53 protein-coding genes (2 of these 53 running past the window's edge) are annotated in these 55,386 nt (G+C 67.2%); 29 read left to right on the top strand and 24 right to left on the bottom strand.

Annotated elements, in window-relative coordinates; genetic code table 11:
- A protein-coding gene (locus ACYJP6_RS22530; protein WP_459478014.1) for an ABC transporter substrate-binding protein crosses the window boundary here: on the top strand, positions 1 to 537 show its 3' portion. It extends 492 nt beyond the left edge of the window; 537 of the gene's 1,029 nt are visible here — the last part of the coding sequence; the start codon falls outside the window, past its left edge; the stop codon is at positions 535 to 537.
- A gap of 102 nt (positions 538 to 639) precedes the next feature.
- The gene (locus ACYJP6_RS22525; protein WP_007160512.1) at positions 640 to 987 is read left to right on the top strand and encodes a cupin domain-containing protein; all 348 of its coding nucleotides are present in this window, start codon (positions 640 to 642) and stop codon (positions 985 to 987) included.
- Positions 988 to 1,012: 25 nt separating this feature from the next.
- Here the strand turns inward: ACYJP6_RS22525 and ACYJP6_RS22520 are convergent, their stop codons facing one another.
- Together ACYJP6_RS22520 and ACYJP6_RS22515 are read right to left on the bottom strand one after the other, a co-directional pair.
- Complete coding sequence (locus tag ACYJP6_RS22520) at positions 1,013 to 1,636, bottom strand: glutathione S-transferase family protein (RefSeq protein ID WP_459478011.1); 624 nt, start codon at positions 1,634 to 1,636, stop codon at positions 1,013 to 1,015.
- Positions 1,630 to 2,262 carry a DJ-1/PfpI family protein gene (locus ACYJP6_RS22515; RefSeq protein WP_459478009.1) on the bottom strand — a complete coding sequence of 211 codons (633 nt, stop codon included), beginning with the start codon at positions 2,260 to 2,262 and terminating at the stop codon, positions 1,630 to 1,632. Before ACYJP6_RS22515 ends, ACYJP6_RS22520 begins: the two co-directional genes overlap by 7 nt.
- Before the next feature lie 246 nt (positions 2,263 to 2,508).
- Between ACYJP6_RS22515 and ACYJP6_RS22510 the strand changes: the two genes are divergently transcribed.
- Positions 2,509 to 3,525: a GGDEF domain-containing protein gene (locus ACYJP6_RS22510; RefSeq protein ID WP_459478007.1), complete on the top strand. Its 1,017-nt coding sequence runs from the start codon at positions 2,509 to 2,511 to the stop codon at positions 3,523 to 3,525.
- 4 nt (positions 3,526 to 3,529) lie between these two features.
- Here the strand turns inward: ACYJP6_RS22510 and ACYJP6_RS22505 are convergent, their stop codons facing one another.
- The 3 genes from ACYJP6_RS22505 to ACYJP6_RS22495 all read right to left on the bottom strand — a co-directional run bounded on the left by ACYJP6_RS22505 (position 3,530) and on the right by ACYJP6_RS22495 (position 6,268).
- Positions 3,530 to 3,928 carry a septal ring lytic transglycosylase RlpA family protein gene (locus ACYJP6_RS22505; protein ID WP_145008814.1) on the bottom strand — a complete coding sequence of 133 codons (399 nt, stop codon included), beginning with the start codon at positions 3,926 to 3,928 and terminating at the stop codon, positions 3,530 to 3,532.
- Between the two features lie 143 nt (positions 3,929 to 4,071).
- Positions 4,072 to 4,698, bottom strand: coding sequence for a PAQR family membrane homeostasis protein TrhA (gene trhA / locus ACYJP6_RS22500; RefSeq protein WP_459478004.1), 627 nt, complete (start codon positions 4,696 to 4,698; stop codon positions 4,072 to 4,074).
- Positions 4,699 to 4,906: 208 nt separating this feature from the next.
- Complete coding sequence (locus ACYJP6_RS22495; protein WP_459478002.1) at positions 4,907 to 6,268, bottom strand: cation:proton antiporter; 1,362 nt, start codon at positions 6,266 to 6,268, stop codon at positions 4,907 to 4,909.
- 183 nt (positions 6,269 to 6,451) lie between these two features.
- On the opposite strand from ACYJP6_RS22495, the gene ACYJP6_RS22490 reads away from it, so the two are divergent.
- Positions 6,452 to 8,845, top strand: coding sequence for a DEAD/DEAH box helicase (locus ACYJP6_RS22490; protein ID WP_459478000.1), 2,394 nt, complete (start codon positions 6,452 to 6,454; stop codon positions 8,843 to 8,845).
- A 366-nt stretch (positions 8,846 to 9,211) separates the two neighbouring features.
- Here the strand turns inward: ACYJP6_RS22490 and ACYJP6_RS22485 are convergent, their stop codons facing one another.
- The gene (locus ACYJP6_RS22485) at positions 9,212 to 9,679 is read right to left on the bottom strand and encodes a DUF4442 domain-containing protein (protein WP_459477999.1); all 468 of its coding nucleotides are present in this window, start codon (positions 9,677 to 9,679) and stop codon (positions 9,212 to 9,214) included.
- Positions 9,680 to 9,841: 162 nt separating this feature from the next.
- Positions 9,842 to 11,032 carry a sugar transporter gene (locus ACYJP6_RS22480; protein WP_459477997.1) on the bottom strand — a complete coding sequence of 397 codons (1,191 nt, stop codon included), beginning with the start codon at positions 11,030 to 11,032 and terminating at the stop codon, positions 9,842 to 9,844.
- A 420-nt stretch (positions 11,033 to 11,452) separates the two neighbouring features.
- Here ACYJP6_RS22480 and copM point away from each other — a divergent pair, with 420 nt between their 5' ends.
- Positions 11,453 to 11,788, top strand: a complete 336-nt coding sequence (gene copM, locus ACYJP6_RS22475; RefSeq protein WP_459477995.1) for a CopM family metallochaperone — start codon at positions 11,453 to 11,455, stop codon at positions 11,786 to 11,788.
- 61 nt (positions 11,789 to 11,849) lie between these two features.
- Positions 11,850 to 12,230: a VOC family protein gene (locus ACYJP6_RS22470; RefSeq protein ID WP_459478076.1), complete on the top strand. Its 381-nt coding sequence runs from the start codon at positions 11,850 to 11,852 to the stop codon at positions 12,228 to 12,230.
- Between the two features lie 49 nt (positions 12,231 to 12,279).
- Here the strand turns inward: ACYJP6_RS22470 and ACYJP6_RS22465 are convergent, their stop codons facing one another.
- Positions 12,280 to 13,128 (bottom strand): CAP domain-containing protein, encoded by an 849-nt coding sequence (locus tag ACYJP6_RS22465; protein WP_459477993.1) that lies wholly within the window; start codon positions 13,126 to 13,128, stop codon positions 12,280 to 12,282.
- A gap of 153 nt (positions 13,129 to 13,281) precedes the next feature.
- Here ACYJP6_RS22465 and ACYJP6_RS22460 point away from each other — a divergent pair, with 153 nt between their 5' ends.
- The 5 genes from ACYJP6_RS22460 (at position 13,282) to ACYJP6_RS22440 (ending at position 18,911) form a co-directional block, all read left to right on the top strand.
- Positions 13,282 to 13,563, top strand: a complete 282-nt coding sequence (locus ACYJP6_RS22460) for a peptidylprolyl isomerase (protein WP_007160531.1) — start codon at positions 13,282 to 13,284, stop codon at positions 13,561 to 13,563.
- A 96-nt stretch (positions 13,564 to 13,659) separates the two neighbouring features.
- Entirely contained in the window at positions 13,660 to 14,085 is a 426-nt protein-coding gene (locus ACYJP6_RS22455) for a GFA family protein (RefSeq protein ID WP_459477991.1), read from the top strand.
- A 246-nt stretch (positions 14,086 to 14,331) separates the two neighbouring features.
- Complete coding sequence (locus ACYJP6_RS22450) at positions 14,332 to 16,365, top strand: methyl-accepting chemotaxis protein (RefSeq protein WP_459477989.1); 2,034 nt, start codon at positions 14,332 to 14,334, stop codon at positions 16,363 to 16,365.
- A gap of 594 nt (positions 16,366 to 16,959) precedes the next feature.
- Positions 16,960 to 18,555: an isocitrate lyase gene (locus tag ACYJP6_RS22445; RefSeq protein WP_459477988.1), complete on the top strand. Its 1,596-nt coding sequence runs from the start codon at positions 16,960 to 16,962 to the stop codon at positions 18,553 to 18,555.
- Between the two features lie 26 nt (positions 18,556 to 18,581).
- Positions 18,582 to 18,911, top strand: coding sequence for a hypothetical protein (locus tag ACYJP6_RS22440; RefSeq protein ID WP_459477986.1), 330 nt, complete (start codon positions 18,582 to 18,584; stop codon positions 18,909 to 18,911).
- Between the two features lie 113 nt (positions 18,912 to 19,024).
- On the opposite strand, the gene prpD is transcribed toward ACYJP6_RS22440, so the two are convergent.
- The 4 genes from prpD to ACYJP6_RS22420 form a co-directional block, all read right to left on the bottom strand.
- Positions 19,025 to 20,509, bottom strand: coding sequence for a 2-methylcitrate dehydratase (prpD, locus tag ACYJP6_RS22435; RefSeq protein WP_459477984.1), 1,485 nt, complete (start codon positions 20,507 to 20,509; stop codon positions 19,025 to 19,027).
- A gap of 98 nt (positions 20,510 to 20,607) precedes the next feature.
- Positions 20,608 to 21,735 carry a bifunctional 2-methylcitrate synthase/citrate synthase gene (gene prpC / locus ACYJP6_RS22430; protein WP_459477982.1) on the bottom strand — a complete coding sequence of 376 codons (1,128 nt, stop codon included), beginning with the start codon at positions 21,733 to 21,735 and terminating at the stop codon, positions 20,608 to 20,610.
- 55 nt (positions 21,736 to 21,790) lie between these two features.
- Positions 21,791 to 22,678, bottom strand: coding sequence for a methylisocitrate lyase (gene prpB / locus ACYJP6_RS22425; protein ID WP_459477980.1), 888 nt, complete (start codon positions 22,676 to 22,678; stop codon positions 21,791 to 21,793).
- Positions 22,679 to 22,682: 4 nt separating this feature from the next.
- A complete protein-coding gene (locus tag ACYJP6_RS22420; RefSeq protein ID WP_459477978.1) occupies positions 22,683 to 23,384 on the bottom strand; it encodes a GntR family transcriptional regulator in 702 nt (233 codons plus the stop codon).
- Between the two features lie 152 nt (positions 23,385 to 23,536).
- Here ACYJP6_RS22420 and pabB point away from each other — a divergent pair, with 152 nt between their 5' ends.
- The 3 genes from pabB to ACYJP6_RS22405 are packed head-to-tail and all read left to right on the top strand — an operon-like array spanning position 23,537 to position 26,888.
- On the top strand, positions 23,537 to 24,880 hold the full coding sequence (gene pabB / locus ACYJP6_RS22415) for an aminodeoxychorismate synthase component I (protein ID WP_459477976.1): 1,344 nt from the start codon (positions 23,537 to 23,539) through the stop codon (positions 24,878 to 24,880).
- A 48-nt stretch (positions 24,881 to 24,928) separates the two neighbouring features.
- A complete protein-coding gene (locus ACYJP6_RS22410; protein ID WP_017641933.1) occupies positions 24,929 to 25,549 on the top strand; it encodes a phosphoadenosine phosphosulfate reductase domain-containing protein in 621 nt (206 codons plus the stop codon).
- Between the two features lie 58 nt (positions 25,550 to 25,607).
- Positions 25,608 to 26,888 (top strand): MFS transporter, encoded by a 1,281-nt coding sequence (locus ACYJP6_RS22405; RefSeq protein ID WP_459477974.1) that lies wholly within the window; start codon positions 25,608 to 25,610, stop codon positions 26,886 to 26,888.
- Here ACYJP6_RS22405 and ACYJP6_RS22400 read toward each other — a convergent pair.
- Positions 26,861 to 28,171, bottom strand: a complete 1,311-nt coding sequence (locus tag ACYJP6_RS22400; protein ID WP_459477972.1) for an MFS transporter — start codon at positions 28,169 to 28,171, stop codon at positions 26,861 to 26,863. The two genes, ACYJP6_RS22405 and ACYJP6_RS22400, sit on opposite strands and share 28 nt — an antisense overlap.
- Positions 28,172 to 28,438: 267 nt before the next feature.
- On the opposite strand from ACYJP6_RS22400, the gene ACYJP6_RS22395 reads away from it, so the two are divergent.
- The 8 genes from ACYJP6_RS22395 to ACYJP6_RS22360 all read left to right on the top strand — a co-directional run bounded on the left by ACYJP6_RS22395 (position 28,439) and on the right by ACYJP6_RS22360 (position 37,769).
- Entirely contained in the window at positions 28,439 to 29,191 is a 753-nt protein-coding gene (locus ACYJP6_RS22395; protein WP_459477970.1) for a FadR/GntR family transcriptional regulator, read from the top strand.
- A gap of 26 nt (positions 29,192 to 29,217) precedes the next feature.
- The gene (locus ACYJP6_RS22390; protein ID WP_459477968.1) at positions 29,218 to 29,904 is read left to right on the top strand and encodes a FadR/GntR family transcriptional regulator; all 687 of its coding nucleotides are present in this window, start codon (positions 29,218 to 29,220) and stop codon (positions 29,902 to 29,904) included.
- Between the two features lie 82 nt (positions 29,905 to 29,986).
- A complete protein-coding gene (locus ACYJP6_RS22385) occupies positions 29,987 to 30,856 on the top strand; it encodes an SMP-30/gluconolactonase/LRE family protein (RefSeq protein WP_459477966.1) in 870 nt (289 codons plus the stop codon).
- Between the two features lie 221 nt (positions 30,857 to 31,077).
- Positions 31,078 to 32,082, top strand: coding sequence for a substrate-binding domain-containing protein (locus ACYJP6_RS22380; protein WP_007160547.1), 1,005 nt, complete (start codon positions 31,078 to 31,080; stop codon positions 32,080 to 32,082).
- A 59-nt stretch (positions 32,083 to 32,141) separates the two neighbouring features.
- On the top strand, positions 32,142 to 33,668 hold the full coding sequence (araG, locus tag ACYJP6_RS22375) for an L-arabinose ABC transporter ATP-binding protein AraG (RefSeq protein ID WP_459477964.1): 1,527 nt from the start codon (positions 32,142 to 32,144) through the stop codon (positions 33,666 to 33,668).
- A 37-nt stretch (positions 33,669 to 33,705) separates the two neighbouring features.
- Positions 33,706 to 34,674 carry an L-arabinose ABC transporter permease AraH gene (gene araH, locus ACYJP6_RS22370; protein WP_459477962.1) on the top strand — a complete coding sequence of 323 codons (969 nt, stop codon included), beginning with the start codon at positions 33,706 to 33,708 and terminating at the stop codon, positions 34,672 to 34,674.
- A gap of 84 nt (positions 34,675 to 34,758) precedes the next feature.
- Positions 34,759 to 36,498 carry an IlvD/Edd family dehydratase gene (locus tag ACYJP6_RS22365; protein ID WP_459477960.1) on the top strand — a complete coding sequence of 580 codons (1,740 nt, stop codon included), beginning with the start codon at positions 34,759 to 34,761 and terminating at the stop codon, positions 36,496 to 36,498.
- A gap of 122 nt (positions 36,499 to 36,620) precedes the next feature.
- Positions 36,621 to 37,769: an aldose epimerase family protein gene (locus tag ACYJP6_RS22360; protein ID WP_459477959.1), complete on the top strand. Its 1,149-nt coding sequence runs from the start codon at positions 36,621 to 36,623 to the stop codon at positions 37,767 to 37,769.
- A 457-nt stretch (positions 37,770 to 38,226) separates the two neighbouring features.
- Here ACYJP6_RS22360 and ACYJP6_RS22355 read toward each other — a convergent pair whose 3' ends face one another.
- On the bottom strand, positions 38,227 to 39,804 hold the full coding sequence (locus tag ACYJP6_RS22355) for an aldehyde dehydrogenase (NADP(+)) (protein WP_459477957.1): 1,578 nt from the start codon (positions 39,802 to 39,804) through the stop codon (positions 38,227 to 38,229).
- 149 nt (positions 39,805 to 39,953) lie between these two features.
- Positions 39,954 to 40,949 carry an AraD1 family protein gene (gene araD1, locus ACYJP6_RS22350; RefSeq protein WP_459477955.1) on the bottom strand — a complete coding sequence of 332 codons (996 nt, stop codon included), beginning with the start codon at positions 40,947 to 40,949 and terminating at the stop codon, positions 39,954 to 39,956.
- 102 nt (positions 40,950 to 41,051) lie between these two features.
- Between araD1 and ACYJP6_RS22345 the strand changes: the two genes are divergently transcribed.
- Complete coding sequence (locus ACYJP6_RS22345) at positions 41,052 to 41,975, top strand: LysR family transcriptional regulator (RefSeq protein ID WP_459477953.1); 924 nt, start codon at positions 41,052 to 41,054, stop codon at positions 41,973 to 41,975.
- Positions 41,976 to 42,217: 242 nt separating this feature from the next.
- Here ACYJP6_RS22345 and cysB read toward each other — a convergent pair whose 3' ends face one another.
- The 3 genes from cysB to ACYJP6_RS22330 form a co-directional block, all read right to left on the bottom strand.
- Positions 42,218 to 43,192, bottom strand: a complete 975-nt coding sequence (gene cysB, locus ACYJP6_RS22340; protein WP_459477951.1) for an HTH-type transcriptional regulator CysB — start codon at positions 43,190 to 43,192, stop codon at positions 42,218 to 42,220.
- Between the two features lie 121 nt (positions 43,193 to 43,313).
- Complete coding sequence (locus ACYJP6_RS22335) at positions 43,314 to 43,796, bottom strand: universal stress protein (protein ID WP_459477949.1); 483 nt, start codon at positions 43,794 to 43,796, stop codon at positions 43,314 to 43,316.
- Positions 43,797 to 43,904: 108 nt separating this feature from the next.
- Complete coding sequence (locus ACYJP6_RS22330) at positions 43,905 to 44,231, bottom strand: thioredoxin family protein (protein ID WP_459477947.1); 327 nt, start codon at positions 44,229 to 44,231, stop codon at positions 43,905 to 43,907.
- 165 nt (positions 44,232 to 44,396) lie between these two features.
- Here ACYJP6_RS22330 and ACYJP6_RS22325 point away from each other — a divergent pair, with 165 nt between their 5' ends.
- Complete coding sequence (locus ACYJP6_RS22325; protein WP_459477945.1) at positions 44,397 to 45,476, top strand: 3-deoxy-7-phosphoheptulonate synthase; 1,080 nt, start codon at positions 44,397 to 44,399, stop codon at positions 45,474 to 45,476.
- A gap of 227 nt (positions 45,477 to 45,703) precedes the next feature.
- On the opposite strand, the gene ACYJP6_RS22320 is transcribed toward ACYJP6_RS22325, so the two are convergent.
- Positions 45,704 to 45,985: a GNAT family N-acetyltransferase gene (locus tag ACYJP6_RS22320; protein WP_058790539.1), complete on the bottom strand. Its 282-nt coding sequence runs from the start codon at positions 45,983 to 45,985 to the stop codon at positions 45,704 to 45,706.
- Positions 45,986 to 46,428: 443 nt separating this feature from the next.
- Between ACYJP6_RS22320 and ACYJP6_RS22315 the strand changes: the two genes are divergently transcribed.
- The gene (locus ACYJP6_RS22315) at positions 46,429 to 46,680 is read left to right on the top strand and encodes an Lpp/OprI family alanine-zipper lipoprotein (protein WP_007160560.1); all 252 of its coding nucleotides are present in this window, start codon (positions 46,429 to 46,431) and stop codon (positions 46,678 to 46,680) included.
- Positions 46,681 to 46,811: 131 nt separating this feature from the next.
- On the opposite strand, the gene ACYJP6_RS22310 is transcribed toward ACYJP6_RS22315, so the two are convergent.
- From ACYJP6_RS22310 to ACYJP6_RS22300, 3 genes are all read right to left on the bottom strand, one after another.
- Complete coding sequence (locus ACYJP6_RS22310; protein ID WP_459477942.1) at positions 46,812 to 47,789, bottom strand: L,D-transpeptidase family protein; 978 nt, start codon at positions 47,787 to 47,789, stop codon at positions 46,812 to 46,814.
- Between the two features lie 74 nt (positions 47,790 to 47,863).
- Entirely contained in the window at positions 47,864 to 48,145 is a 282-nt protein-coding gene (locus tag ACYJP6_RS22305; RefSeq protein WP_459477940.1) for a hypothetical protein, read from the bottom strand.
- A gap of 98 nt (positions 48,146 to 48,243) precedes the next feature.
- The gene (locus ACYJP6_RS22300; RefSeq protein WP_459478074.1) at positions 48,244 to 48,798 is read right to left on the bottom strand and encodes an arylesterase; all 555 of its coding nucleotides are present in this window, start codon (positions 48,796 to 48,798) and stop codon (positions 48,244 to 48,246) included.
- 148 nt (positions 48,799 to 48,946) lie between these two features.
- On the opposite strand from ACYJP6_RS22300, the gene ACYJP6_RS22295 reads away from it, so the two are divergent.
- The 3 genes from ACYJP6_RS22295 to greB are packed head-to-tail and all read left to right on the top strand — an operon-like array spanning position 48,947 to position 52,635.
- Positions 48,947 to 49,621 (top strand): ABC transporter ATP-binding protein, encoded by a 675-nt coding sequence (locus tag ACYJP6_RS22295; protein ID WP_459477938.1) that lies wholly within the window; start codon positions 48,947 to 48,949, stop codon positions 49,619 to 49,621.
- Complete coding sequence (locus ACYJP6_RS22290; protein ID WP_459477936.1) at positions 49,618 to 52,128, top strand: ABC transporter permease; 2,511 nt, start codon at positions 49,618 to 49,620, stop codon at positions 52,126 to 52,128. The genes ACYJP6_RS22295 and ACYJP6_RS22290 overlap by 4 nt, the downstream gene beginning before the upstream one ends.
- 3 nt (positions 52,129 to 52,131) lie before the next feature.
- Entirely contained in the window at positions 52,132 to 52,635 is a 504-nt protein-coding gene (gene greB / locus ACYJP6_RS22285) for a transcription elongation factor GreB (protein WP_459477934.1), read from the top strand.
- 3 nt (positions 52,636 to 52,638) lie between these two features.
- Here the strand turns inward: greB and ACYJP6_RS22280 are convergent, their stop codons facing one another.
- Positions 52,639 to 52,944: a hypothetical protein gene (locus ACYJP6_RS22280; RefSeq protein ID WP_310126036.1), complete on the bottom strand. Its 306-nt coding sequence runs from the start codon at positions 52,942 to 52,944 to the stop codon at positions 52,639 to 52,641.
- A 153-nt stretch (positions 52,945 to 53,097) separates the two neighbouring features.
- A complete protein-coding gene (locus ACYJP6_RS22275; protein ID WP_459477932.1) occupies positions 53,098 to 54,528 on the bottom strand; it encodes an MltF family protein in 1,431 nt (476 codons plus the stop codon).
- Between the two features lie 89 nt (positions 54,529 to 54,617).
- Here ACYJP6_RS22275 and ACYJP6_RS22270 point away from each other — a divergent pair, with 89 nt between their 5' ends.
- Positions 54,618 to 55,386, top strand: the 5' portion of a protein-coding gene (locus tag ACYJP6_RS22270; protein ID WP_459477930.1) for a TatD family hydrolase. The gene runs 62 nt beyond the window's last position; only the first 769 of its 831 coding nucleotides appear in the window; it begins with the start codon at positions 54,618 to 54,620; the stop codon falls past the right edge of the window.

Below are 55,386 nucleotides of genomic sequence, written 5' to 3'. Positions count from 1 at the left end.
TCCACCTTCGGCCTGCACGGTTTCCTGATGTTCAACCGCCTCAAGGGTGGCACCGAGCAGGACGTCGATCCGGGCTTCAAGGCCTGGCCCACCACCGTCGGTCCCAATGTGCTGGAGTACATCCCCAGCTCGGCCAAGCTCTCGGAAATGGTGCAGACCGACGAGGCGGCGCTGTTCCCGCTGACGCCCACCCAGGTCACCGCGCTCAAGCTCAAGGGCATCCCGGTGGAATACGCCCAGCCCAAGGAAGGCGCCGTGGTGCTCAACGTCGCGGAGTGCGTGACCGCTAACAACGACCAGCCCGAGTTGGCCCAGCAACTGGCGGAATACCTGCTGACCCCCGAGGCCCAGGCCCCGGCGCTGGAACTGGGCGACCAGATCCCGTCCAACCCCAACACCCCCACCACCGACAAGACCCGCGGCCAGGTGGAAGCCATGCAGAACTACCTGAAGACCGCCGTGACCATCGACTGGGACGAAGTGAACAAGGTGCGGCCGCAGTGGAACGCCCGCTGGAATCGGCAGGTGGAGCGCTAGTCGCTCGGACAGCGCAAATGCGCCGCTAGGTGTCGACCCTGGACAACCCAGCTTCGGGGCGACCCTTCACCCTTGGCGGCTTCCATCACCAGGAGAGCCGCCATGGCCAACCCGCCCATCACCGTTCTGCGCGACACCCAACCCCTGCCCGTGGTCGATGCCTGCAAATGGGAGCGCATCGAAGGCGAGCCCCATACCGTCAACCTCAATGCCTACACCTCCGATGACGGCAGCAAGATCATGGGCACCTGGATCTGCACCCCCGGCAAGTGGCGCGTCGACTACGTGAAGTGGGAGTACTGCCACTTCCAGGAGGGCTACTGCATCATCACCCCCGATGGCCAGGAGCCCATCCACCTGAAAGCCGGCGACATCTTCGTCGTCGAGCCCGGCATGAAGGGCACCTGGGAAGTGGTCGAGACGGTGCGCAAGTACTTCGTCTTCGCCTGACTCGCCCGCGACGCCGCCAGGGGGCTCAAGGCGTGACCGCGCTCCCGTAGCGTGCCCAGGCCGGGCGTCGGGCCAGGCGTTCGAGATAGGCGTCCACCGCCGGCGCCGCGATCCGCTCCATCGGGGTGGAGCGCCAGCGGTGCAGCGACAGGCCGAGGGCGATGTCGGCCAGGCTGAAGGTGGCGCCCGCCACATAGGGACCGTGCTGCGCCAGATGGGCGTCGAGCACCGCGACCCGGCCGTTCCAGGCGGCGATGCCCTCCGCCAGGCGCTGCGGATCGGGTTCTGGCGGCTGCTGCTTGACCAGCGCCAGGTAGGCGTAGCTCCAGGCCGGATTGAGTTCGCTGGCCTGCCAGTCCAGCCACTGGTCGACCCGCGCCCGCTCCCGCGGTGCGGCGGGATACAGCGCCTCGCCGCCCTGGGCGTTGGCCAGGTAGCGCAGGATGCTGTTGGACTCCCAGAGCACGAAGTCGCCATCCAGCAGTACCGGAATCTGGCCGTTGGGGTTCCACCGCAGGTATTCAGCAGACTGGGCCGAGCGGAAGCCGGCGCCCCAGTCCTCGCGCTCGTAGCCCAGGCCCAGTTCGTCGAGGCACCAGAGCACCTTGCGGACATTGATCGAAGAGACGCGGCCAAGAACTTTCAGCATGCTGAGGCGACCTCCAGGGATGGGTGGCTGAGATAGGGCTCGATATTGCCGAGCGCGCGCTGGACATAGTCCTCCTTCTCCCCCACCGGCGCCACATAGTGCAGGACCTCGGCCGCCGCCTCGCACCCGAGCAGCCGGGCGATGGCCCAGGCCGCCAGGTAGCTGGATGCTAGGCAGCCGCCGGCGGTGGCCAGGTTGCCGCGGGCGAAGAAGGGCTGATTCAACACCTCGATGCCGGCCTCCTGTACCCAGGGCTTGGTGGTGAGGTCGGTGCAGCCGGGTACCCCGTCGAGCAGGCCGAGCCGCGCCAGCAGCAGGGTGCCGGAACACTGGGCACCGATCAACTGGCGCGCGGGATCCAGTACCGCCAGCTGTGCCAGCAGCGCCCTGTCCCGGGCCAGTTCACGGGTGCGGCTGCCACTGCCCACCAGCACGGCGGTGCAATCCGCCAGTTCGTCGAAGCCGGCCTGGCGCTCCAGGCGTACGCCATTCATGGAGGTCACCCAAGGCGTGGGCGCCATGAGCGAAACCCGCCAGTCCGGGCGCTTGATGCGATTGAGCAGGCCCAGGGCGATCAGGGAGTCCAGCTCGTTGAAACCGTCGAAGGTGAGGATGGCGAGGTGCATGGCGTGGCCCTTTGGCGGCAAGGAGACCTCGGCATTCTCGACCGCATGGCCGAATCCGGACCAGATACAGCGCGCCGACAAGCCAGCCATACAGTCCGACCAACGCCAACGAACCGCTCTAGCACGCGACTCTTTTATCGCGATAATGGCCTGTTGCTATCAGCGCATCGGTGAGCCACGTCCATAAGTCGTCGATGAGCTCCCCTGACGCCTTCACCGACGGACCGCGAGCAGTTCAGAATCACGATGAACGATGAAATTCGTTACGAGCGTCATGTCAGACAGATCTTCCGAGTTCCCCTGCTGGTACTGCAGCCACTGATCCTGGTGACCTGGCCCCTGAGCCTGTTTATCAACCCCCTTATCGGCAGTCCCTACAAGCCGCGCTATTTCGCCATTATGGCGTTGCTGCTGGGCGTAACCGCGCTGCTCGGCATGGCGCGCAGCGCGCGCCTGATGACCTTCGCTTTCGCATGCAATATCTGGGCGCTCGCCCTGGCCTTTCGCCTGGAGATCAATGACGGCGGGGCGCTCGGCCACTACTGGAACCTACCGATCGCCATCCTGGCGACCCTGGGTACCTGCGGCCTGACCTACCGGCTCAGGGACTACCTCATCGTCCTCGCCGGCACCTGGTTCATCCTCTTCATCGGTCAGGACCACCTCGCGCCCGTGCCCATGCCCCGGCAGTTGGTGTGGCTGCTGATCAGCGCCACCCTGGCCATCGGCATCGCCTACAACCACGTCAACAGCAACTGGATGCGCCGCACCTTCATCCTCAAGGAGCGCTATCGGATCCTGGCGGAGACCGACGCCCTGACCGGCATCGCCAATCGACGCAAGCTCCTGGAACAGCTGGACAGCCTGGTCAATGCCCGCGGTGAGCAGCCCGCGCACTTCGTCATGCTGGATGTCGACGACTTCAAGGGCATCAATGACCGTCTTGGCCACCAGGGGGGCGACGAGGCCCTGATCGTCCTGGCCAAGGAGATGCGCAGCCTGCACCCGGCGCTCGCGATCGGTCGCCTCGGTGGCGAGGAATTCGGCATCCTCGCCGATGGCCTCGACGCCACCCGCCTGGGCGAGCTGCTGGCGCGGCTGCGGACCGCGCTGGCGCAACGCGAGGGCCACCCCATCACCTTCAGCGCCGGCGCGGTACGGCTGCAGCGCGAGGAATCCCTGAGCGACCTGCTGCGCCGGGCGGACGAGGCGCTCTATCGCGCCAAGCGCCAGGGCAAGGACCAGGTGGTCTGGGCCGAGTGAGCCGCTATTCCAGCTTTTCCACCTTCACCGCGGTGGTGCCGTCGTCGACCATGTCCACCCGCCGCGCCGCGGCACGGGACAGGTCGATGATCCGCCCGCGGATATAGGGCCCGCGGTCGTTGATGCGCACGATGACGGCGCGGTCGTTCTCCAGGTTGGTCACCTTGACCCGGGTGCCGAGCGGAAGGGTCTTGTGCGCGGCGACCAGTTCGTTGTTGTTGAAGGTCTCGCCACTGGCGGTTTCCTTGCCATGAAACTTGCGCGAGTAGAAGGAGGCCTTGCCGCGCTGTTCGAAGCTGGCTTCCTTCTTGGCCGGCGCCGCGACGACCTTGGCGTCCTTGTCCTGGCAGGCGGTGCAGGCGAGCGCCAGCAGCAGTAAGAGAACTCTGGGACGGATGAACACGTTTCACCTTCCTGTTTTTCTTCATTCTGTGGAAAGCGGTGCACGAGGGGCGATTCAGCTAGCTCTGAACCGCCCCTCGGCCAGGAGGTTCGCCGTAGATGGCAATAGGCCGCCCTATCTGTGACGGGCCGCGCAAGCCTGCCCTAGTGCCCGGGCAGCACGTACCTGAGGATGGCGACGAAGTGCAGCGCACTGCCCGCCATGACGAAGCCGTGCCAGATGCCGTGCCAGTGGCGGAAGCGATCGTCGAAGACGAAGAACAGGATGCCGACGGTATAGAGCACCCCGCCAGCCGCCAGCCAGGCGAAGCCTTCGCTGCCCAGGCGCTCCAGCAGCGGTCCTACTGCCACCAGCACGATCCAGCCCATGGTGGCGTAGATCACCAGTGACAGGACGCGCGCCTCCGAACGGGGCTTGAGCTCCTGCAGCATGCCCACCAGAGCCAGGCCCCAGACGATGCCGAACAGCGTCCAGCCCCAGGGACCGCGCAGGGTCACCAGGCAGAAAGGGGTATAGCTGCCGGCGATCAGCAGGTAGATGGACAGGTGATCGAGCTTCTGCAGAGGGCGCTTCGCCCGCCCCTTCACGCTGTGATAGAGGGTGGACACGCTGTAGAGGATCACCAGGGCCACCCCGTAGATGGCCACGCTGACGATGCGCCAGGGGTCACCCCCCAGGCTGGCCAGCACCACCAGGGTGATGGCCCCGGCCAGCGCCAGCAGGGCACCGACCAGATGGGTCCAGGCATTCAGCCGTTCGCCGTGATACATGCATCCTCCTTGGGTGCTGAGGGAAGGATCATTGCGCGCCGGCCGGAGGCGGCGTCTTCGGCCGCTGACCGGGGCAGCGCGGCCGGGACGCCAGCCACCAGGGCCAGCGACCTGACCGTACGCAGTGGGCGCTCCTGCCAGTCTAGGAGCGGCAGATGACCATTGCGCTGGGCCCGCTCGCTGCGGACCGCTGCGCCGCGCCGCCGCCTCAGGACTTGGTCGAGGCCGCGCGCCGGGCCGTCAGGCGCTCGTAGCGGTCGAGCAGCGGCTGGATGGACACCCCATGCACCGCGATGCTCAGGGCCACCACCGACAGCGTCAGGTCGACGATGGTCCCGGCCCAGTCCGCCGTGACGTGGTGGGTGAGCGCGTAGCACAGATAATACAGGCTGCCGATGCCACGGATGCCGAACCAGCCGATCAGCGCGCCCTGGAAGCGATCGATGCGGGTGAAGGGCAGCATGGTCGCCACGCCCAAAGGCCGGATCACGGCGAACAGCAAGGCGCCCAGCAGCAGCGCGCGACTGTCCCAGTGGGTGATCAGCACCACGCCGAGCAGGGTCACCAGCAGCACCTCGAAGGAGCGCTCCACCAGGCTGCCGAAGGCGAGCATGTCGCCCATCATCACCCCGGCCGCCATCCTGGGCTCTTCGAGATCCTCCGCCCGGGCCACCGTGGCGTGCTCGGGCGCACCGGTGAGATGGCCGATCACCGGCTGCGCCAGCTGCTCGGAGGGGGTTTCCGCATGGCCCGAGGTCTGCACCTCGGCCTGGCGCAGCCCCAGGCCGGCGGCGAACACCGCGAGAAAGCCGAAGGCGCCGATCTCGTCGGCCAGCACATAGGACAGGGCGATCAGCGCCAGGGCGAGGAAATCGTTGGGCGAGATCGTACTGTCGCCATGGCGGATGCGCAGGTAGATCATCAGCCGCCCCACCCCCTTGCCCATGGCGTAGCCCAGCAGCAAGCCCGCCGGCACGCCCCAGACCACGCTCTTGAGGAACCAGTCGAGCGTCCAGCCCCACTGCCATTCGCCATGCTGCAGGAGCAGCAGGCCGAGCAGGACGAAGGGAAAGGCGGTGCCATCGTTGAGCCCCGCCTCACCGGAGAGGCCGAAGCGCACCCGGTCGAAATCCTGGGCGTGGTTGACCTGCACCAATCCGGCCAGCACCGGGTCGGTGGGCGCGAGGATGGCACCGATCAGTAGGGCCACGCCCCAGGGCAGGCCGAGCAGGTAGTGGGCCACCAGGCAGACCCCGGCGATGCTCAGGATCATCACCGGGCCGGCCAGCAGGTAGGCGCCGTGCCAGGCGGAGCGGTGGAAGGACAGCCGCAGCTTGAGGCCGCTGACGAACAGCGAGAAGAGCACCGCCACCTCGGTGAGGTGGCCGATCCAGGTGGCCGATTGCTGGAAGTCGACCTCGGCCAGGCCCAGGCCGATGGGGCTGATGAGCATGCCGAACAACAGACAGACGGCCGAGGTGGTCACCGGCAGCCAACGCAGATAGGCGGAGGTCAGGGCGAGGATCATCAACAGTGATCCCAATACCCCGACCCAGACGAGAAAAGTCATGTGGGTAGCGTGATCCGAAGCGAGAGGAACGTCAGGAGGTGGCGAGCGCCACCGTCTTCATGGAGACTGCCAGGGCCCCGCCGCGGTGCCCCCTATCTGCCGAATGGCGCGGCCCGGGGTGATCCCGGACGCCCGAATGGGGTCCATGTCTCATCGTCCCGCCACAGGAAGCTCTCTTCTCGCATGAGCGATCACCGCCTACGCAAGCAACGCCGTCTCGAACGCCTCGGGCGTTTCCTCGACTGGGCCGGCCGCACCCATCCGGACTTCGTCGCCAAGCAACAGCACCAGGAACTCTGGTTCAAGCCCTATGGCGGCTATCCCCTGCCGCACCTCGGCCGGATCGCCAAGGCCTTCTGGCTGGGCCTCGACGAGGCGACGGCCGTGAGCGCCGGCAGTGCCCCCGAGGCCGAGACACTGCTGGGCCAGGCGCTGCTGAATGCCAGCAAGACCTTCGGCTACCCGGTGGACGTCTTCGGCAGCGAACAGCTCTTCACCGCAGGCGCGGCGAGCGAATTGCTCGAACCCCACTGGGCACTCAACCTGGCGGACAGCGACTCGGCCGGCGCCTTCGAACTCGCGGTGCGGCAACGACTGGGCGCGGCCGTGCGGGAGCGCCTCGGGGTGCTGGCCGGGCCCTTCGGCGAGATGGCGGCGGAAGATCGCCAGCGGGTGCTGCAACGGGTGCCCCAGGCGCTGATCCGCCTGGACGACTTCCTGCCCCGGGCGGTGGAGGTGCTCAACGAGACGCGCCACGAGCTGAGATTCAACGTGGTGCTCAGCCATGACGACATCCGCCTGGAAATCCCCCGCCGGCTGGCGGCCAACCAGGGCCGGCTGCTCATTGATGCCGATGTCGCCGCGCTCAAGGCCGAGGTGGCCGGCGACTTGCGCCAGCGCTTCGCGGTGCTGGTGAGCGAGGCCGATGCCCTGGATTTCGATCTGCACCAGCTCGGCCTGCCGCGGCTGCAGGAGCTGATGCGCCTGGAGACCGATAAGCTGCGCCGGGCGCTGCGCCACGCGGTGGAACAGCAACGCGAGAAGATGGCCTTCGCCGTGCTGCTGGAGAACAACCCGCGCTTCGCCCAGTACCACCAGAACTATCCGGCGCGGCGCCTGACCCGCACCTGGACCGCCCTGCTCGGCCCCACCAACAGCGGCAAGACCCACAGGTCCATCGAGGCCATGGCGGCGGTGACCCATGCCATCTACCTCTCGCCGCTGCGGCTGATGGCGCTGGAAAACCAGGAGCGCCTGGAGTCCCTCGGCGTGCCCTGCTCGCTGGTCACCGGCGAGGAAGAGATCATCCGCCCGGGTGCCACCCATTTCTGCTGCACCGTGGAGGAGTTCGCCCGTTTCCGCCGCCAGCAGTGGGAGGTGGTGGTGGTCGACGAGGTGCAGATGCTGGCCGATCCGCAACGCGGCTGGGCCTGGGTCGACGCCCTGGTCAGCGCCCATACCAGACGCCTGCTGATGACCGGCCCGGCGCTGATCGAACCCTCGCTGCGCACCCTCTGCGCACTGTGCGAGGATCGCCTGGAGATCAAGCCCACCAAGCGGCTGTCACCGGTCACGGTGGCGCGCCACGCCACCACCCTGGAACGGCTCGAGCCCGGTTCGCTGCTGGTGGCCTTCAGCCGCCGGGTGGTGCTAGAGCTCAAGGGCCTGCTGGAAATGGCCGGACGCCGCGTCTCGGTGGTCTACGGCGCCCTCTCGCCGGAGGTGCGGCGGGAACAGGCGCGGCGCTTCCGCGAAGGCGAGACCGAGATCATGGTCGCCACCGATGCCGTGGGCATGGGCCTCAACCTGCCCGCCCACACCCTGTGCTTCTACACCGACGAGAAATTCGACGGGGTGCAGAATCGTCCGCTGCGGGTCCAGGAGGTCAAGCAGATCGGCGGTCGCGCCGGGCGTTTCGGTCACCATGCCGAGGGCGAGATCACCGCACTCGAGCCCCATGTGCTGCGCAACATCAAGCGGCTGTTCCACAGCCCGGACGACCCAGTGGACCTGCACCAGTTCCAGGTACGGCCGAGCCTGGAACACCTGCGCGCCCTTTCCGAATTCATGCAGGAGCCCAGCCTGCTGCGCACCTGGCTGACCTTCAACCGCAACATCAACTACGGCGACGCCTTCGTCTCGGTGCTGCCCGACGAGCTCGCCGAGTGGATCAAGCTGATCGACCTGCCCGGCATCGACTTCCACCTGCGCTGGATCTTCGCCTGCACGCCGATCCGCGGCGGCCTGGAGGGCCCGGCCAGCGGCCAGGCCCAGCGCTGGCTGAGAAGCGTCGCCCGCGGCGAGCCGGTGGACCTGCCGCGCATCCCCCTGGGCACCGATCTCGCCGGCCTGGAAAGCGCCCTGCATGTGGTGGAGACCTACCTGCACCTGGCGCGTAGCCTGCCCGAGCTGTTTCCCGCCCTGGAACGCGGCGAGGACCACCGCGACCTGCTCAACGAAGCCATCACCCGCGAGTTGTCACGCCGCCGCCGGCCGCGTGGCCAGGAAAAGGGCCACGGCAAGGGCGGCCGCCGCCAGGGGCGGGGCGAGCGGCGCGGTGGCCGTTTCGGGCGCTAGGCGGCACGGGATTCGCCGCCTGAAGCCGGTAGCCAGGTAGCGTGGATAACGGCGCAGCCTTATCAACCCTGCGCAGCGCCCTGCCCCTGGACCACGCCGCGCCTGTTTTCACCCAACCTATCGTGACCATGGCGGTTCGCCCGCCACAGGCACCGCGGTAACCGTAGGAGCGGCCGCATCGGCGGACCGTCATGGCCACGATCAGCGCGATAAAGACAGTCGCGCCTACGGGCCGTGGTAGGTTGGGTTGAGCGCAGCGAAGCCCAACATCGCGTTGGGCGCCGGCAATGTTGGGCTTCGACGCTGGAGCCGTCGCAACCAAGCTACGGTTTATCGCGGCCATGGCCGCGATAAAGACCGTTGCTCCTACTGGGACGTCCCTAGCGGCGCCCGCGCCTTGAAGCTCCAGGTGAAGCAGAATTCCGCCACCTGCTCGCCACTTTCGTCGGTACCCACGCTGCGTAACTGCACCACCTGGGGCGCGCCCGTCTCCCGGGCCAGGCGCAGGGCGGCGGCGATGGCCTCGCCCTGGTCGCAACGAAAGACGATGGTACCCACCGCCTTCTTGGTGAAGGTCGCGTTCAGGGCCACCACCAGCATGGCGAAGCGACTGCCGGAGCGACGGATATGCAGGTCGGCGAGGATGCCGGTGGAAAATTCCGCCGCCATGCCCTCCACCGCCCAGAACATGCTCTTGAAGGGATTCTGGTTCAGCCAGCCATGGGTGACCTGCATCTGGCAGCCGCTGGCGTCCAACTGGCGCAGGCGCAGCCCGGCGATCTTGGCGATGGGCACCTTGGCCCAGACGAAGAGATTGAACAGCAGTCGATTCATGGCGGGCGCATCCGGCGGCCTGGCCGGAGCGCCAGGTGACCCGCAGCTTAGCGCGTCGCCCCGGGCCGCTCCATGGCCGCGGGGAGCGGCCGGGCAGACAGTTCGCGACCCCTGGGTCGCGCTACCCGGGGCGCCGCGACAAGGCCGCGACGCCCCAGGGGATCACAGCGGATTGGCGTTGAGCTGCTCGGCGTAGCGCCGGGTCATGAACACCGCGAACAGCAGGCCGGCCACCGCCAGACCACCGCCCACCAGGCCGATGTAGGGCATGCCGACATGGGTGCCCACCACGCTGCCCAGCAGGGCGCCACCGCCGATGCCGACGTTGTAGATACCCGAGAACAGCGCCATGGCCACGTCGGTGGCGTCCTTGGCCAGCGCCAGCACCTTGGATTGCAGGGCCAGGCCGAAGCTCATGATGGCGATGCCCCAGACCACGCTCAGCCCTTCCAGCAGGTAGCCCTTCCAGGCGAAGGGCAACAGCAGGAGCAGCGACAGGGCGATGCCGCCGATGGCGGTGATCAGGAAGCCGTTGGGGAATCTCAGGCTGTAGCGGCTGAACAGCAGCGAGCCGATCACCCCGGAGCCACCGAACAGCAGCAGCAAGGCGGTGATCTGCATGCCGGCCATGCCCGCCACCTCCACGGCGAAGGGCTCGATATAGCTGTAGCCGGTGAAGTGGGCGGTCACCACCAGCACCGTGAGCAGGTAGATGCACAGCAGCGCCGGGCGCTTGAACAGCACCGGCAGGCTGGCCAGCGACCCGGAGTTCTCGCTCGGCAGCAGCGGCAGGTTGCGCGCCAGCCAGAGCACCGTGCCCACCGCGACGGCAGCGATGGCGAGGAAGGTGTAGCGCCAGCCGAGCAACTCCCCGAGCACCCGGCCCAGCGGGATGCCCAGCACCATGGCCAGGCAGGTACCGGTGGCCAGCAGGCCGAGCGCCTGGGGCTGCTTGCCGGGCGGCGCGATGCGCACGGCAAGCGAGGCGGTGATCGACCAGAACACCGCATGGGCGAAGGCGATGCCGACGCGACTGGCCACCAGCACCTCGAAGCTCCAGGCCACCCCGGACAGCCCATGGCAGGCGATGAACACCACGAAGACGAACACCAGCAGGCGACGCCGCTCGATGGAACGAGTGGCGAGCATCATCGGCAGCGACATCAGGGCGACCACCCAGGCATAGATGGTCAGCATCAGCCCGACCTGCGACGGGCGCAGGTCGAAGCTGCGGCCGATGTCGCTGAGCAGCGCCACCGGGACGAACTCCGTGGTGTTGAAGATGAAGGCGGCCAGGGCCAGGGCGATGACGCCGGACCAACTGGGTTTCCGGGCTTCGGCGGTAGCATCCATAGGGCGATCTTCTACTCCAGAGCGGGATGGACGGGCAGCGGCTCCGCGGCGCGGAGTCGACGACGAAAACCCACGAGCAACGGCTTGGCCCGCCTGCGATGGCAAGATCGCGAGCGAGAAGGTTGCTGTAGGTAGGCTTGGTATTGGATGTAGTAAAAATTCTACGCTGCCGATTCGGACCCTCACAACCTCTCGCAGTTGCGAGCGTGGTGGGAGATCGCCTGCCGTTCTCCGCCAATGGCCTGATCGGCGAGACTTTTTTCGCGCTCCGGCACCCTGCCCAGAGCGGCGCGCTGCGACAAAACATCGCGAACCTTTCGCTCCTCCAGGGCTCGGACAGCAGACAGCGCAGCGGTTGACCTTGCCCCAGGGGCAAAGCTTAGCCTCGCTGTCGTCCTTTTCCTTCGAGGAGCTCGTCCCATGCGTATCGTCCTATCCAGTGCCCTGCTTGCCGTCACCCTGCTGGCGAGCGGCATATCCAGCGCCGCCGAGGATACCCATCAGGCCCACCAGGACATGCAGAAGAGCATGGCGGCCATGCACCAGGGCATGGAAGAAGGTCTCAAGGCCAAGGATCCGGACCTGGGCTTCGCCAAGGGCATGCTGGCTCACCACGAGGGCGCCCTCGACATGGCCCGCTATGAACTCCAGCACGGCAAGGACCCGGAAATGCGCCAGCTGGCGCAGACCATCATCCAGGCCCAGCAGAAGGAGATCGACCAGCTCAAGCGCTGGATCGCGGCCCACGGCAAGTGATGGCCGCAGGCGCGGGCGACTGGCACAGTGAAGTCCCCGCCTCGTCACGGAGACCGTCATGCTGATCGACCATCTGGATCACCTGGTGCTGACCACCGTCGACCTCGCCGCCTGCGAGGATTTCTACACCCGGGTGCTGGGCATGCGCCTAGACGTGTTCGGCGCCGGGCGCAAGGCGCTGAGCTACGGCAACCAGAAGATCAACCTGCACGAGCGCGGTCGGGAGTTCGAGCCCAAGGCGCACCTGCCGGTACCGGGCGCGCTCGACCTCTGCTTCATCGCCTGCCAACCGCTCGACGCGGTCATCGCCCATCTGCAACGGGAAGGCTGGCCGATCGTGGAAGGTCCGGTGGACCGTACCGGTGCGACCGGGCCGATCCGTTCGGTCTATGTGCGGGATCCCGATCTCAACCTGATCGAGATCTCGGAGTACCGGACCTGATACGCCCGAGGCGTCCCCGAGCGCGGCTCAGCGGCCTTTCAGACCGGACCTAGCGCGGCCGACCGAACACCTGGGTCCAGTAGAGGCTGTGGGTGCTGCGCGGATTCAGCGCATAGGCGGCGCCCATCTCGGTGAAGTCGGGACTCATGAGGTTGGCGCAGTGCCCGGGGCTGGCCAGCCAACCCTGCATGGCCTGGGCCACCGAGCCGGCGCCCGCGGCGATGTTCTCGCCGATGCGTGTCCAGCCATAGCCCTGCCTGGCCACCCGCTCGGCGACGCTGCCGCCGCCCGGCGCGGTGTGGGAGAAGTAGTCGCGCCCGGCCATGTCCTGGCTGTGGGCCAGGGCGGCGTTGGCCAGCGCCGGATTCCAGCGCAGCGGCGTGGTGGCGGCGAAGCGTCGGGTGCCGCAGGTACGGTCCTGGGCACGGGCGCGATTGACCTCGGCCAGGACCGCCTTGCCGGCGGTCTGCCAGTCGCCCAGGCCGGCGCTCACCACCGGGCGCGCCAGCACCAGTTGCCAGCGCGGCCCCTGCTGGCTCACTCCGATCTGCGCATAGTCGCTGCTGGCCAGCGGCCGGCAATACTGCTGGCGCAGCCCGGCCATGGCCGCCTGGGCAGTGGGCGCGCCCGCCAGCATGATCACCTGTACCGCCGACGCCTGATAACCCGCAGCGCGCAGATCGCTCTGCAGGCGATCGCGGCCGCTCAGTCGTACCGCCGCCAGGCGACTGTCGGCAGCGAGTGGCGCGGCGGCGCGGGTGCCCGGGCAACCCTGGGGAGCGGCGCGATAGGCGTTGATCAGGCTGATCAGCCGCGCCTCTTCGGGCGTCGCCGCCAGGGCGGCCTGGCTCAGCAAGGTCGTGGTCAGCAGCAGGGACAAGGCAGGGAAACGGGACATGCGTGAGCGGATCCGGAAAAGACGGAAGCGCTATGTACCCGGCCTGAATCCGGGGCGCAAGCCAGACCGGTGGCCAGCCGAGGAACGGATGGCAGTTTGCTTGCAAGGGTGATTGGGGTAGGCTCGCCGGCTCAATCAACAGGAGTCTCTCCCATGGCCAAAGCCTCTGCCCGCCACATCCTGGTTTCCAGCGAAGCCAAGTGCAACGAACTCAAAGCCGCCATCGAAGGGGGTGCCGACTTCGCCCAGGTGGCCAAGGACAACTCCAGCTGCCCGTCCAGCCGCCAGGGCGGCGACCTGGGCACCTTCCGCCCGGGCCAGATGGTCAAGGAATTCGACACCGTGGTGTTCAGCGCCCCGCTGCACCAGGTCCAGGGTCCGGTGAAGACCCAGTTCGGCTATCACCTGGTGGAAGTCACCAGCCGCGAGGATTGATCTCGCCGACGCTCTCGCCCGCCGCGGGAGCGTCCCCTCCCCCTTCCGCACGACCGACTATCCTGCAGATTCCCCTGCCCTCGCGAGGATAGCGCCTTGTCCACTCCCCTCTCCTGCCACGGCCAGTGCCTGTGCGGCGCCGTCCAGCTCGATTGCCGACCCGACAGCACCGAGGTATCGGCCTGCCACTGCCAGACCTGCCGCCGCTGGGGCGGAGGTCCACTGTTGGTGGCGGAGTGCGCGCATCCGCCCATCATCGGCGGCGGTGACGCCCTGGCCATCCACGCCTCTTCCGACTGGGCCGAGCGCGGCTTCTGCCGTCACTGCGGCACTCATCTGTTCTATCGACTCAAGACCAGGCCCTACTACGCCGTTCCCGTCGGCCTGCTTGGCGATGGCCCGGAATGGCACCTGACCAGCGAAGTCTTCATCGAGGCGAAACCTGCCTGGTACTGCTTCGCCAACACCACCCGCCAGCTGACCGGCGCCGAGCTGTTCGCCGAGCAGGACGTGGCGGACTAGCCGACGACAGCGGTCACCGTTCGGCGTCAGCCGTGGCCGCTGGTCGCCCGGGCGGGATCGAAGCCACCTCGTCCGAGGCAATGCTTATCGCCCTAAGGCTGATGCCAGAGCCCCCGGACACTTCACGCCGCTCGCCCTTTCGCCCCAGCCGCCTGCGGCCTGGGCGCGCACCCCTATCAAGCCGTTGCCAAACGCGCCGATGCCCAGGGGAGCTCCTTTCCCAGCCTGCCCACAAGAGGAACAATCATGGGGTTTCTGCAACGCTTCGGCGCGCGCGCTCGCCAGGGCGGCAGCCGCGTCTTCAGCCTCTCCTGCTCCAGCCGTGACCTGAGCGAACGCCTGAAGAGCGTCGCCCTCACGCCTACCTTCATCGCCGGTTTCGTCTCGCCGCACCTGGACCTGGACGCCATCGCCCGGCAACTGGCCGGCCGCTTCCCGGGCGCCTCGATCAGCCTGTGCACCACCTCCGGCGAACTCTGCGGCAGCGAGCAGCGCCTGTATTGCGCCGCCGACGGCGCCTGGGACCGACTGGTGCTGCAATTCTTCGATGGCTCGGTGATCGCCTCGGCCGAGGTGGTGCACGTTCCGCTGGACAGCGAGGACATCCGCCGGGGCGGACCGCGCCGCAGCATGAAGGAGCGCCTGGCGCGGCTGACCGAATCGCTCAAGCGCCTGCAGGTGCGCACGCCCATCGATCACCGCGATACCCTGGCCTTCGTGCTGTTCGACGGCCTGTCCGCTTCGGAATCCTTCTTCATGGAGGCGCTGTACGAGTCCGGCCGCTTCCCCTGCCTGTTCGTCGGCGGCTCCGCCGGCGGCAAGGGCGACTTCCGCCAGACGCTGTTGCACGATGGCCGCAAGGCCTATGAAAACCATGCCCAGCTGGTCTTCTTGAAGATGGCCCGGAACACCCGCTTCGGGGTATTCAAGAGCCAGAACTTCAGCGCCACGCCGCTGAGTCTCAATGTCCTCACCGCCTCCCTGGAAGAGCGCTACATCAGCCAGGTGGTCGACAGCCGCGGCCAGATCAAGAGCATGGTGGCGGCCCTCTGCGAGGCCCTGAGCTGCCGCGCCGAGCAGCTGGAGCAGCGCCTGGCGGACTATTCCTTCGCCATCCGCGTGGGCGAGGAGCTGTTCGTGCGCTCCATCGCCCGCATCGACTACCAGCGCGAGCGCATCCACCTGTTCTGCGACGTGGCGCCCGGCGAAGAGCTGGTGATGGTCAAGCGCACCTCCCTGGTGGACGCGACCCGCGAGGATTTCGCCCGCTTCCTGCAGGGCAAGAGCGGCACCCCGCTGGTGGGTGTGCTCAACGATTGCATCCTGCGCCGCGCCAACAACGGCGCCGAGCTGCCGCGCATGGGCGAGGTGTTCGGCCAGACGCCGGTGGTGGGCTTTTCCACCTTCGGCGAGATCCTCGGCCTGAACCTCAACCAGACGCTCACCGCGGTGTTCTTTTTCCGCACCCCGGAGGGCGCGCCCTTCCGCGACGACTACGTCGACAACTTCGCCGCCCACTACGGCGAGTTCAAGGCCTTCTTCCTGCGGAGGCAGATCAAGAAGCTGGCCGGCCTGAGCCAGGTGGTGGTCAACCAGATCGACGAATTCAAGCGGCAGAACTTCACCGGCGTGGTGGATGCCCAGGGCCTCGACGATTCCATCCAGGCGGTGTTCGGCGGTCTCGCCGACCTTGGCCAGGTACTCCGCCAGGCGCACCAGAGCCGCCAGGAGATCGGCGAGCAGCTGCGGCACTATTCCGGCGAATTGCACAGCAGCATGGACGACCTGGCGGGCAGCATCCACCAGCAGGGCGAGATCACTCGGCAGGCCGACGGCACCGTGCAACAGCTCACCGACCAGGCCGAGGATGTGGTGCGCAGCGCCAACGAGCTGAGCCAGTCGAGTCTGCGCATCCAGTCCATCGTCCAGGTGATCCAGCAGATCGCCGGCCAGACCAACCTGCTGGCGCTCAACGCGGCCATCGAGGCGGCCCGCGCCGGCGAGAGCGGGCGGGGCTTCGCGGTGGTGGCCGACGAGGTGCGCAACCTGGCGGCCATCACCCACAAGAACGCTGCCGAGATCGGCGCCGACATCGACCAGCTGTCCCGCGCCATCAGCGAGGTGGCGGCGCACATCGCCGAACAGGCCGAGGACGTGGGTTCGCTGCAGGGCCTGCTCGCCGGCCTGCGCGAATCCGGCCGCCTCACCGCCCAGACCTCGCACCGCACCAAGGACATCGCCGATACCCTCACCGGCCTCACCGCCGCCACGGCGTCCTGACCCCACAAGGACTTACCGTTCGTCGGCACTGACCGGCAAGTCCCACCGTCCGCCCCTCCGCTGCCTCTCACCAGGGGCAGAGACCCCAGCGCGCCGGATCACCTCCCGAGTGACCGCAGGGTCACGGCCAGCGCCGTGGCTTGCGGCCCGGTTTTGCCCTCACCAGCGACCCATGAGTCAGCAATAGACGCCCCAAACCCGCTCCCCGTCGCGTCTACGACTTTTGTAGTGACTATACGAAAGCACTACAAAACCCGGTTGACGACGCTCTGTTCTCCTGCAAATCTCTAGCTGCACCGGACGCGAACCCCCTATCCATGCGGGTCGCGCCTGGGCTCCGGGTGACCCTCGGGCCGTCTTGCGTAGTGATGCTCAAGAGGCACTACAAGAGAAGACGACTGGAACGCCACGCTGCTCGAGGCAGCGTCGCCAGAGGTGACGTCCGGATCCATGCAGGCACGCACGGCGACATGACTCGACAGCTGGGCCCTCCTCTCGCCTTCGCGACTGGCAGCCAGGTGGCAACCGCCACCCCGCGGCCAGGCGTTGGGAAAAGACTGGTACCCAAGCCAACCTCATCGAAAGGATCGACTCATGTCCGCTTACGAGAACGACGTTCAGGCCATCGCCGCCCTCAAGACCACCGCCGGCAACCACTGGAGCGCCATCAATCCGGAATACGCCGCGCGGATGCGCTTGCAGAATCGCTTCAAGACCGGTCTCGACATCGCCCGCCATTGCGCGGCCATCATGCGCCGGGACATGGCCGCCTACGACGCCGACAGCAGCGCCTACACCCAGTCGCTGGGCTGCTGGCACGGCTTCATCGGCCAGCAGAAGCTGATCGCCATCAAGAAGCACCTGGGCAGCACCCAAGGCCGCTACCTCTATCTGTCCGGCTGGATGATCGCCGCGCTACGCTCGGAATTCGGCCCGCTGCCGGACCAGTCCATGCACGAGAAGACCAGCGTGCCGGCGCTGATCGAAGAGCTCTACACCTTTCTGCGCCAGGCCGACGCCCGCGAGCTGGGCATGCTGTTCCGCGAGCTGGACGCCGCCCGCGCCGCCGACGAGAACGCCAAGGCCGCCGCCATCCAGGCCAAGATCGACAACCATGAGACCCATGTGGTGCCGATCATCGCCGACATCGACGCCGGGTTCGGCAACGCCGAAGCCACCTACCTGCTGGCCAAGAAGATGATCGAGGCCGGCGCCTGCTGCATCCAGCTGGAAAACCAGGTCTCCGACGAGAAGCAGTGCGGCCACCAGGACGGCAAGGTCACGGTGCCCCACGAGGATTTCCTGGCCAAGATCAACGCCGTGCGCTACGCCTTCCTCGAACTGGGCGTGGACGAGGGCGTCATCGTCGCCCGCACCGACTCCCTGGGCGCCGGCCTGACCAAGCAGATCGCCGTGAGCAAGCAGCCGGGCGACCTGGGCGACCAGTACAACAGCTTCCTCGACTGCGACGAGGTCGACGCCAGCCAGCTGGGCAACGGCGATGTGCTGATCAGCCGCGGCGGCAAGCTGCTCAAGCCCAAGCGCCTGGCCAGCGGCCTGTTCCAGTTCCGTGCCGGCAGCGGCGTGGACCGGGTGGTGCTGGACTGCATCACCTCGCTGCAGAACGGCGCCGACCTGCTGTGGATCGAGACCGAGAAGCCCCACGTCGGCCAGATCAAGGCCATGGTCGACCGCATCCGCGAAGTCGTGCCCAACGCCAAGCTGGTCTACAACAACAGCCCCTCCTTCAACTGGACCCTGAGCTTCCGCCAGCAGGTGTTCGACGCCCTGCAGGCCGAGGGCAAGGACGTCTCCGCCTACGACCGCGCCAAGCTGATGAGCGTGGACTACGACGACACCGAACTGGGTCGCCTGGCCGACGCGCGCATCCAGAGCTTCCAGCGCGACGCGGCGCGGGAGGCAGGCATCTTCCACCACCTGATCACCCTGCCCACCTACCACACCGCGGCGCTGTCCACCGACAACCTGGCCAAGGGCTACTTCGCCGAGGAAGGCATGCTGGCCTACGTCAAGGGCGTTCAGCGCCAAGAGATCCGCCAGGGCATCGCCTGCGTCAAGCACCAGAACATGGCCGGCTCGGACATGGGCGACGACCACAAGGAATACTTTGCCGGCGAGGCCGCGCTCAAGGCGGCGGGCAAGGACAACACCATGAACCAGTTCCATTGATCACGGCCACTGCGGAGGACACGCTCATGAACCTGAACGACAACCCCAGCCTGGACGACCTCAAGCAACTCTTCGCCCGGCTCAAGGACAAGAACCACAACCACATCCTCTGGGTCTGCGAGAGCGGCGCGGTACACGTCGACCGCCTGCCCGGCGGCGAGACGCCCGAGCAGTTCGAAGAGCGCCATCCCAGCCTGCGCATCCGCTTCAAGACCTACAACAAGGGCGGTGGCTACGTCGGCAAGTCGGCGGCGGCGGACGACAACTTCATCCGAAGCGTCCACGCCGCCCTGCAGGAACACTGGCGCCTGGCCGGTCGGCAGCAACGGCCGGCCTATGTGGATCGCTACTACTGAAATGAAAAAGGGCGCGGCGGGTAGTTGAACACCCGCCACGCCCTGCCCCACCTCCGAGGCGACTCGCCTGATCCTGCATGGCCCTACGGGATCGAGCGAGTCGCCTCTTCTGTTTACAAAACGAACAGATCCACGAAGCGATGCACTGGGGTGGCTTCCAGCCCTGCCTGGTCCTTGCACAGGTCGAAGATCTGGGCGCAGCGACCGGCCGGGAAGCGCGTGGCCAGGTTGTTCTGGAATTTGCGCTCCAGCAGCGGAATCCCCTCTTCGCGGCGCCGGCGATGGCCGATGGGATATTCCACGGCGATCTTCTCGGTGCTGCTGCCGTCGGTGAAGAACACCTGCAGGGCGTTGGCAATGGATCTCTTGTCGGCTTCCAGGTACTCGCGGCTGTAGCGCTCGTCCTCGACGATCTCCATCTTCTCGCGCAGCTGATCGATACGCGGATGCGCCTGGTGGAAGGCATCCTCGTAGTGCTCGGCGACCAGGTCACCGAACAGCAGCGGCACGGCGATCATGTACTGCAGGCAGTGGTCGCGGTCGGCGGCATTGGCCATGGGACCCTGCTTGGAGATGATGCGGATGGCCGATTCGTGGGTGGTCACCACGATCTTCTCGATCTGATCCACCCGGTCACGCACCTGGGGATGCAGCAGCACCGCGGCCTCGGCGGCGGTCTGGGCGTGGAATTCCGCCGGGAAGCTGATCTTGAACAGCACGTTCTCCATCACGTAGCTGCCGAAGCCCTGGGGAAAGCGGAACTGGCGCTGGTCGGCCGGCTTGGTGGCCAGGTCCTTGTTGGTGTGGCTGAACAGCACGTCGTAGAAGCCCCACTGGGGCGCGCTGAGCACGCCCGGGATGCCCATCTCGCCACGCAGGGCGATGTCGGCCAGGCGCACGCCGCGGCTGGAGGCGTCACCCGCGGCCCAGGACTTGCGGCTGCCGGCGTTGGGCGCATGGCGATAGGTGCGCAGCGCCTGGCCATCGACGAAGGCGTGGGACAGGGCCGCCAGCAGTTGCTCACGGTTGGCGCCCATCAGCTTGGCGCTGACCGCGGTGGAGGCCAGCTTGACCAGGAAGACGTGGTCCAGGCCGACGCGGTTGAAGGAGTTCTCCAGGGCGTAGACCCCCTGGATCTCGTGGGCCATGACCATGGCCTCCAGTACCTGGCGCATAGTCAGGGGCGCTTCGCCCTGGGCCACGCGGCGCTGGGACAGGTGGTCGGCCACCGCCAGGATGGCGCCGAGGTTGTCGGAGGGATGGCCCCACTCGGCGGCCAGCCAGGTGTCGTTGTAGTCCAGCCAGCGAATGATGCAGCCGATGTCCCAGGCCGCCTTGACCGGGTCCAGGCGATAGCTGGTGCCCGGCACCCGCGCGCCCTGGGGCACCACGGTGCCCTCCACCTGGGGCCCGAGCAGCTTGGTGCACTCGGGGAAGCGCAGAGACAGCAGGCCGCAGCCGAGGGTGTCCATCAGGCAGTTGCGGGCGGTGTCCAGCGCCTCGCGGGAGGTGACCTGGTAGGTCAGGACGTAATCGGCCAGGTCCTGGATGACCTGGTCGTAATCGGGTCGGTTGTTGAGATCGACGTTGGCGCTCATGGGTTTTGGTTCCTAAATATCGCGGCTACGGGCCGCTCCTACAGGGGTTTGCTGCCATGGCCGCTCCCGTAGGAGCGGCCATGGCAGCGATCAAACATTCATCGATTGGCGATGGGCGTGAACGGCCGCTGCTCAACCCCGATGTAATCCGCACTGGGGCGGATGATGCGGTTGTCGGCGCGCTGCTCGAAGACGTGGGCGCACCAGCCGGCCGTCCGCGAGCAAACGAAGATCGGGGTGAACAGCGGCGTCGGGATGCCGAGGAAGTGGTAGGCCGAGGCGTGGTAGAAGTCGGCGTTGGGGAACAGCCCCTTCTCCTCCTTCATGGTGCGATCGATGGCTTCCGAGACCGGGAACAGCACCCGGTCGCCCACCTCCGCCGCCAGCTGCCGGGCATAGTCCTTGATCACCTCGTTGCGCGGATCGCTGTCACGGTAGATGGCGTGGCCGAAGCCCATCACCTTTTCCTTGCGTTCGAGCAGCTGCTTGAGGCCGGTGACCGCCTCCTCCGGCGAGGCGAAGCGCTCGATCAGCGCCATGGCCGCCTCGTTGGCGCCGCCGTGCAGCGGCCCGCGCAGGGAGCCAATGGCGCCGGTGACGCAGGAATAGAGGTCGGAGAGCGTCGAGGCGCAGACCCGGGCGGTGAAGGTGGAGGCGTTGAATTCGTGCTCGGCGTAGAGGATCAGCGAGACGTTCATCACCCGGGCATGCAACTCGCTGGGCGCCTTGCCGTGCAGCAGGGTCAGGAAGTGGCTGGCGATGTCCGGGGCATCGCTGGTGCAGTCGATGCGGGTGCCGCTCTGGCTGAAGTGGTGCCAATAGAGCAGGATCGCTGGGAAGGCACCGAGCAGGCGGTCGGCCACCAGTTGCTGGTCGGCGAAGCTACGCTCCGGCTCCAGGGTGCCGAGCAGGGAAGCGCCGGTGCGCATCACGTCCATGGGATGGGCGCTGGCGGGAATGCGCTCCAGGCCTTCCTTGAGCGGCTGCGGCAGGTCGCGCAGCGCGGCCAGGCGCTGGCGGTAGGCGTCCAGTTGCGCCTGAGTCGGCAGCTCGCCATATAGCAACAGGTGGGCCACTTCCTCGAAGTCGGCCTCGGCGGCCAGTTCGCGGATGTCATAGCCCCGGTAGGTGAGGCCGGCACCGGTCTTGCCGACGGTGCATAGCGCGGTGCGGCCGGCGACCTGACCACGCAGGCCGGCGCCGCCGAGGGTTTTGCTGTCTGCCATCGTCTCGCTCCTCTTGGAGTTGTTATGCGAAAAAGCGGGCGTTCAGGGTGGAGCGTCAGTGTTTCTGTTGTTGGAACAGGCGATCCAGCTGATCCTCGTAGCGGTGATAGTCGATGCGGTCATAGAGCTCGGCGCGGGTCTGCATGGTGTCGACCACCGCCTGCTGGCTGCCATCGCGACGGATCGCCGTGTAGACGTTCTCGGCGGCGCGGTTGGCCGCGCGGAAGGCCGACAGCGGATAGAGCACCAGGCTGACCTCGGCCCCGGCCAGCTCCTCGGCGGTGAACAGCGGCGTGGCGCCGAATTCGGTGATGTTGGCCAGGATCGGTACCCCCACCGCCTGGGCGAACTGGCGGTACATGGGCAGCTCGGTCATCGCCTCGGGGAAGATCATGTCGGCGCCGGCCTCGACGCAGGCGCAGGCGCGGTCGATGGCGGCCTGCAAGCCCTCCACCGCCAAGGCGTCGGTGCGGGCCATGATGACGAAGTCGGGATCGGTACGGGCGTCCACCGCCGCCTTGATGCGGTCGACCATCTCCTGCTGGCTGACGATTTCCTTGCCCGGCCGGTGGCCGCAGCGCTTGGCGCCCACCTGATCCTCGATATGCATGGCCGCCGCGCCGGCCTTGATCAGCGACCGGACGGTGCGGGCCACGTTGAAGGCCGAGGCGCCGAAGCCGGTGTCGACATCCACCAGCAGTGGCAGGTCGCAGACGTCGGTGATGCGGCGCACGTCGATCAGCACGTCTTCCAGGCCGCTGATGCCCAGGTCCGGGAGGCCCAGGGAACCGGCCGCGACGCCGCCGCCGGACAGGTAGATGGCCTGGAAGCCGGCGCGCTTGGCCAGCAGCGCATGGTTGGCGTTGAGGGTGCCGACCACCTGCAGCGGGCGTTCGGCGGCGACGGCGGCGCGGAATTTCTGGCCGGGACTGACGGCAGGCATGGCGTTACCTCGACTGAGCTTGGACTAGGGGATGGTGCTGCAGATTGCGCTTGGACGCGGCGATGTGGCGGCGCATCAGCAGCTCGGCCAGTTCGCCATCGCCCTCGGCCAGGGCATCGAGGATGCGATGGTGCTCGGCAAAGGCCTGGCGCGGTCGATTGGGGGTGGCGGAGACCTTCAGCCGGTACATGCGCACCAGGTGATAGAGCTCGCCGCAGAGCAGCCGCACCAGCATGCCGTTGCCGCTGGCCTGGATGATGCGGTAGTGGAAGTCGTGGTCGCCTTCCTGCAGGTAGTAGCCAGTACCGGCCTGGAACGCCGGGTCGCGCTCGTGGGTATCCAGCAGCTGGCGCAATTCGTCGATGCCCTGGGCGGTGAGGCGCTCGGCCGCCAGGCGGCAAGCCATGCCTTCGAGGGATTCGCGGATCTCATAGAGTTCGACCAGCTCGGCCAGGCTCAGGGCGGCGACCCGGGCGCCGGCATGGGGCACCCGCACCACCAGGCGCTGGCCTTCCAGACGATGGATGGCTTCGCGCAGCGGCCCACGGCTGATGCCATAGGTACGCGCCAGCTCGGGCTCGGAAATCTTGCTGCCCGGCGCCACGTCACCGCGGACGATGGCCTCGCGGATCCGGCGGAACACCTGCTCGGAGAGGGTCCCGTTGTCGGTCTCGGGCGCTTCGGCCTGGAGGGGGCTATCGATCATTGTCGACACCTTTTATGTTTATGGCCTGAATAACTACGCCTGAACGCCTTTCCCGTCAATCTTTGTCGACAATCCGGCTGTGACAGCCTGTATCTCGCCCCGCCAGGAGCGGTTCGCTACACTAGCGCGCCGACCTCCCAGCCGACCTCGCCATGCCCCTCTGCCGCCTGCATCCCCTGCCCTACCACGCCGATCCCACGGCGCGTTTCGCCCTGCTGCACGGCGAGCCCGGCGCGGTGCTGCTGGATTCGGGCCGGCCAGTGGCCGAGCGCGGGCGCTACGACCTCATGGCGGCCTGGCCGCTGCAGGTGCTGCAACCCGCTTCCGGCGAGACGGGCCACGCCTTTTTCACGCGGACGCGCGCCGCCCTGGCCAGCCTGGGTCACGCCGACCTGCCGGAAGGTGCGGAGCTACCCTTCGCCGGTGGCCTGCTGGGCTATCTCGGCTATGACTTCGGCCGGCGCCTGGAACGGCTGCCGGAGGGTGCCCGCGCCGATCTGCAGCTGCCCGATGCCCGCCTGGGGCTTTATGCCTGGGCGCTGATCACCGATCACCAGGCACGGACCAGCCAGCTGGTCTGCCATCCAGCACTGGACGCAGGCGAACGGCAGCGGCTGATCACCCTGTTCGAAGCCGAGGCAACGCCCGAGACCTCTGACTTCAGCCTCACCGCGCCCTTCACCGCCGACATCGACCGCGATACCTATCGCCAGCGCATCGAGGCCATCCAGGCCTATATCGCCGCGGGCGATTGCTACCAGGTCAACTTCGCCCAGCGCTTTCGCGCGCCCTTCCAGGGCTCGCCCTGGACCGCCTACCTCGCCCTGCGCGCGGCCTGCCCGACGCCCTTCTCCGGCTACCTGGCACTGGACAGGGGCGCCCTGCTCAGCCACTCACCGGAGCGCTTCCTGCGGGTGAGCCGCGGCCAGGTGGAGACCCGGCCGATCAAGGGCACCCGGCCACGCCGCGCCGATCCCGCCGCCGATGCCGCCGAAGCCGATGCGCTGCTCGCCAGCCCCAAGGATCGCGCCGAGAACCTGATGATCGTCGACCTGCTGCGCAACGACCTGGGCCGCAGTTGCCGCATCGGCTCGGTGCGGGTGCCCGAGCTGTTCGCCCTGGAGAGCTATCCCAACGTCCACCACCTGGTCAGCGCCGTGACCGGTGACCTGGCCGCCGGGTTGGATGCCCTGGACCTGCTGGCCGGCAGCTTTCCCGGCGGCTCCATCACCGGCGCACCGAAGATCCGTGCCATGCAGATCATCGACGAGCTGGAAGAAACCCGCCGCGGCCCCTACTGCGGTTCGCTGCTCTACCTGGACGTGCGCGGCGAGAGCGACAGCTCCATCCTCATCCGCAGCCTGCTGGCCGAGGATGGGATGCTCAGTTGCTGGGGCGGCGGCGGCATCGTCATGGATTCCCACTGGGCCGACGAATACGCCGAGTCCCTGGCCAAGGTGCGGGTCTTGCTGGAAACGCTGGAAGCCCACAGCTGATCCGGCTTTGCTACCATGGGCGCAACCTTCGCCTGGCTGGAGCCCGCCATGTCTCTCGATCTCGCCCGCATCAACGCCGACCTCGGCCGCGACCCCGAAAAGCTCGTCGCCTGGGCCCTGGGGCTGGGTAAAAGCGCCATCGTCACCACCAATTTCCGCCCCTTCGAGGCGGTGATCCTGCACCTGGTCAGCCAGGTCAAGCCGGACATCCCGGTGGTCTGGATGGACAGCGGCTACAACACCCCCGCCACCTATCGCTGCGCCGACGAGATCGTGCGCAAGCTCAATCTCAACCTGGTGACCTACCTGCCCAAGCGCTCCCGCGCCCATCGCGAGGCCATCGACGGCCCGGTCCCGGGGCTGGACGATCCGCGCCACGCCGCCTTCACCGAAGAGGTCAAGCTCGAACCCTTCGCCCGTGCCCTGCGCGAGACCGCCCCGGAAGTCTGGTTCACCGCCCTGCGCGCCACCGACACCGCGGTGCGCGCCCAGATGGACCCGGTCAGCGTCAATCCGGATGGACTGATCAAGGTGGCGCCGCTGCTGCACTGGACCTCCAAGGACCTCTACCAGTACCTGACCGCCCACGACCTGCCCAACGAATTCGACTACTTCGATCCCACCAAGGGTGACGAGAATCGCGAGTGCGGCCTGCACCTCGCCCACTGAGTCGAAGCTTCCCGCGCGTCCGGCCCCGGACGCGCCCTGCTCTGCTGAACTGCCGCCCATGACCGCTTCCCGCCCTACCCACTCCCGCAAGGGCGTCTTCGCCGTGGTGCTCGGCAACGCCGTGGAATTCTTCGACTTCGGCGTCTACGCCACCTTCGCCGTGCTCATCGGCCAGGTGTTCTTTCCCTCGGAAAACGCCTTCGCCAGCCTGATGGCCAGCGTCATCACCTTTGGCGTCGGCTTCGTCGTCCGGCCGCTGGGCGCCATCTTCATCGGCGCCTGGGCCGATCGCGTCGGCCGCAAGCCGGCGATGCTGCTGACCATGGTGCTGATGGCCCTGGGCACCGGCGGCATCGCCGTACTGCCCGGCTACGACCAGATCGGCATCGCCGCGCCCATCCTGCTGGTGCTGACGCGCCTGCTGCAGGGCCTGGCCTGGGGCGGCGAAGCCGGTCCCGCCACCACCTACATCCTCGAAGCGGCGCCGCTGCACAGGCGCGGCACCTACGCCTGCTGGCAGGTGGTGGCCCAGGGCCTGGCGGCGGTGGCGGCCGGCTTGATCGGCTATGGCCTGACGCTCTGGCTCACCCCCGAGCAGCTGCAGGCCTGGGGCTGGCGCCTGCCCTTCCTGCTCGGCCTGGCGATCCTGCCCATCGGCCTCTATATCCGCCGCGGCCTGGTGGATACCCATGCGGGCGAGACGCGTGGGACCGGGGCGGTGCTGCGCGAGGTCGTGACCACCCAGCGCCGCCCGCTGCTGCTGGGACTCTTGATCCTCTCCGGCAGCACCATCACCCAGTATTTCCTCAACTACATGACCACCTTCGCCCTGGTGGAGCTCAAGCTGCCTACCGGCATCGCCATGCTCGCCACCCTGGTGATGGGCGCGGCCATGGCGGTCTGCTCGATCCTCGGCGGCATCCTCAGCGATCGCTATGGCCGACGCATCATCCTGATCCTGCCGCGCCTGCTGTTGCTGGTGCTGCTCTATCCGGCGCTGGAGCTGATCATCCAGGCCCCCGGACCGGGCACCTTCCTGCTGACCCTGGCGGTGCTCTCCGGCCTGCATGGCATGAGTGGCGCCGCCCTGATCGTCTTGCTGGTGGAGAGTTTCCCGCAGCGGGTGCGGGCCACCGGCTTCTCGCTGGTCTATGCGGTCGGCGTCGCGGCCTTCGGCGGCACCGCCCAGATCGTGGTGACCTGGCTGCTCGGCGCCACCGGGGATCGCATGGCGCCAGCCGTCTACCTGCTGGTGGCCAACCTGGTCTGCCTCGGCGCCGCCTGGTTCGCCGCCGAGACCTGTCCGGGGCGTCAGCCGGCGGAACGCTCCGCGACATAGACCTCTTCGCGGCGGTGCTTGCGTTCCAGCTGGCGGTAGACCACCCCGGTGAGCAGCAGGCCGAACACCAGCACCCCCGCCAGGAGATAGAGCCCCGAGGCCAGGGTGCCGGTCGCCGCCTTGAGCGCGCCGATACCGTAGGGGCCGAGATAGCCGCCCAGGTTGCCCACCGAATTGATCAGGGCGATGCCCGCCGCGGCGCTGGCTCCGGCGAAGAAGCGCCCGGGCAGGGTCCAGAACAGCGCGGTGAGGGAAAACAGGCAGAAGGCCACGACCGACAGCGCCGCCAGTTGCAGCACGGCGGTGCCGAACCAGGCGCTACCGGCCATGGCCAGGGCGCCCACCGCATAGAGCACAGCCAGGTGCCCGTAGCGATCGCCCAGGCGATCCGAGCTGCGCGGCACGATGAGCAGGCCGAGGATGCCGAAGGCATAGGGAATGGCGGAAATGAAGCCGGTGGTGAGATCGCTGCCGCCGAATTGGTGGATCAGCGTTGGCAGCCACAGCCCCAGGCCGTAGATGCTCAGGGTCACCGGCAGGTAGTAGAGTGCCAGGAGCAGCACCCGGCGATCCTTGAGCGCATGCAGCGGGTTGCCGTGGCGGGTCTGGTCGAAGAGGTGCAGGTCCTTTTCCAGCTCCGCCGCCAACCAGCGCTTTTCCTCCGCATCGAGCCAGGCGACCTGCTGCGGACCGTCCGGCAAGCGGGTCAGGGTCGGCCAGGCCAGCAGCACCGCCGGCGCGCCGATACAGAGGAACAGCCACTGCCAGCCGTGCAGGCCGAGGGCGCCATCCAGCTGCAGCAACAGGCCCGACAGCGGGCCAGTCACCAGCATGGCGATGGGTTGGGAAAGGATGAACAGCCCCATGATCTTGCCGCGATGGCGGACCGGGAACCACTGGGTGAGGTAGTAGAGCACCCCTGGGAAGAAGCCGGCCTCGGCCACCCCCAGCAGGAAGCGCATGACGTAGAAGCTGGTGGGCCCCTGGACGAAGGCCATGCCCATGGTGATGGCGCCCCAGGTCACCAGGATGCGGGCGAACCAGCGGCGCGCGCCGAAGCGCTCCAGCAACAGGTTGCTGGGCACCTCGAAGAGGAAATAACCGATGAAGAACAGCCCGGCGCCAAGGCCATAGGCGGCGTCGCCGATGCCGACGTCGGCGCCCATGTGCAGCTTGGCGAAACCCACCGCGGAGCGGTCGATGTAGGCCACGAGATAGAGCAGTACGAGGAAGGGGACGAGCTTGAAAGTGATCCGGCGGATGAGGGCGGATTCGGGGTTCATGGCGTTCTCCGACTTGTTGTTTTTGTGCGGTTGGAGCGCAAATCAGGCAAAAGTCTAACGTAATATCATTGAATCGTTAAATAGCCTTAAACAGCCACTTATCGACTTCTGTAGTTGTTTTGGTACTATTAAAATAAAGATACGAAGTGAGAAATCATATATCTTGATTTCCGCTGATCCCGATTCCAGAGCCGTCGAGCCCGTCATTACGATGGTTATCGCACTGACAGTGTTATAGTGATGGCACGACGACTCGGATGCCTTTCGATGAATTACAAGACACCGCTGCCGCGCAAAAGCAGACATGCTCGCATCGTCCACGAGCTCGGGACCCAGATCGTGTCCGGACGCTTCCTGCCCGATCAGCGCCTGCCTCCCGAGGCGCAACTCTGCGAAGACTACGAGGTGAGTCGCCCCGTCCTGCGTGAGGCGACGCGGGTACTGGTCGCCAAGGGCCTGGTGAGGTCCAAGCCCAAGGTCGGGACCGTGGTCAAACCACGCAGCGAGTGGCATCTCCTCGATCCCGACGTCCTGCACTGGCTGCTGCAGAGCGACTCCCGGCACACCTTCTACGAAACGCTGGTCAAGGTGCGCAACATCATCGAGCCGGAGATCGCGGCCATGGCCGCGGCCAACGCCCATCCCGACGACGTGACCGCGATCGAGGAAGCCTACCTGCGGATGGAGCGCTCGGAAGACATCGCGTCCATGGCCGAGCCGGACATGGCCTTCCATCTGTCCATCGCCAACGCCACCCACAACGAGTTGCTGACCCACCTCTACAGCATCATGCTGTTGCCGGTGCGCGACTACCTGGAGCGCTCCTCGACGCGATTCGCCGACGACGGCCTGGACCTGCTGGTGTCCCGGCACAAGGCGATCCTCACCGCGATCCAGCATCGCGACCCGCTCAGCGCCCGCCATGCGTCGATCGCCCAGCTGGCCGGCGTCGAGGACCTGGTCGCCGACGCGTTCCGGAAGGAACCCTTGTCCGAGCGCGATGTTTCGTATGATCATTGAGGCAAACCCTGTCGCGGTATGCCTCCATGTCCAGCAGCTACCATGCCTCCACCGTAGAACAGCTCGGCCAGCGCCTCGCCGCCGGCCAGTTTCCCCCCGGTAGCTCACTCAAGGTCGAAGCCGATCTCTGCCAGGAGCTGGGCGTCAGCCGCACCATCCTGCGCGAGGCGATCAAGACCCTAGCGGCCAAGGGCATGCTCGAAGTCGGCCCCAAGGTCGGTACCCGGGTGCTGCCGCTCAGCCGCTGGAATCTGTTCGACACCCAGGTGGTGGGCTGGCTGGCCACCGGCGGCCTGCCCGCCCACTTCGTCAAGGACCTGCTTGACCTGCGCCACGCTATCGAGCCGGCAGCGGTGCGCTGGGCCTGTGAAAGGGCCACCCCCGAGCAGGTGCAGGCGATCGGCAAGGCCTACCAGCACCTGGAAGCCTCCCTCGACGGCGGCGACTACAACGCCGCCGACCAGCACTTCCACGAGTGCGTGCTGGCCGCCAGCCATAACCAGTTCATCGAGCAGATGGTGCCGGCGCTGGGCGCCCTGCTGGCCGCCTCCTTCACCCTGTCGTCGGCCGATCCCGATGAGTTGCGGCGGACCCTCCCCCTGCACAAGACCCTCGCCGATGGCATCGCCTCCCGCGACGCCGCCCGAGCTGTCTGGGCCTGCATGATGCTGATCGACAGCGCCGCCGTGACCCTGGCGCGCTACGCCGACTGACGTCCCGGCCCGCGCAACCTCCGTGTCCTGCCAGGTTCCTAGGCCTGGATTTCCCGTCCTGCCACAACAAGAGAGGTGAACGATGGATTGGCAGCCGCTGCTTCCCCAGCGCTTCAAGCTGGCCGAGGGTCCCTTCTGGGACCAGCAGACCAAGGCGCTCTACTGGGTCGACATCGCCGGCTTCAAGGCCTGCCGCCTGCACGGCGAGCGTTATCAGGAATGGCAACTGGACCGTCCCTGCTCGGCCTTCGTGCCCACGGTCCGTGGCGATGCGCTGGTGACCCTGCCGGACGGGGTCTTCCGCCTGGACCTCGACTCCCCCACTGACCGCCCGGCCCTGGAGCTGTTCTGCGTCGCCGACCCGGATCCGGGCAATCGTGGCAACGAAGCCCGCTGCGATGCCCGGGGCCGGCTGTGGCTGGGGACCATGCAGAACAACCTCGATGCCCAGGGTGGCGACGTGGCCATCGACAGGCACTCGGGCGGGCTGTTCCGCATCGATCCGGACGGCAGCGTCACCCGCCACGCCAGCAACCTAGGCATTGCCAATACCCTGGTGTGGAGCGCGGCGGAAAACCATGTGATCAGCGCCGACACCTTGAAGGACACCCTCTATCGCTATCCGCTGGATACCGCTGGCAACCTCGGCGAACCCGTGGTCTGGGCCGGCCCCCACGAACGCGGCTCGCCGGACGGCTCGGCCATCGACAGCGAAGGCTGCGTGTGGAACGCGCGCTGGGATGGCAACTGCCTGCTGCGCTTCTCGCCGGAAGGCGACCTGCTGGAGATCGTCGAGGTGCCGGTCCAGCGCCCCACCAGCTGCGTCTTCGGCGGCCCCGACCTGCGTACCCTGTTCGTCACCAGCGCGGCTGCCGACGGGGCGCTCGACGGCGCCATCCTGCAGGCGACCGCACCGGTTTCCGGCATGCCCTGCCACCGCTTCGCCGGCTGATTCATCCTACCGATCCAGGGGCCGCGCGGCGGCCTTACCGGGCGCAAGGCCCTATGTAACGGAGTGGTGACAGAGAGACGAAAAACTTCGTCACCTTTTCCTTGCGCCCGCCCCCTTCCAATCATACTATCAATGGACAGCAGCGTCGTCTGACCTCCAACGACGGCAGGCCGCTGTCTCGCATTGCCTGGCCACACCAATAAAAACAAGGAGTTCCAGCTATGTTCCGTGTCCCGGGAGTTCGTTCCCTGCTGCGCGCCGCCCTCGCTGCCGGTGCCGTCAGTCTGTCGCTATCCGCTTTCGCTGCCGATCCGGTCAAGATCGGTTTCCTGGTCAAGCAACCCGAGGAACCCTGGTTCCAGACCGAGTGGGCCTTCGCCGAAAAGGCCGCCAAGGACAAGGGCTTCACCCTACTCAAGATCGCCGTACCGGATGGCGAGAAGACCCTCGCCGCCATCGACAGCCTGGCCGCCAACGGTGCCAAGGGCTTCGTCATCTGCCCGCCCGACGTCTCCCTCGGCCCAGCCATCGTGGCCAAGGCCAAGCTGAACGACCTCAAGGTAATGGCGGTGGACGATCGCTTCGTCGACGCCAAGGGCAAGTTCATGGAAGACGTGCCCTACCTGGGCATGGCGGCCTTCGAAGTGGGCCAGCAACAGGGCGCCGCCATGGCCGCCGAAGCCGAGAAGCGGGGCTGGAAGTGGGATGACACCTACGCGGTGATCAACACCTACAACGAGCTGGACACCGGCAAGAAGCGCACTGACGGCTCGGTGGAAGCCCTGAAGAAGGCCGGCCTGCCCGCCGACCACATCATCTTCGCCCCGCAGAAGACCCTCGACGTACCCGGCAGCATGGATTCCACCACCTCCGCACTGGTCAAGCTGCCCTCGGGCGCCAAGCACCTGATCATCGGCGGCATGAACGACAACACCGTGCTGGGCGGCGTCCGCGCCACCGAGAGCGCCGGCTTCAAGGCCGAGCAGGTGATCGGCATCGGCATCAACGGCACCGATGCCATCGGCGAACTGAAGAAACCCAACAGTGGCTTCTTCGGCTCCATGCTGCCCAGCCCCCACGAAGAGGGCTACCAGACCGCCAGCATGATGTACGAGTGGGTCACCACCGGTAAGGAACCGCCCAAGTACACCGCGATGGACAAGGTCACCCTCATCACCCGCGCCAACTTCCAGCAAGAGCTGGAAAAGATCGGCCTCTGGAAGTGATGACCCTGGCGGCGCCGGTCCTGGCGCCGCCACCCTCTTCTATCTAACAGGAGTGCCCCATGGCAGCCCTGGAACACACCACCGCCCAGAGCGCCGACAGCCTCGGCTTCGTCGGCATCGGCAAGACCTTTCCGGGCGTCAAGGCGCTCGCCGACATCTCCTTCAGCGTGCGTCCCGGCTCGGTGCATGCCCTCATGGGCGAGAACGGCGCGGGCAAGTCGACCCTGCTGAAGATCCTCAGCGGCTACCACGCTCCCACCACCGGCCACCTCAACGTCGATGGCCAGGAACTGGTGTTCAAGAGCACCGCCGAAGCCATCCGCGCCGGCGTCGCCGTGATCCAGCAGGAATTACAGCTGGTGCCGGAGATGACCGTCGCCGAAAACCTCTTTCTCGGCCACCTGCCGGCGCGCTACGGCATCGTCAATCGCGGCCACCTGCGCCGCCAGGCGCTGGACCTGCTCAAGGGCCTGGCCGAAGAGATCGACCCCCATACCAAGGTCGGGCGCCTGTCGCTCGGCCAGCGCCAGCTGGTGGAGATCGCCAAGGCGCTCTCCCGCGGCGCCCGCGTCATCGCCTTCGACGAGCCCACCAGCTCCCTGTCCGCCCGCGAGACCGACCGGCTGATGACCATCATCGCCCGGCTGCGCGACGAAGGCCGGGTGGTGCTCTATGTCTCCCACCGCATGGAAGAAGTCTTCCGCATCTGCGACGCGGTGACGGTGTTCAAGGACGGTCGTCACGTGCGCACCATCGAGCGCCTGGCCGACATCACCCCCGACCAGTTGATCACCCTGATGGTCGGCCGGGATCTCGCCGACATCTACGACTACCGCCCGCGCGCGATCGGCGGTGGCTGCCTCAAGGTCGAGGGCCTGCTCGGCCAGGGCCTGCAGCAGCCGGTGGGCTTCGAGGTCTGCCAGGGTGAGATCCTCGGCCTGTTCGGCCTGGTCGGCGCCGGGCGCACCGAGCTGCTGCGCCTGCTGGCGGGATTGGAGAAGCACAAGGCCGGCAGCCTGATCCTCAAAGGCGCCCCGGTCAGCCTGAAATCCCCACGGGACGCCATCGCCGCCGGCATCCTGCTCTGCCCGGAAGATCGCAAGAAGGAAGGCATCGTGCCCCTGGCCAGCGTGGCCGAGAACATCAACATCAGCGCCCGCGCCCATCACGCCAGCCTCGGCTGCCTCATCCAAGGTCGCTGGGAAAAGGCCAATGCCGAAAAGCAGATTCGCGCGCTGAACGTGAAGACGCCCCATGCCGGGCAGAAGATCAAGAATCTCTCCGGCGGCAACCAGCAGAAGGCCATCCTCGGTCGCTGGCTGTCGATGCCCATGCAGGTGCTGCTGCTCGACGAACCCACCCGCGGTATCGACGTCGGCGCCAAGTCGGAGATCTACGCCATCATCCATGACCTCGCCGCCCGCGGCATCGCCGTGGTGGTGGTGTCCAGCGACCTGATGGAAGTCATGGGCGTGGCCGATCGCATCCTGGTGATGAGCGAAGGCGCCATCACCGGCGAGGTGGCCCGCGCCGAGTTCAACGACGAGCGCCTGCTGCAGCTCGCCCTGCCCCGTACCCGTGCCTGAACGGCCTGACAACAAGACAAGAACAGAGGTCCAGTCCATGTCCGCCCAACCCCATAGCCTGACCCCGCCGCGCCGCGGCTTCGATACAAGGCGCTTCCTCGACGACTGGGCCATGATGCTGGCCGCCGTCGTTATCTTCGCCCTCTGCGCGCTGTTCGTGCAGAACTTCCTCTCGCCACTGAACATGCGCGGCCTGGGCCTGGCGATCTCCACCGTGGGCATCGCCGCCTGCACCATGCTGTTCTGCCTGGCCTCCGGGCACTTCGACCTCTCGGTGGGCTCGGTCATCGCCTGTGCCGGGGTGGTCGCGGCGGTGGTGATGCGGGACTTCGACAGCGTCTTCCTCGGCGTCATGGCCGCCCTGGCCATGGGCCTGGTGGTGGGCCTGATCAACGGCCTGGTGATCGCCAAGCTGAAGATCAATGCCCTGATCACGACGCTGGCGACCATGCAGATCGTCCGTGGCCTGGGCTACATCTTCTCCGACGGCAAGGCCGTGGGCGTCTCCCAGGAGCAGTTCTTCGTGTTCGGCAACGGCCAGCTGTTCGGCCTGCCGGTGCCCATCGTCATCACCCTGCTGTGCATCCTGTTCTTCGGCTGGCTGCTCAACTACACCACCTTCGGCCGCAACACCATGGCCATCGGTGGCAACGAGGAAGCGGCGCTGCTGGCCGGCGTCCACGTCGACCGCACCAAGATCATCATCTTCGCCATGCACGGGGTGATCGGCGCCCTGGCCGGCGTGGTGCTGGCCTCGCGCATGACCTCCGGCCAGCCGATGATCGGCCAGGGCTTCGAACTCACAGTGATCTCCGCCTGCGTGCTGGGCGGGGTCTCCCTGGCCGGCGGCATCGGCATGATCCGCCACGTGATCGCCGGCGTGCTGATCCTGGCGATCATCGAGAACGCCATGAACCTGAAGAACATCGACACCTTTTACCAGTACGTCATCCGCGGAACCATCCTGCTGCTGGCCGTGGTGATCGACCGCTTCAAGCAGCGCTAAATCCAGAGACTGCAACGTCCTCCACGGCGCCATGGGCGCCGTGCGGGGGACCGCTTTGCCCGTGAAATGCCCGAGGACCAAACAATGACTACGCCCAAACGCCCGCTCCGCTCCGCCCAATGGTTCGGCAGCAACGACAAGAACGGCTTCATGTACCGCAGCTGGATGAAGAACCAGGGCATCCCGGACCATGAATTCCAGGGCAAGCCGGTCATCGGCATCTGCAACACCTGGTCCGAGCTGACCCCCTGCAACGCCCACTTCCGCAAGATCGCCGAGCACGTCAAGCGCGGCATCTACGAGGCCGGCGGCTTCCCGGTGGAATTCCCGGTGTTCTCCAACGGCGAGTCCAACCTCAGGCCCACCGCCATGCTGACCCGCAACCTGGCCAGCATGGACGTGGAAGAGGCCATCCGCGGCAACCCGGTGGACGCCGTGGTGCTGCTCACCGGCTGCGACAAGACCACGCCGGCGCTGCTGATGGGCGCCGCCAGCTGCGACGTGCCGGCCATCGTCGTCACCGGCGGGCCCATGCTCAACGGCAAGCACCACGGTCGCGACATCGGCGCCGGTACCATCGTCTGGCAGATGCACGAGGCCTACAAGGCCGGCGTCATCGACCTCAACGAATTCCTCTCCGCCGAAGCCGGGATGTCGCGCTCGGCCGGTACCTGCAACACCATGGGCACCGCCTCGACCATGGCCTGCATGGCCGAAGCCCTGGGCACCTCGCTGCCGCACAACGCCGCCATTCCGGCGGTGGATTCGCGCCGCTACGTGCTGGCGCACCTGTCCGGCATGCGCATCGTCGAGATGGTGGAAGAAGACCTGCGGCTGTCGAAGATCCTCACCAAGGAGGCCTTCGAGAACGCCATCCGCGTCAACGCCGCCATTGGCGGTTCCACCAACGCGGTGATCCACCTCAAGGCCATCGCCGGGCGCATCGGCGTGGACCTTGAGCTGGACGACTGGACCCGGGTCGGCCGCGGCACCCCCACCATCGTCGACCTGCAGCCTTCCGGGCGCTTCCTGATGGAAGAGTTCTACTACTCCGGCGGCCTGCCGGCGGTGATCCGCCGCATGGGCGAGGCCAATCTGCTGCCCCATCCCGAGGCCCTGACCGCCAACGGCAAGAGCATCTGGGCCAACTGCGCCGAGGCGCCCATCTACGGCGACGACGAGGTCATCCGCGCCCTGGACAACCCCCTGCGCGCCGACGGCGGGATCTGCGTCCTGCGCGGCAACCTGGCGCCCAAGGGCGCGGTGCTCAAGCCCTCGGCCGCGACCCCGGCGCTCATGCAGCATCGCGGTCGCGCCGTGGTGTTCGAGAACCTGGAAGACTACAAGGCGCGCATCGTCGACCCGGACCTGGACATCGACGAGACCTGCGTGATGGTGCTGAAGAACTGCGGACCCAAGGGTTATCCGGGCATGGCCGAGGTGGGCAACATGGGCTTGCCACCCAAGCTGCTGGCCAAGGGCATCACCGACATGGTGCGCATCTCCGACGCCCGCATGAGCGGCACCGCCTATGGCACCGTGGTGCTGCACGTGGCGCCCGAGGCCTCGGCCGGCGGCCCGCTGGCGGTGGTGCGCGAAGGCGACATGATCGAGCTGGACTGCGCCTCCGGCCGCCTGCACCTGGACATCCCCGACGAGGAACTGGCCGCGCGCCTGGCCGACTGGCAACCGCCGGCCGACCAACTGCTGGCCGGCGGCTATCGTCGGCTCTACGTCAACCATGTGTTGCAGGCCGACGAAGGCTGCGACTTCGACTTCCTGGTCGGCTGCCGTGGCGCCGAGGTACCCCGCCACTCGCACTGATCCGCTTCTACCCCCTCTCCCTTCGGGAGAGGGTTGGGGTGAGGGGGCTTTACCGCCCCTCCTCCGGCTTCCGGGTCGCCTGACCCACCTCTGCACAACAACAAACCGAAAAGGTGGTCGAGATGAAACGCACGTTAGCCCTCACCGGACTTGGACTGTCACTCATGATCAGCACCCTCACCGCCCAGGCGGCCGGCCTCAGCAGCCAGCAGTCGAGCTTTGGCAAGCTGCCCGACGGCACCCCCATCGAGAAGTTCGTCCTGACCAACAGCCACGGCATGCAGGCCACCGTCATCACCTACGGCGGCGTACTGCAGGCGCTCAAGGTGCCGGACCGCAAGGGTCGCAGCGAAGACGTGGTGCTGGGCTTCGATGACGTCCAAGGCTATCTCGACAATCCCACAGTGTTCTTCGGTGCCACCATCGGCCGCTTCGGCAACCGCATCGCCGACGGTCGCTTCAGCCTCGACGGCAAGAGCTACCAGATCCCCCAGAACGACAAGACCAACGCCCTGCACGGCGGCCCCCAGGGCTTCAACACCAAGGTGTGGAAGGCCGAGCCGGCCAAGGGTGACGGCTGGGTCGGCGTGACCCTGAGCTATGTCTCCCCCGATGGCGAGATGGGCTTTCCCGGTACCCTCACCACCCAGGTGACCTACCAGCTGGACGAGCACAACCAGCTGACCCTCAAGTACCGCGCTACCACCGACAAGCCGACGGTGCTCAACCTGACCAACCACAGCTACTTCAACCTGGCCGGCGCCGGCAGCGGCACCGTGCTCAAGCAGGTGGCGATGCTCAACGCCGACACCTACACCCCGGTGACCGCCAAGCTGATCCCCACCGGCGAACTGCCACCGGTGGCCGGCACCCCGCTGGACTTCCGCAAGCCGGTGGCCATCGGCAAGCACATCGCCGACGACAACCAGCAGCTGAAGTACGCCGAGCCCAAGCAGGGTGGCTATGACTTCAACTGGGTGCTCAACACCGCGGGCGATCTGCAGAAGGCCGCCGCCGTGGTGACCGATCCAGCCTCGGGCCGCACCCTCACCCTCTACACCACCGAGCCCGGCGTGCAGTTCTATACCGGCAACTTCCTGGAGGGGAATATCAAGGGCAAGGGCGGCAAGACCTACGAACACTGGGGCGCCTTTACCCTGGAGACCCAGCATTACCCGGACGCGCCGAACCAGCCGAACTTCCCCACCACCCGCCTGGATCCCGGCCAGACCTATACCCAGACGACGATCTTCAAGTTCGCTGGCAAATAGGGCTTTCTCCGCCACAAGCAAAGGCCGCTCCCGGGAGCGGCCTTTGCTTGGGTGATCCCCTCACCCCAACCCTCTCCCAGAGGGAGAGGGGGCTAGCCCGGAGCGCCCGTGCCTCTCGTAGCGTGGAAAACGGCGCAGCCTTTTCCACTTGCACTCCCCTCCGCCACTCAACATCCATTCAGCCTCGTAGCGTGGATACGGCGTCCTCTCCTCTACTGCAATCCTCCCCGTAGCGTGGAAAACGGCGCAGCCTTTTCCACTTGCACTCCCCTCCGCCACTCAACATCCATTCAGCCTCGTAGCATGGAAACGGCGTCCTCTCCTCCACTGCAATCCTCCCCGTAGCGTGGAAAACGGCGCAGCCTTTTCCACTGCCCTACCATTACCCCTTTTCACCGCCCAATAAAAAACCCGGCGTCTCGCGACGCCGGGTCTTCTGTCACTCAAGACAGCGCGATCAGATCGCGGCCTTGGTGTTCTCGCCGTTCACCAGGCGCTGGATGCCCAGCGGGTTGGCGTTCTGCAGGGCTTCCGGCAGGAAGGCGTCCGGGTAGTTCTGGTAGCACACCGGGCGCAGGAAGCGGTCGATGGCCAGGGTGCCGACCGAGGTGCCGCGGGCATCGGAGGTCGCAGGGTAAGGACCGCCATGGACCATGGCATCGCAGACTTCCACGCCGGTGGGATAGCCGTTGAGCAACAGGCGACCGGCCTTCTGCTCCAGCAGGCCGATGATGGCCTCGAAGCGTTGCAGATCGGCCGGCTCGGCCAGCAGGGTCGCGGTCAGCTGGCCGTGCAGGCCTTGCAGCGCCTGGTGCAGCTGGGCTTCGTCGGCCACTTCGACTACCACGGTGGTGGGGCCGAAGACTTCTTCCTGCAGCAGCTCGTCGTTTTCCAGCAGCAGGCTCACGTCGGCCTTGAACAGCTGCGGACGCGCCTGATTGCCTTCCTGGCTGGCACCGGCCAGGTGCTGCACGCCGGAATGCGCCAGCAGTGCGGCGACGCCCTTCTCGTAGCTCTTCAGGGTGCCCGGATTGAGCATGGTCTGGGGCGCCTGCTCGTTCATGGCCCCGGCCAGGCCTTCGAGGAAGCTGCTGAACTCCGGCGAACGCAGGCCGATGACCAGGCCCGGATTGGTGCAGAACTGGCCGCAACCCAGCACCACGGAGGCCGCGAGTTCGCCGGTGATGGCCTCGCCACGGGCCTTGAGCGCCTCCGGCAGGACCACCACCGGGTTGATGCTGGACATCTCGGCGAACACCGGGATCGGCTGCGGACGGGCCGCGGCCATGTCGCACAGGGCGCGACCGCCGCGCAGGGAGCCGGTGAAACCCACCGCCTGGATGGCCGGGTGCTTGACCAGCTGCTCGCCCACGCCACCGCCATAGATCATGTTGAACACGCCCTTGGGCATGCCGGTCTTCTCGGCGGCGCGGATCACCGCGTCGGCCACGTATTCGGCGGTGACCATGTGCCCGCTGTGGGCCTTGAACACCACCGGGCAACCGGCGGCCAGGGCCGCGGCGGTATCGCCACCGGCGGTGGAGAAGGCCAGCGGGAAGTTGCTGGCACCGAACACCGCGACCGGACCCAGGCCGATGCGGTACTGACGCAGGTCGGGACGCGGCAGCGGCTTGCGCTCGGGCAGCGCGGTGTCGATGCGCGCTCCGTGGAAGTCACCGCGGCGCAGCACCTTGGCGAACAGGCGCATCTGGCCGCTGGTACGGCCGCGCTCGCCCTGGATACGACCAGCTGGCAGCGCGGTTTCCTGGCAGACCAGCTGGACGAAGTCGTCGCCCAGGGCATCCAGCTCGTCGGCGATGGCGTCAAGGAAGGTGGCGCGCTTCTCGGCGCTCAGCTTGCGGTACAGCGGCGCGGCCTGCTCGGCGGCGCGGGCGGCGGCATCGACCTCGGCCGGCGAGGCCTGGAAGAATTCGTAGGGCAGCTGTTCGCCGGTGGTGGCGTCGATGCTGTAGACCCGCACCTCGCCCTCGCCGCTGCGAGTGCCACCGATGTAGTTCTTGCCTTGGATCTGCATTGTTCTCGACTCCTTATACCTAGGGGTTCGGGGAAGACCGCCCCGCGGGGGATCTTCGAAAGGGTGGGACGCTCAGCAGGCGAACGTCCGGACCGGCCACTGCGCTGCCCACTCTAGCACTGGCATAGTCAGCAGTCATCATACAACTATCAGAGCTGGCGGACCTGCCCGGGCTGGAAGGCCGCCGTATTGGCCTTGACGCCGTTGCTCAGGGGCTCGCCGAACTCGGGTACCGCGATCTCGAATCTATCGCCCGGCTCGACGCGCACGCCATCGGCGAAGGACAGCGTCGCCGTGCCGAAGAAATGCACATGGACATCGCCCGGCCGCAGGAACTGGGCGTACTTGAAGTGGTGATACTCCAGGTTCTCCAGGCTATGGCACATGTTGTCCTCGCCAGAAAGGAATTCCTTCTCCCAGATCACCTCGTCGCCCCGCCGGATACGGCTGGTGCCCACCAGATGGCGCGGCAGTTCACCGGTGCGCAGCGCCGGGCCGAAGCTGCAGTAGCGTAGCTTGGAATGGGCCAGGTAGAGATAGTTCTTGCGCTCCATCACGTGGTCGGAAAATTCGTTGCCCACGGCGTAACCCAGGCGATAGGGCTGGCCATCGTCGCCGATCACATAGAGACCGGTCAGCTCGGGCTCTTCACCGGCGTCCTCGGCGAACTCCGGCAGCGGGATCTCGCCACCGGGACGCACCAGGATGCCGCCATCGCCCTTGTAGAACCACTCCGGCTGGGCACCGGCGGTACCGGCCGCCGGGCGACCGCCCTCAACGCCCCATTTGAACATGCGCATGGAGTCGGTCAGCTTGGCCTCTTCCTGGCTGTTCTGCTGGTGCATCTTGTCGCGGGTCGCGGCGCTGCCCAGGTGGGTCAGGCCGGTCCCGGTGACCAGGCAGTGCGCCGGGTCCTCGTGATCCAGCGGCGGCAGCAAACGACCGCTCGCCAGCAGCTCGCGATAGGCCGGGCCTGGCTCCAGGCCCAGCGACTGCACCTGAGACTCCAGCGAAACGCCGGCGCGGATGGCCGCCAGCGCCAGGGTGCGGGTGCTGGTGGCCCCGCGGACCTGCTGGACTTCACCGCGCTCGACCACGCCGACGCGGCGCTGGCCCTGTTGGTCTTCGAACTGAATCAGGTGCATGGCATTCTCCTTGTTGGTTATCGCCTGGAGCGGACTTTACTCGGCGCCACGGGCCCTGCCTAATGAGAGCTCCCTATCCCGCGATAACCAACGGTTATTCCCATGCTGCCATCCCTCGGCTCCATCGCCTCCCGCCTGCGGCTGCGCCAACTACGCCTGCTGATCGCCCTCGACGAAGAAGGCTCGCTGCACAAGGCCGCCGAGCGCATCGCCATTTCCCAGCCCGGCGCCACCAAGGCGCTGCACGAGATCGAGAGCACCCTGGGCGCCACCCTCTTCCTGCGCACCCACCAGGGCCTGCAGCCCAATGACCTGGGACGCTGCGTGATCCGCTATGCGCGGCTGATCGAGAGCGACCTGGCCCATCTGCGCGAAGAGATGCTCGGTATTCTCCAGGGCGAAGGCGGCCGCCTGGCGGTGGGGGTGATCATGGGCGCGGTGCCCCGGCTGATCGCCGCGGTGTCCCGCCTGGGTGCGGCGCAACCCCAGCTCGGCATCGAGATCATCGAGGACACCAGCGTGCGGCTGCTCGACCTGCTCGATGCCGGGCGCATCGAACTGGCCATCTGCCGCAGCAGCGTCAGCCGCCGGCCGGATGCCTACGATTGCCTGGAGGTGCGCGAGGAACGGCTGGAGATCGTCTGTCATCCGCAGCATCCCCTGGCGCACGCCGCCGCAGTCAGCCTGGCCGACCTGGCTGATAGCCGCTGGATCGTCTATCCGGCCAACCTGCCCATGCGCCTGACCCTGGAGCGGGAATTCCGCGCGGCGGAGCTGGAATTCCCCCGCTATCCGGTGGAAACCTCCTCGACCTTCACCCTGCTCGGGCTGCTGCAGGAAGACGCCAACCAGGTCGCCATGCTGCCCAGCGACATTGCCCAATTCGGCGAACGCCATGGCTTATTGCGCCGCCTGCCGGTCGTCCAGCGCACCCGCAACGAACCCTATTCGCTGCTGGTGCGCCAGGGCGCGGGGCTATCGGCGGCGGCGCAGCTGTTGTTGGAGCAGTGGCGGTTGGCGGGGTAAAACCTCTATCGCGGTCATGGCGGTCCGCCGATGCGGCCGCTCCTACAGATGGAGGCACGACGGCTTGTTACGATTTCGCCGAGGCTGACGTGACTGAACGCTTACTCGGATAGCCCCCTCTCCCCTTGGGAGAGGGTTGGGGTGAGGGTGTCCCCTTCAACGCAGTCTCCAGTGGAAAAGGCTACGCCGTTTTCCACGCTACGTGCTGCTGCGGCCGCGATGATTTCAGCGAGAGGAAAACCTCAATACGTCGGCAGCGTCACCCCGTGGAACAGGGTCTCCAGCTCCTGGCGGGTCGGCGTCTGCATGGCTTCGGTGAGGACATCGCGGGTCAGGTGCGGGGCGAAGCGGCCGATGAAGTCGCACATGAAGCCGCGCAGGAAGGTACCGCGGCGCAGGCCGATCTTGGTCACGCTGGCTTCGAAGAGGTGGCTGGCGTCGAGGCAGACCAGGTCGGCGTCGGCCTTGAGGTCCACTGCCATGTCGGCGACGATGCCCACGCCCAGGCCGAGGCGCACATAGGTCTTGATCACGTCGGCGTCGGCGGCGGTGAGTACCACGTTGGGTTCCAGGCCATGGCGGGCGAAGGCCTCGTCGAGCTTGGAACGGCCGGTGAAGCCGAACACGTAGGTCACCAGCGGCTGCTCCGCCAGTTGCTCCAGGGTCAGATTCTCGACCTTCGCCAGGGGATGCCCCTGGGGCACGATGACGCAACGGTTCCAGCGATAGCAGGGCATCATCACCAGGTCGTTGAAGCGCTCCAGGCCCTCGGTGGCGATGGCGAAGTCGACGGTGCCATCGGCGGCCATCTCGGCGATCTGGGTCGGCGAGCCCTGGTGCATGTGCAGGGCGACGTCCGGATACTGCTTGATGAATTCGCTGATCACGTCCGGCAGCGCGTAGCGCGCCTGGGTGTGAGTGGTGGCGATGGACAGGGTGCCCTTGCGCTCGTTGGAGAACTCCTGGGCGATCTGCTTGATGCTCTCGCACTTGCGCAGGATCTCGCCGGCGGTCTGGATGATCCGCTCGCCGGCCGGCGTCACCCGAGTCAGGTGCTTGCCACTGCGGGCGAACACCTCGACGCCCAGTTCGTCCTCGAGCAGGCGGATCTGCTTGCTGATGCCGGGCTGCGAGGTATAGAGACTCTGGGCGGTGGCGGAGACGTTCAGATCGTGATGGGCGACTTCCCAGATGTATCGCAACTGTTGCAGTTTCATGCCGGCTCCTAGGCGTTGTCTGACCCCGTGCGCAAGCATATAACAGTAAAGCAGCCCTTGAGCTTTTTCTAGACCGAAATCGAATTAAGTCGCCCTGGGGTACGCCCTGACGCTTTCTGCCTCAGCCCTGGCGCAGGGGTACCAGATAAACCGGGATGTGGGCGGTCTGCAGCAGGCGGCTGGCGGTCCGGCCCAATGGGGTCACCTGGGCGTCGCCCTGGCTGCGAGTGCCGATCACCAGCAGATCGGCGGCGAACTCCTGGGCCTGCTTGAGGATGACAGCGGGTGGATCGCCCTGCATCACCCGCACGGCGCGCACCAGGCCCACGGTGGCCGGACTTTCCAGCAGGTCTTCGCGCAACGATTCGAATACCTGCTGCTCGATGGTTTCCAGGACGAGCTCCAGCCCGCCATTGCGCAGGCGATCCAGGGATTCACCATCGAGGTGCTGTTGCAGCAGGGTCGAGGCCAGCAGGCCCAGTGGCTCCACTACATGGACGACGTACAGGCGCGCCTGGTGGATGCGGGCGAGGTTCAAGGCATGCTGGAAGACATAGGATGAACACAGGCCCAGGTCCGTGGCGTAGAGCAGGGAGCGGATCACGATTCCTCCTGACCTGGTCAGCCGACCGGGCCGGTCCAACGCGGGATGGCCTTCTCCAGCGTAGCAGGGGATCGCGCTGCGCGCTGGAAAGCGCGCCTTAGAGCCTGCTCAGGGCAGTTCGTCCGGCTCGCGCCCGCCCGCCGCCAGGATGGCCGCCGCCAGCGGCGCTTCCCGTAGCGGCGCCTGCACGGCGCCGAAGAACTCCCCATCCCGTACCAGGAACAGCGCCGGCAGGTGGAAGACCCCATAGCGCTGTACCAGGCCACCGCTGCGCTCGGCATCCACCCAGTACAGCCGGTCGACCGGCAGCGCCGCCGCAGGCAGCACCTGTCGCGCCAGCCGGCAGCTCGCGCAGCCGACGCTGGTGAAGATCAGCAGGGAGCGCCCCGGCGCCGCCAGCAGGACGGCATCCGCCGTCCCATCGTCCAATTCCATCGATTCCTCGTCGCGATCATCGCCAAAGCGTGCTTTCGGGCCGGTCGGGCGGCTCGTGGCCATTGTGAGCGGGCGGTACAAGCGTTAAGGTGCCCCACCCTCTCCACCGTATTTTGCCTGCACGGGCCCCGACCTGTCGCAGCGCCGTGACCGACGAGTAGCACCATGGCCGCACAGCCCCGCCTTAACGACCTCAATATCGAAGCCAACGAGCCGCTCATCACTCCCGAGCAGCTCAAGCAGGAGATCCCGCTGAGCGATCTCGCCGCCGACACCGTCGCCCACGGCCGCCAGGTCATCCGCGACATCCTCGACGGCAAGGACCATCGCCTGTTCGTGGTGATCGGCCCCTGCTCCATCCACGACATCAAGGCCGCCCACGAATACGCCGAGCGCCTCAAGGCGCTGGCCGCCCAGGTCAGCGACAGCCTCTACCTGGTCATGCGCGTCTACTTCGAGAAGCCGCGCACCACGGTGGGCTGGAAGGGCCTGATCAACGACCCCTACCTGGACGACTCCTTCAAGATCCAGGACGGCCTGCACATCGGTCGCCAGCTGCTGCTGGACCTGGCGGAAAAGGGCCTACCCACCGCCACCGAGGCGCTGGACCCGATTTCCCCGCAGTACCTGCAGGACCTGATCAGCTGGTCGGCCATCGGCGCGCGCACCACCGAATCCCAGACCCACCGCGAGATGGCCTCCGGCCTGTCCTCCGCGGTCGGCTTCAAGAACGGCACCGACGGCAGCCTGACCGTGGCCATCAATGCCCTGCAATCGGTCTCCAGCCCGCACCGCTTCCTGGGGATCGACCAGCGCGGCCAGGTCTCGGTGGTCATGACCAAGGGCAACGCCTATGGCCACGTGGTCCTGCGCGGCGGCAACGGCAAGCCCAACTACGACTCGGTCAGCGTCACCCTGTGCGAACAGGCGCTGGTCAAGGCCAAGGTCAAGCCGAACATCATGGTCGACTGCAGCCATGCCAACTCCAACAAGGACGCCGCCCTGCAACCGCTGGTGATGGACAACGTGGCCAACCAGATCGTCGAGGGCAACACCTCCATCGTCGGCCTGATGGTGGAAAGCCACCTGGGCTTCGGCAACCAGCCGATCCCGGCGGACCTGTCGCAGCTGGAGTATGGCGTCTCGGTGACCGACGCCTGCATCGACTGGGCCATGACCGAGAAGAGCATTCTCGACATGCACCGCAAGCTCAAGGACGTGTTGCCGCGGCGCAATCGCGCCTGACCGTCACGCACTCACGAAAACGCCGGGCTCAGCCCGGCGTTTTTCTTTCGCACTAGAGCCTGTTCAAAGTCTCGCGAGCTAGAGACAAACAAGGCGAAACTGGCTGAGGAAGCGGATCGGACCCGCGCTCGGGTTTACGAATGGTAAATGAGCATTCCGACCGGGCTGGCGACCCAGGCCAGTTTCAACGCCGTTTGGCCGACGCGCAGCAGACTTAGAGCCGGCTCTCAGGCCAGCGGCGTCACCTGGCCCCGACGTTCCAGGTAGTGCTCCACATAGGAGCAGGAGGGAATGACGCTGTAGCCACGGCTCTCGGCGTAGTTCAGCGCGTGCTCGGTGAGCCGCGCCGCCAGGCCACGCCCGCGCAGGGCATCGGGGACGAAGGTGCGATAGAAATCCATGGTCTGCTTACCCAGATCCATGTAGGCGAGATAGGCGCGCTGGCCGTCGACAGAAAGGTGGAATTGATGATTGGCTTCATCGTGTTCCACGTGCAGGGACTCGTTCATGACTACTCCTTGGCGGTTTGGCTCCGCCTTATCCATTGTTATCGATGATACCCGAAGACGAGAACGCACCTTTCCTGTGCAGGACTGAGCTACAGCGCGTCAGACTCCCGCGGAGGCAGCAGGTTCTAACCAGCCGTCGCACCGAGAAATCACACTATATCAGGGCCGCTCGCGCGGCAGCAGCCGCCCCTTTCGCCTTGACAACTTTCGGCCTTCCTCTAACGTCTTGAAACGTTCGCGGCTTTCGGCTATCCAAGCAGGTGCTGACACCGGCCGCAGGCATTCGCGAAGGAACCTGGGGAGCGAAAAGGGATTTCTGCAAAAAATTCTTCTTCGACAGGTTCGTTTAGTTTACTTACGACCGGTAATGAGTAGTATGTAGCCGCAATTTTCCACCTGGAAAATTGATCTTAAAACAGGATGTCTACCTCAAGGGGTTTACGATGAACAACGCTCTGAAATTCGCCGCCCTGGCTCTGGCCGCTGCTCTGGCCACTGGTTGCAGCACCGCTAACAAGGAAAGCGAAGCTCGCCTGACCGCTACCGAAGACGCCGCTGCCCGCGCCCAGGCTCGTGCTGACGAAGCCTACCGTCACGCCGACGAGGCTCTGGCCGCTGCTCAGAAGGCTCAGCAGACCGCTGACGAAGCCAACGAGCGCGCCCTGCGTATGCTGGAAAAAGCCAGCCGCAAGTAAGGCGCCCCGGCTGGAAAGGCGAGTGGCAACAGTCGCCTTTCACGGAGCAAACAAAAAGCCCGCCATCTCGATGGCGGGCTTTTTGTTTGCCTGGGCCCCGGTCGCCCGCATGGACGCCCGGGGCCGCCGGATCAGAGCGCCTTGGCCGGCGCCTTGGCCACGGTACCGGGAGCCACGCCAGCCGGCAGGTCGGCGATCTCCACCGGCAGGCCATCCTGGCCCTGGACCACGTCACGCACGGTGTTCCAGTTCACCGCGGAGTTGGCCTGCAGCAGGTCGTCACGCTTGATCAGCGCATTGACCACCGCGGCCTGGCGGTCGATGTCGGTCGGATCGCCCTTGAGGTTGACCGGCTGGTGGGCCTCCAGGTAAAGCTTGCCCTGGCTCACGCCGAACTTGTAGGGCTCGTCGATGATGCGCACCGGGGTACCGATCGGCAGCATGCCGACCAGCTCGGTGACGTTGAAGTTGTACATGCGGAAGCAGCCGTGGCTGACCTGCATGCCGATGCCGAACTTCTTGTCCGAGCCGTGGATGAGATAGCCCGGCAGGGTCAGGCGGATCTTGTACGGGCCCAGGGGATTGTCCGGCCCCGGCGGGACTACCTTGGGCAGCGGATCGCCCTCGGCGGCATGCTCGGCCCGGATGGACTCCGGCGGATACCAGGACGGGTCCTTGATCTTGTCCACCACCTTGGCCACGCCGACCGGCGAGCCCCAGCCATCACGACCGATGCCCAGCGGGTAGGTGAACACCGTGTGACCACCCTTGGGGTAGTAGTACATGCGGTATTCGGCGATGTTGATGACGATGCCTTCCCGCGGTCCGGGCGGCAGGATGAAGCGCGTCGGCAGCACGATCTCGGTACCGGCACCCGGCAGCCAGGCGTCGACGCCCGGGTTGGCCGCGACCATCTCGGTGTAGCCCAGATCATATTTCTGGCCGAGGTCGGCGAAGGTGTCTTCGTAAGCGGCCTTGATGACCTGGACCTCGCCGACCACGTCTTCACCGGGAGGCGGCAGCGGCAACTCCAGTGCCTGCGCCGTACCCGCGCACAACAGTCCTAACAGCGAGAGGGAACCGACCAGGGTCGAAACGCGCGCGGGCATGGGATGAATCCTTGCAAGGAGCAGTGAGATGACGGCGCGAATTGTACACGCCTCTCTCCCGGTCCGGCAGGGCCTCAAAAGACCTGTAACGGATTGGGCAGGCCCCGTTTGGCGCCTTGCAGCCGTTGCCGGCAGGCCGGACAGAGGGTCTTGAGGCCGAGCGCCCGGCGCTGCAGCGGGTGCATCCGCGGCCGGGCCGGCAGCAGGGTGCCGCACAGGGTGCGGTCGGTGGGCGAGCCCAGCTCCAGCTGCCGGGCGACGATATGGATCCGGCCCTCGCGGCAGGCGAACAGGTCGAGCTGGGCATCGGGCTGGATCAGCTGATAGCCATGCATGGACCGGGAAAGGCGGGACATCGGGATACTCCAGGGGCGGTTCCGCCAGGCGGTCGATTGGCCGGACCGGCGGGGCGCGCAACCTTAGCGGAAAGCCCTGCCGGGGAAAAGTCCGGCATTCAGTCGCGCAACAGCGACTGCAGCTGCGGCCAGGCGTTATCCAGCAGGCGCTGCTGGGCATTGGCCTGGGGGTGGATGCCGTCCGGCTGCATGAAAGCCGGATCGCCGCCGACGCCTTCGAGCAGGAAGGGCACCAGGGCCACCTGCTGGGCCTTGGCCACGTCCGCGTAGACCTGGGCGAAGCCATCGGTATAGCGCGGTCCGTAGTTGGGCGGCAGGCGCATGCCCAGCAGCAGCACCCGGGCGCCCTTGGCCTTTGCCTGTTCCACCAGGGTGGTGAGGTTGCGCTGGAACTGGGCCAGTGGCTGGCCACGCAGGCCGTCGTTGCCGCCCAGCTCGATGGCCACCACCTCGGGCCGGTGGTCCGCCAGCAAGCGTGGCAGTCGCGCCAGGCCGCCGGCCGTGGTATCGCCGCTGATGGAGGCATTCACCACCTGGTAGTCGAACTTGCGTTCCTGCAGCCGTTGCTCCAGCAGCCGCACCCAGCCCTGCCCCTCGGCCAGGCCGTAGCCGGCGCTGATGCTGTCGCCCACCACCAGCAGGGTACGCGCCATCGCCAGCGGTGCCAGGGTCAGGCACGCCACGGCCAGAAACCAGGCAATGCCTTGCCGCAAAGGCGCTCTGGACTTCGCTCGGCTTTTCGACTCTAACTCGCCACAGCCGCCCGCCTGCGGGCCCCTCGAATACGGCATCGGATACCTCATGAGCGAAGTCATTTTGCTGGCACGGAACCTTAGCAAGGTCGTCACAGGCGCGGAAGGTGCGCTGCCGATCCTCCAGGCGCTGGATCTGCAACTGCAGGCCGGCGACAGTTTGGCCATCGTCGGTGCCTCGGGTTCCGGCAAATCCACCCTGCTCGGCCTGCTGGCCGGCCTCGACCTGCCCAGCGCCGGCGAGGTGCACCTGGCCGGCCAGCGCCTGGACACCCTCGACGAAGATGCCCGCGCCCGCCTGCGCGCGGAGCGGGTGGGCTTCGTCTTCCAGTCCTTCCAGCTGCTCGACAGCCTCACGGCACTAGAGAACGTGATGCTGCCGCTGGAGCTGGAAGGCGCCCGCCAGGCTCGCGAGCAGGCGGTGGCGCTGCTGCAGCGGGTCGGTCTCGGTGAGCGGCTGCGCCACTACCCGCGGCAGCTGTCCGGCGGCGAGCAGCAGCGGGTGGCCCTGGCGCGGGCCTTCGCCCCGCGGCCGAGCATCCTCTTCGCCGACGAGCCCACCGGCAATCTCGACAGCCGCACCGGCGCCCACATCAGCGACCTGCTGTTCGAACTCAATCGGGAACGGGGCACCACGCTGGTGCTGGTGACCCACGACGAGCGCCTGGCCGCACGCTGCGCCCGGCAGCTACGGCTGGAAGCCGGTCGGCAGGTCGCGGCATGAAGGGGACCGGCCTACCGCTCGTGCGGCTGTTCCTGCTGGCCTGGCGGCAGAGCCTGCGCGAGCTGCGCGCCGGCGAGATCCGCATGCTCTGCCTGGCGCTGGTGGTGGCCGTCGCCGCCAGCGTCGCCATCGGCTACTTCACCGCCCGCCTGGGCGCCGGCATGGAAGATCGTGCCAGCGAATTCCTCGCCGCCGACCTGGTCCTGGTCGGCAGCGAGCCGGCGCGCCCGGAGCAGGTGGAGGCCGGCCAGCGCCTGGGCCTCGCCCACAGCCGGACGCTGACCTTCAGCACCATGGCGGCCGGCGCCGAAGCCCTGCAACTGGCCAGCGTCAAGGCGGTCGAGGCGAACTTCCCGCTGCGCGGCGAGGTACGCAGCGCTGCGGCGCCGGACGCACCCGACCAGCCGGGCGGCGCCCCGGCGCCCGGCGAGGCCTGGGTCGAGCCGCGCCTACTGCTGGCGCTGGACGCCCGGGTCGGTGATCGCCTGGATATCGGCCGCCAGCCGCTCACCATCACCCGGGTGCTCACCTACGAACCGGATCGCGCCGGCGACTTCTACAGCCTGACGCCACGAGTACTGATCAATCTCGCCGACGTCGCCGCCACTGGCGTCATCCAGCCCGGTAGCCGGGTGCGTTACCGCGAGCTCTGGCGCGGCGAGCCGCAGGCCCTGGCTAGCTACCGGCAGACCCTCACGCCGGCACTCGCCGCCAACCAGCGCTTCGAGGGACCGGGCGATGGCAACCGGCAGTTGGGCAATGCCCTGGAACGGGCCCAGCGCTATCTCGGCCTGGCCAGCCTGGTGGCGGTGGTGCTGGCCGGAGTGGCGGTCGCGCTGTCGGCCAATCGCTTCGCCACGCGGCGCTTCGATGCCAGCGCCCTGCTCCGCTGCCTCGGCCTGACCCGCCGCGACGCCCTGCTGCTCTATGGCCTGCAGCTGGGGCTGCTGGGCCTGGCCGCCAGCCTGGTGGGCGCCCTGCTCGGTTGGCTGGCGCAACTGGTGCTGTTCGCCCTGCTGCACGGCCTGCTGCCGGCCCGGCTGCCGCCGGCCGGTATCGGCCCGGCGCTGGCGGGCATGGGCACCGGCCTGGTCGCCCTGGTCGGCTTCGCCCTGCCGCCGCTGGCCGCCCTGGGTCGGGTGCCGCCGCTGCGGGTCCTGCGCAGCGATCTGCAACCCGTGCCGCTGCGCACCTGGCTGGTCTATGGCTGCGCCCTGCTCGCCCTCGGGCTGATCATGTGGCGACTGTCGCTGGACCTGCGCCTGACCCTAGCGCTGCTGGTGGGCGGCCTGGTCGCCGGGCTGCTGTTCGGCAGCCTGCTCTACCTGGCCCTGCGCGGCCTGCGCCGGGGCCTGCAGGGTGCGCCCCTGGCCTGGCGCCTGGGGCTCGGCCAGTTGCTGCGCCATCCGCTGGCGGCGGTGGGCCAGACCCTGGCCTTCGGCCTGATCCTGCTGGCGATGAGTCTGGTGGTGCTGCTGCGCGGCGAGCTGCTGGAACGCTGGCAGGCGCAACTGCCGGCCGAGGCGCCCAACCATTTCGCCCTCAATGTGCTGCCCGACGAACGCCAGGCCTTCGCCACCGCCGTCGCCGGGCTCTCGCCCCATGCCAGTCCGCTCTACCCCATCGTCCAGGGGCGCCTGGTCAGCGTGAAGGGCCATCCGGCCCAGGAAGGCCTGGAGGACGACTCCCGCGGCGGACGGGCGACCCGGCGCGATCTCAACCTGACCTGGTCGGCGCGCTTGCCGGACGGCAATCGCCTGGAAGCCGGCCAGTGGTGGGACACCCTGCCTGCCGGCGACCTGCCGGGCGTCTCGCTGGAAAGCGAGCTGGCGCGCAGCCTCGGCGTCGGCCTGGGCGACACCCTGGGCTTCGTCATCGGCGACCGCCAGGTCGAGGCGCGGGTCACCAGCCTGCGCCAGGTGGGCTGGGACAACTTCCAGCCCAACTTCTTCGTGATCTTCGCCCCAGGTGCCCTGGAGGGCGTGCCCTTCACCTACCTCGGCAGCTTCTACCTGCCGCCCGGGCATGACCGCGAGCTGCTGGCCCTGGCCCGGCAATTCCCGGCGGTGACCCTGCTGCCCATCGACGCCCTGCTCGATCAGCTGCGCAGCATCCTGCGCCAGGTCAGCGTGGCGGTGGAGTTCGTGCTGCTGTTCGTGCTGGCCGCCGGCATCGCCGTGCTGCTGGCCGGCCTGCAGGCGACCCTCGACGAGCGCATCCGCCAGGGCGCGCTGTTGCGCGCCCTGGGTGCCCGGCGCGAGTTGCTGCAACGGGCGCGGCGCACCGAATTCCTCCTGCTCGGCGGCGCCAGCGGCTTGCTCGCGGCGCTCGGTTGCGAGATCGTCAGCGCCCTGCTCTACCGACTGGCCTTCGACCTGGACTGGCAACCCCACCCCTGGCTGCTCCTGCTGCCGGTGCTGGGCGCCCTGCTGGTCGGCGCGGCCGGGCTGCTGGGCACGCGGCGGGCCGTCACCGCCAGTCCGTTACTGATCCTGAGAGAAAGCTGATCCATGAGCCGTTACCGTCCGCCGCGCACCGCCGGCACGCCCCTGATCACCGCCGCCGGCGAAGCCCGGCTGCGCGCCGAACTCCACGAGCTGTGGAACGTCCGCCGGCCCCAGGTCACCCAGGCGGTGAGCGAGGCGGCGGCCCTGGGCGACCGTTCGGAAAACGCCGAATACATCTACGGCAAGAAGATGCTGCGCGAGATCGACAGCCGGGTGCGATTTCTGCGCAAGCGCCTGGAGAATCTCAAGGTGATCCGCGAACGGCCAGCCGATCCGGGCAAGGTCTATTTCGGCGCCTGGGTCACCCTGGAAGACGAGGACGGCGCCGAGAAGCGCTACCGCATCGTCGGCCCGGACGAACTGGACCTCCGGCAGAACCTCATCAGCATCGACTCGCCCCTGGCGCGGGCGCTGGTCGGCAAGGCGCTGGACGCGGAAGTCCGCTTGCAGACGCCAGCCGGCGAACAGCGCTGGTATATCGTCGAGATCGCCTATCCGGACGAGTGAGGGCTAGCGCCGCCGGGTAATCACGCCTTGCCGCGCCACCCGGGTCAGTTCCCGCACCAGGGGTTCGAGGCCGGCCCGTCCGGGCGACTGCACCACCGCGAAGTCGAAGCTGTCGTTACCAAAGCCGCGCAGTTGCTCGGCCTGATTGGCGAAACGGATCTGCAGGGTACGGCTGTGGGGCCAGCGCTTGGGCCAGCCTTCAAGATAGCGCAGCAAGGTCGGCTGGTCGGGGCCGCCGAGCAGGATGGCGGGATGACAGGCGAGTTTGCCCTGGGTGAGCGGGGTCAGGCGTAGCGGGAGAGGTAGCATGGACAGGATTCCGCCTCGTAGGTCCAGCTGGGCGGTAGTACGAGGCCTGTTCCGTCCAGCGCTTTAGCGGTATTTGGGAGCGCCCCGCAAGTTGCTGTTTAAATCGGCGCGGAACCATCCTAGGGAGGCCCCAGCCCCCCTGTCAAGCGGGTCTCAACCCTCTTCACGACGGGCCTTCCCGGGACTCGTCACCGCCACTGCCGGCGCCTCGAGGCGCGCCCGTTCGCGACTGAAGGCCACCCGGTACTTGTTGACGCTGGCGACGTAGTTGACCACGCCGATGCCCACCTCCTCGGCGGCGACGCGCTCGACCTGGAAGAACCAGCGGTCCCCGTCCAGGCCCTGCTTGCGCGCCTTGGCCCGCAAGGCCTGGACCCGTTCCGGTCCGAGGTTGTAGGCCGCCAGGGTGAAGGCCCGGCGTTCGCACTCGTCCAGTCTCGGACTGGCGAAGAATTGCCGGCGCAGCCGGGCCAGGTAGCGGGTAGCGGCCTTGACGTTGGCGTCGGCGGAGTGGAGGTCGCGCACACCGACGCTGCGCGCCGCCCGCGGGGTGATCTGCAGCAGCCCCGCGGCGCGGCCGGCACCGCGCGCATGGGGATCGAGGCCGGACTCCTTGTAGGCCATGGCGGCCAGGGTCAGCCAGTCGAAGTCGTAGGCCTTGGCGTAGTGCTGCAGCAGCGGCCGCACCTTGGCCAGGCGCTTGCGGTCATGGGCCTGGAGTGGATCGCGCACCTGGTAGCGGCGGGCGTAGGCCTGGCGAAAGGCCTGGTCGTCGTCGCGCGCCTGGGGTTGCCGGGCGAAGGCCCGTACCCGTGCGGCGAGCTGCTGCGCCGGGGCGCGCAGATACCAGAGCTGTGCCTGGTCATGGGCCACCACCACCCGGTCGGCCACCCGCAGCCGCGGCAGCACCCGCGCCCAGCGATGGGCCAGCCCGGATTCGACGACGCTGAGCGGATAGATACCGGCCTGGGTCAATTCCAGGACATCTTCCACCGCCAGGCTCGGATCGGCCCATTCGATCTGCACCGGCCGTAGCCGGCGCTTTTCCAGCTGGGCATTGAGCCGGGCCAGGGCCGGTCCGGCCGCGCTGCCCTGGGGCAGCACCACCCGCCGCCCGGCCAGTTGCTCCAAATGGCGTGGCAGGCGCTGGCCGCGACCGCCGACCACCACCAGGTTGGCCGGCGCGGCCACCGCGGCGGCGATCAGCGCCGAGTGCGCAGGCGGCAACAGGGTTTCCCCCGGCGCCACCAGGTCGCCCTCACCTCTTTGCAGGGCCGGCAGCAAGTCTTCCTTGGCCTTGGGGACGAATACCAGGCGCAGCTGCCGTCCGCCCGGCTGGTGCTGCAGGTAACGGGCGAAGGCCTGCAGCCGGCGATATTCGACGCCCAGCGCCTGGCCATTCCATTCGCCGGAGCTGTGCCGACTCTGGTTGACCAGCACGCGCAACTCGCCAGCCCGCTCGATGGCGGTCAGGTCGCGCGCCGCGACATGGCGCGGCGCCTCGGGTGGCAGGGCGCCGAGCCGCGCCTGGGCGGAGCAGGCGAGCAGGCAGCCAACAAGGACAAGGGTGAATCGAAACGGCATCCAGGACTCCTGACCTGGCCGGGACGACGCCGATAGCACCCGGACTACGGATAGAATGAAAGGACTAGAGTTCGTAGAAGGTCCGCACCATGCAATTGATCGACATCGGCGTCAACCTCACCCACCCCAGTCTGCTCAAGGAGGTGGACGCGGTGATCGAGCGGGCCCAGGCGGCCGGCGTGGTGCAACTGGTGCTCACCGGCACCACCCTGGAAGACAGCGAGAACGCCCTGAATCTCTGCCTGCGCCTGGACGCAGGCGAGGCGCTGTTCAGCACCGCAGGCGTCCATCCTCACGAAGCCTCGACCTGGAACGCGGCCGCCGCCAGGACCCTGCGCGACCTGGCCAGCCAGCCCAAGGTCCGCGCCCTGGGCGAATGCGGGCTGGACTTCAATCGCGACTTCACCCCGCGGCCGCAGCAGGAGCGCTGCTTCGAGGAACAACTGGCCCTGGCCGCCGAATTGCGCCGCCCGGTGTTCCTCCACGAGCGCGACGCCAGCGAGCGGATGCTGGCGATCCTGCGCGACTACCGCGACCACCTGCCGGCCGCCGTGGTGCACTGCTTCACCGGCGAGCGCAAGGCGCTCTATGGCTACCTGGATCTGGACCTGCATCTGGGCATCACCGGCTGGATCTGCGACGAGCGCCGCGGTCTGCACCTGCACGAGCTGGTCGGCCAGATCCCGGTCGGCCGGCTGATGCTGGAAACCGACGCCCCCTACCTGCTGCCGCGCACCCTCAGGCCCAAGCCGCGCCATGGCCACAACGAGCCGGCCTTCCTGCCGGAGATCCTGCGCACCGTGGCGCGCCTGCGCAACGAAACGCCCGAGCAGACCGCCCTGCACACCACCGCCACTG

The organism is Pseudomonas sp. No.117 (genome assembly GCF_054558395.1).
The sequence above is the reverse complement of the archived record's forward strand: the minus strand, read 5'-3'. Positions and strand labels throughout refer to the sequence as shown.

Bases quoted from the DNA above. Each gene is read 5' to 3' on its own strand.
- ACYJP6_RS22525 (WP_007160512.1), top strand. From the start codon at position 640: ATGGCCAACCCGCCCATCACCGTTCTGCGCGACACCCAACCCCTGCCC.
- ACYJP6_RS22520 (WP_459478011.1), bottom strand. From the start codon at position 1,636: ATGCTGAAAGTTCTTGGCCGCGTCTCTTCGATCAATGTCCGCAAGGTG.
- ACYJP6_RS22515 (WP_459478009.1), bottom strand. From the start codon at position 2,262: ATGCACCTCGCCATCCTCACCTTCGACGGTTTCAACGAGCTGGACTCC.
- ACYJP6_RS22510 (WP_459478007.1), top strand. From the start codon at position 2,509: ATGAACGATGAAATTCGTTACGAGCGTCATGTCAGACAGATCTTCCGA.
- trhA (WP_459478004.1), bottom strand. From the start codon at position 4,698: ATGTATCACGGCGAACGGCTGAATGCCTGGACCCATCTGGTCGGTGCC.
- ACYJP6_RS22495 (WP_459478002.1), bottom strand. From the start codon at position 6,268: ATGACTTTTCTCGTCTGGGTCGGGGTATTGGGATCACTGTTGATGATC.
- ACYJP6_RS22490 (WP_459478000.1), top strand. From the start codon at position 6,452: ATGAGCGATCACCGCCTACGCAAGCAACGCCGTCTCGAACGCCTCGGG.
- ACYJP6_RS22485 (WP_459477999.1), bottom strand. From the start codon at position 9,679: ATGAATCGACTGCTGTTCAATCTCTTCGTCTGGGCCAAGGTGCCCATC.
- ACYJP6_RS22480 (WP_459477997.1), bottom strand. From the start codon at position 11,032: ATGGATGCTACCGCCGAAGCCCGGAAACCCAGTTGGTCCGGCGTCATC.
- copM (WP_459477995.1), top strand. From the start codon at position 11,453: ATGCGTATCGTCCTATCCAGTGCCCTGCTTGCCGTCACCCTGCTGGCG.
- ACYJP6_RS22465 (WP_459477993.1), bottom strand. From the start codon at position 13,128: ATGTCCCGTTTCCCTGCCTTGTCCCTGCTGCTGACCACGACCTTGCTG.
- ACYJP6_RS22460 (WP_007160531.1), top strand. From the start codon at position 13,282: ATGGCCAAAGCCTCTGCCCGCCACATCCTGGTTTCCAGCGAAGCCAAG.
- ACYJP6_RS22450 (WP_459477989.1), top strand. From the start codon at position 14,332: ATGGGGTTTCTGCAACGCTTCGGCGCGCGCGCTCGCCAGGGCGGCAGC.
- ACYJP6_RS22445 (WP_459477988.1), top strand. From the start codon at position 16,960: ATGTCCGCTTACGAGAACGACGTTCAGGCCATCGCCGCCCTCAAGACC.
- ACYJP6_RS22440 (WP_459477986.1), top strand. From the start codon at position 18,582: ATGAACCTGAACGACAACCCCAGCCTGGACGACCTCAAGCAACTCTTC.
- prpD (WP_459477984.1), bottom strand. From the start codon at position 20,509: ATGAGCGCCAACGTCGATCTCAACAACCGACCCGATTACGACCAGGTC.
- prpC (WP_459477982.1), bottom strand. From the start codon at position 21,735: ATGGCAGACAGCAAAACCCTCGGCGGCGCCGGCCTGCGTGGTCAGGTC.
- prpB (WP_459477980.1), bottom strand. From the start codon at position 22,678: ATGCCTGCCGTCAGTCCCGGCCAGAAATTCCGCGCCGCCGTCGCCGCC.
- ACYJP6_RS22420 (WP_459477978.1), bottom strand. From the start codon at position 23,384: ATGATCGATAGCCCCCTCCAGGCCGAAGCGCCCGAGACCGACAACGGG.
- pabB (WP_459477976.1), top strand. From the start codon at position 23,537: ATGCCCCTCTGCCGCCTGCATCCCCTGCCCTACCACGCCGATCCCACG.
- ACYJP6_RS22410 (WP_017641933.1), top strand. From the start codon at position 24,929: ATGTCTCTCGATCTCGCCCGCATCAACGCCGACCTCGGCCGCGACCCC.
- ACYJP6_RS22405 (WP_459477974.1), top strand. From the start codon at position 25,608: ATGACCGCTTCCCGCCCTACCCACTCCCGCAAGGGCGTCTTCGCCGTG.
- ACYJP6_RS22400 (WP_459477972.1), bottom strand. From the start codon at position 28,171: ATGAACCCCGAATCCGCCCTCATCCGCCGGATCACTTTCAAGCTCGTC.
- ACYJP6_RS22395 (WP_459477970.1), top strand. From the start codon at position 28,439: ATGAATTACAAGACACCGCTGCCGCGCAAAAGCAGACATGCTCGCATC.
- ACYJP6_RS22390 (WP_459477968.1), top strand. From the start codon at position 29,218: ATGTCCAGCAGCTACCATGCCTCCACCGTAGAACAGCTCGGCCAGCGC.
- ACYJP6_RS22385 (WP_459477966.1), top strand. From the start codon at position 29,987: ATGGATTGGCAGCCGCTGCTTCCCCAGCGCTTCAAGCTGGCCGAGGGT.
- ACYJP6_RS22380 (WP_007160547.1), top strand. From the start codon at position 31,078: ATGTTCCGTGTCCCGGGAGTTCGTTCCCTGCTGCGCGCCGCCCTCGCT.
- araG (WP_459477964.1), top strand. From the start codon at position 32,142: ATGGCAGCCCTGGAACACACCACCGCCCAGAGCGCCGACAGCCTCGGC.
- araH (WP_459477962.1), top strand. From the start codon at position 33,706: ATGTCCGCCCAACCCCATAGCCTGACCCCGCCGCGCCGCGGCTTCGAT.
- ACYJP6_RS22365 (WP_459477960.1), top strand. From the start codon at position 34,759: ATGACTACGCCCAAACGCCCGCTCCGCTCCGCCCAATGGTTCGGCAGC.
- ACYJP6_RS22360 (WP_459477959.1), top strand. From the start codon at position 36,621: ATGAAACGCACGTTAGCCCTCACCGGACTTGGACTGTCACTCATGATC.
- ACYJP6_RS22355 (WP_459477957.1), bottom strand. From the start codon at position 39,804: ATGCAGATCCAAGGCAAGAACTACATCGGTGGCACTCGCAGCGGCGAG.
- araD1 (WP_459477955.1), bottom strand. From the start codon at position 40,949: ATGCACCTGATTCAGTTCGAAGACCAACAGGGCCAGCGCCGCGTCGGC.
- ACYJP6_RS22345 (WP_459477953.1), top strand. From the start codon at position 41,052: ATGCTGCCATCCCTCGGCTCCATCGCCTCCCGCCTGCGGCTGCGCCAA.
- cysB (WP_459477951.1), bottom strand. From the start codon at position 43,192: ATGAAACTGCAACAGTTGCGATACATCTGGGAAGTCGCCCATCACGAT.
- ACYJP6_RS22330 (WP_459477947.1), bottom strand. From the start codon at position 44,231: ATGGAATTGGACGATGGGACGGCGGATGCCGTCCTGCTGGCGGCGCCG.
- ACYJP6_RS22325 (WP_459477945.1), top strand. From the start codon at position 44,397: ATGGCCGCACAGCCCCGCCTTAACGACCTCAATATCGAAGCCAACGAG.
- ACYJP6_RS22320 (WP_058790539.1), bottom strand. From the start codon at position 45,985: ATGAACGAGTCCCTGCACGTGGAACACGATGAAGCCAATCATCAATTC.
- ACYJP6_RS22315 (WP_007160560.1), top strand. From the start codon at position 46,429: ATGAACAACGCTCTGAAATTCGCCGCCCTGGCTCTGGCCGCTGCTCTG.
- ACYJP6_RS22310 (WP_459477942.1), bottom strand. From the start codon at position 47,789: ATGCCCGCGCGCGTTTCGACCCTGGTCGGTTCCCTCTCGCTGTTAGGA.
- ACYJP6_RS22305 (WP_459477940.1), bottom strand. From the start codon at position 48,145: ATGTCCCGCCTTTCCCGGTCCATGCATGGCTATCAGCTGATCCAGCCC.
- ACYJP6_RS22300 (WP_459478074.1), bottom strand. From the start codon at position 48,798: ATGGCGCGTACCCTGCTGGTGGTGGGCGACAGCATCAGCGCCGGCTAC.
- ACYJP6_RS22295 (WP_459477938.1), top strand. From the start codon at position 48,947: ATGAGCGAAGTCATTTTGCTGGCACGGAACCTTAGCAAGGTCGTCACA.
- ACYJP6_RS22290 (WP_459477936.1), top strand. From the start codon at position 49,618: ATGAAGGGGACCGGCCTACCGCTCGTGCGGCTGTTCCTGCTGGCCTGG.
- greB (WP_459477934.1), top strand. From the start codon at position 52,132: ATGAGCCGTTACCGTCCGCCGCGCACCGCCGGCACGCCCCTGATCACC.
- ACYJP6_RS22280 (WP_310126036.1), bottom strand. From the start codon at position 52,944: ATGCTACCTCTCCCGCTACGCCTGACCCCGCTCACCCAGGGCAAACTC.
- ACYJP6_RS22275 (WP_459477932.1), bottom strand. From the start codon at position 54,528: ATGCCGTTTCGATTCACCCTTGTCCTTGTTGGCTGCCTGCTCGCCTGC.